41 protein-coding genes, 2 tRNA genes and 2 pseudogenes are annotated in these 50,863 nt (G+C 71.2%); 16 read left to right on the top strand and 29 right to left on the bottom strand.

The window, feature by feature from the left end; translation table 11 throughout:
- The first annotated feature begins 332 nt into the window (after nucleotides 1-332).
- Both glgP and M3B01_RS05735 read left to right on the top strand, forming a co-directional pair.
- Nucleotides 333-2,891 carry an alpha-glucan family phosphorylase gene (gene glgP / locus M3B01_RS05740; protein WP_259790142.1) on the top strand — a complete coding sequence of 853 codons (2,559 nt, stop codon included), beginning with the start codon at nucleotides 333-335 and terminating at the stop codon, nucleotides 2,889-2,891.
- 30 nt (nucleotides 2,892-2,921) lie between these two features.
- Nucleotides 2,922-4,241: an ABC transporter substrate-binding protein gene (locus M3B01_RS05735; RefSeq protein WP_259790140.1), complete on the top strand. Its 1,320-nt coding sequence runs from the start codon at nucleotides 2,922-2,924 to the stop codon at nucleotides 4,239-4,241.
- Here the strand turns inward: M3B01_RS05735 and M3B01_RS05730 are convergent, their stop codons facing one another.
- Nucleotides 4,242-5,186 (bottom strand): acyl-CoA thioesterase II, encoded by a 945-nt coding sequence (locus M3B01_RS05730; RefSeq protein WP_193865855.1) that lies wholly within the window; start codon nucleotides 5,184-5,186, stop codon nucleotides 4,242-4,244.
- Between the two features lie 225 nt (nucleotides 5,187-5,411).
- On the opposite strand from M3B01_RS05730, the gene M3B01_RS05725 reads away from it, so the two are divergent.
- Nucleotides 5,412-5,894 (top strand): thioesterase family protein, encoded by a 483-nt coding sequence (locus M3B01_RS05725; RefSeq protein ID WP_259790138.1) that lies wholly within the window; start codon nucleotides 5,412-5,414, stop codon nucleotides 5,892-5,894.
- Nucleotides 5,895-5,922: 28 nt separating this feature from the next.
- Here M3B01_RS05725 and M3B01_RS05720 read toward each other — a convergent pair whose 3' ends face one another.
- The 7 genes from M3B01_RS05720 to M3B01_RS05690 all read right to left on the bottom strand — a co-directional run bounded on the left by M3B01_RS05720 (nucleotide 5,923) and on the right by M3B01_RS05690 (nucleotide 14,945).
- The gene (locus M3B01_RS05720) at nucleotides 5,923-6,345 is read right to left on the bottom strand and encodes a globin (RefSeq protein WP_259790136.1); all 423 of its coding nucleotides are present in this window, start codon (nucleotides 6,343-6,345) and stop codon (nucleotides 5,923-5,925) included.
- Nucleotides 6,346-6,354: 9 nt separating this feature from the next.
- Nucleotides 6,355-7,284: a mechanosensitive ion channel family protein gene (locus M3B01_RS05715; protein ID WP_259790135.1), complete on the bottom strand. Its 930-nt coding sequence runs from the start codon at nucleotides 7,282-7,284 to the stop codon at nucleotides 6,355-6,357.
- Between the two features lie 44 nt (nucleotides 7,285-7,328).
- Nucleotides 7,329-9,884: an aminopeptidase N gene (pepN, locus tag M3B01_RS05710; RefSeq protein ID WP_259790134.1), complete on the bottom strand. Its 2,556-nt coding sequence runs from the start codon at nucleotides 9,882-9,884 to the stop codon at nucleotides 7,329-7,331.
- Nucleotides 9,885-10,042: 158 nt separating this feature from the next.
- The gene (locus M3B01_RS05705; RefSeq protein ID WP_193865850.1) at nucleotides 10,043-10,699 is read right to left on the bottom strand and encodes a DUF402 domain-containing protein; all 657 of its coding nucleotides are present in this window, start codon (nucleotides 10,697-10,699) and stop codon (nucleotides 10,043-10,045) included.
- 206 nt (nucleotides 10,700-10,905) lie between these two features.
- On the bottom strand, nucleotides 10,906-11,142 hold the full coding sequence (locus M3B01_RS05700) for a hypothetical protein (RefSeq protein WP_259790131.1): 237 nt from the start codon (nucleotides 11,140-11,142) through the stop codon (nucleotides 10,906-10,908).
- Between the two features lie 153 nt (nucleotides 11,143-11,295).
- Nucleotides 11,296-13,128 (bottom strand): ABC transporter ATP-binding protein, encoded by a 1,833-nt coding sequence (locus tag M3B01_RS05695; protein ID WP_259790130.1) that lies wholly within the window; start codon nucleotides 13,126-13,128, stop codon nucleotides 11,296-11,298.
- Nucleotides 13,125-14,945: an ABC transporter ATP-binding protein gene (locus tag M3B01_RS05690; protein ID WP_259790129.1), complete on the bottom strand. Its 1,821-nt coding sequence runs from the start codon at nucleotides 14,943-14,945 to the stop codon at nucleotides 13,125-13,127. Before M3B01_RS05690 ends, M3B01_RS05695 begins: the two co-directional genes overlap by 4 nt.
- Nucleotides 14,946-15,078: 133 nt before the next feature.
- Here M3B01_RS05690 and M3B01_RS05685 point away from each other — a divergent pair, with 133 nt between their 5' ends.
- The 5 genes from M3B01_RS05685 (at nucleotide 15,079) to M3B01_RS05665 (ending at nucleotide 18,969) form a co-directional block, all read left to right on the top strand.
- Nucleotides 15,079-15,711: a disulfide bond formation protein DsbA gene (locus tag M3B01_RS05685; RefSeq protein WP_396121489.1), complete on the top strand. Its 633-nt coding sequence runs from the start codon at nucleotides 15,079-15,081 to the stop codon at nucleotides 15,709-15,711.
- A gap of 31 nt (nucleotides 15,712-15,742) precedes the next feature.
- Nucleotides 15,743-16,216, top strand: a complete 474-nt coding sequence (locus tag M3B01_RS05680; protein WP_193865846.1) for a ribose-5-phosphate isomerase — start codon at nucleotides 15,743-15,745, stop codon at nucleotides 16,214-16,216.
- Nucleotides 16,216-17,259 carry an Fpg/Nei family DNA glycosylase gene (locus M3B01_RS05675; RefSeq protein WP_259790128.1) on the top strand — a complete coding sequence of 348 codons (1,044 nt, stop codon included), beginning with the start codon at nucleotides 16,216-16,218 and terminating at the stop codon, nucleotides 17,257-17,259. The genes M3B01_RS05680 and M3B01_RS05675 overlap by 1 nt, the downstream gene beginning before the upstream one ends.
- The gene (locus M3B01_RS05670) at nucleotides 17,234-18,295 is read left to right on the top strand and encodes an alpha/beta hydrolase (protein WP_259790127.1); all 1,062 of its coding nucleotides are present in this window, start codon (nucleotides 17,234-17,236) and stop codon (nucleotides 18,293-18,295) included. The genes M3B01_RS05675 and M3B01_RS05670 overlap by 26 nt, the downstream gene beginning before the upstream one ends.
- 146 nt (nucleotides 18,296-18,441) lie before the next feature.
- Nucleotides 18,442-18,969 (top strand): GNAT family N-acetyltransferase, encoded by a 528-nt coding sequence (locus M3B01_RS05665; protein ID WP_259790125.1) that lies wholly within the window; start codon nucleotides 18,442-18,444, stop codon nucleotides 18,967-18,969.
- A gap of 1 nt (nucleotide 18,970) precedes the next feature.
- Here the strand turns inward: M3B01_RS05665 and M3B01_RS05660 are convergent, their stop codons facing one another.
- The 5 genes and pseudogenes from M3B01_RS05660 to M3B01_RS05635 form a co-directional block, all read right to left on the bottom strand.
- Complete coding sequence (locus M3B01_RS05660; RefSeq protein WP_259790124.1) at nucleotides 18,971-19,375, bottom strand: ankyrin repeat domain-containing protein; 405 nt, start codon at nucleotides 19,373-19,375, stop codon at nucleotides 18,971-18,973.
- A 165-nt stretch (nucleotides 19,376-19,540) separates the two neighbouring features.
- Complete coding sequence (locus tag M3B01_RS05655; protein ID WP_259790122.1) at nucleotides 19,541-20,104, bottom strand: MBL fold metallo-hydrolase; 564 nt, start codon at nucleotides 20,102-20,104, stop codon at nucleotides 19,541-19,543.
- A 12-nt stretch (nucleotides 20,105-20,116) separates the two neighbouring features.
- Nucleotides 20,117-20,981 (bottom strand): annotated as a pseudogene (locus M3B01_RS14700) (IS5 family transposase).
- Between the two features lie 10 nt (nucleotides 20,982-20,991).
- Complete coding sequence (locus tag M3B01_RS05640; protein WP_259790116.1) at nucleotides 20,992-21,210, bottom strand: MBL fold metallo-hydrolase; 219 nt, start codon at nucleotides 21,208-21,210, stop codon at nucleotides 20,992-20,994.
- Nucleotides 21,211-21,391: 181 nt separating this feature from the next.
- Nucleotides 21,392-21,700, bottom strand: a pseudogene (locus M3B01_RS05635) (formaldehyde dehydrogenase, glutathione-independent); the annotation flags it as partial.
- Between the two features lie 67 nt (nucleotides 21,701-21,767).
- Between M3B01_RS05635 and M3B01_RS05630 the strand changes: the two are divergent.
- The 5 genes from M3B01_RS05630 to M3B01_RS05610 all read left to right on the top strand — a co-directional run bounded on the left by M3B01_RS05630 (nucleotide 21,768) and on the right by M3B01_RS05610 (nucleotide 27,981).
- On the top strand, nucleotides 21,768-24,449 hold the full coding sequence (locus M3B01_RS05630; protein WP_259790115.1) for an excinuclease ABC subunit UvrA: 2,682 nt from the start codon (nucleotides 21,768-21,770) through the stop codon (nucleotides 24,447-24,449).
- 485 nt (nucleotides 24,450-24,934) lie between these two features.
- Entirely contained in the window at nucleotides 24,935-25,483 is a 549-nt protein-coding gene (locus M3B01_RS05625) for a type 1 glutamine amidotransferase domain-containing protein (protein WP_259790114.1), read from the top strand.
- A 7-nt stretch (nucleotides 25,484-25,490) separates the two neighbouring features.
- Entirely contained in the window at nucleotides 25,491-25,802 is a 312-nt protein-coding gene (locus M3B01_RS05620) for a putative quinol monooxygenase (protein ID WP_070500108.1), read from the top strand.
- Nucleotides 25,803-26,092: 290 nt separating this feature from the next.
- Nucleotides 26,093-26,165: transfer RNA gene (locus tag M3B01_RS05615), tRNA-Phe, on the top strand.
- Between the two features lie 145 nt (nucleotides 26,166-26,310).
- Nucleotides 26,311-27,981 carry a formate--tetrahydrofolate ligase gene (locus M3B01_RS05610; protein WP_259790110.1) on the top strand — a complete coding sequence of 557 codons (1,671 nt, stop codon included), beginning with the start codon at nucleotides 26,311-26,313 and terminating at the stop codon, nucleotides 27,979-27,981.
- A gap of 80 nt (nucleotides 27,982-28,061) precedes the next feature.
- Here the strand turns inward: M3B01_RS05610 and mnhG are convergent, their stop codons facing one another.
- The 6 genes from mnhG to M3B01_RS05580 are packed head-to-tail and all read right to left on the bottom strand — an operon-like array spanning nucleotide 28,062 to nucleotide 34,952.
- Nucleotides 28,062-28,649 (bottom strand): monovalent cation/H(+) antiporter subunit G, encoded by a 588-nt coding sequence (gene mnhG / locus M3B01_RS05605; protein WP_193865347.1) that lies wholly within the window; start codon nucleotides 28,647-28,649, stop codon nucleotides 28,062-28,064.
- Nucleotides 28,646-29,137 (bottom strand): monovalent cation/H+ antiporter complex subunit F, encoded by a 492-nt coding sequence (locus M3B01_RS05600; protein ID WP_259790107.1) that lies wholly within the window; start codon nucleotides 29,135-29,137, stop codon nucleotides 28,646-28,648. Before M3B01_RS05600 ends, mnhG begins: the two co-directional genes overlap by 4 nt.
- The gene (locus tag M3B01_RS05595) at nucleotides 29,134-29,670 is read right to left on the bottom strand and encodes a Na+/H+ antiporter subunit E (RefSeq protein ID WP_259790105.1); all 537 of its coding nucleotides are present in this window, start codon (nucleotides 29,668-29,670) and stop codon (nucleotides 29,134-29,136) included. The genes M3B01_RS05600 and M3B01_RS05595 overlap by 4 nt, the downstream gene beginning before the upstream one ends.
- Nucleotides 29,670-31,223 carry a Na+/H+ antiporter subunit D gene (locus M3B01_RS05590; protein WP_259790146.1) on the bottom strand — a complete coding sequence of 518 codons (1,554 nt, stop codon included), beginning with the start codon at nucleotides 31,221-31,223 and terminating at the stop codon, nucleotides 29,670-29,672. The genes M3B01_RS05595 and M3B01_RS05590 overlap by 1 nt, the downstream gene beginning before the upstream one ends.
- A 2-nt stretch (nucleotides 31,224-31,225) precedes the next feature.
- Entirely contained in the window at nucleotides 31,226-32,038 is an 813-nt protein-coding gene (locus tag M3B01_RS14620) for a Na(+)/H(+) antiporter subunit C (RefSeq protein WP_311203197.1), read from the bottom strand.
- Nucleotides 32,028-34,952 (bottom strand): Na+/H+ antiporter subunit A, encoded by a 2,925-nt coding sequence (locus M3B01_RS05580; RefSeq protein WP_259790145.1) that lies wholly within the window; start codon nucleotides 34,950-34,952, stop codon nucleotides 32,028-32,030. The genes M3B01_RS14620 and M3B01_RS05580 overlap by 11 nt, the downstream gene beginning before the upstream one ends.
- A 167-nt stretch (nucleotides 34,953-35,119) precedes the next feature.
- Between M3B01_RS05580 and M3B01_RS05575 the strand changes: the two genes are divergently transcribed.
- The gene (locus M3B01_RS05575) at nucleotides 35,120-36,628 is read left to right on the top strand and encodes an MFS transporter (protein ID WP_259790103.1); all 1,509 of its coding nucleotides are present in this window, start codon (nucleotides 35,120-35,122) and stop codon (nucleotides 36,626-36,628) included.
- A 96-nt stretch (nucleotides 36,629-36,724) separates the two neighbouring features.
- Here the strand turns inward: M3B01_RS05575 and M3B01_RS05570 are convergent, their stop codons facing one another.
- Both M3B01_RS05570 and dcd read right to left on the bottom strand, forming a co-directional pair.
- Entirely contained in the window at nucleotides 36,725-37,528 is an 804-nt protein-coding gene (locus M3B01_RS05570; protein WP_193865343.1) for a hypothetical protein, read from the bottom strand.
- Complete coding sequence (dcd, locus tag M3B01_RS05565; RefSeq protein WP_259790101.1) at nucleotides 37,525-38,121, bottom strand: dCTP deaminase; 597 nt, start codon at nucleotides 38,119-38,121, stop codon at nucleotides 37,525-37,527. Before dcd ends, M3B01_RS05570 begins: the two co-directional genes overlap by 4 nt.
- A gap of 100 nt (nucleotides 38,122-38,221) precedes the next feature.
- On the opposite strand from dcd, the gene M3B01_RS05560 reads away from it, so the two are divergent.
- A tRNA-Gly gene (locus tag M3B01_RS05560) sits at nucleotides 38,222-38,292 on the top strand.
- Nucleotides 38,293-38,488: 196 nt separating this feature from the next.
- A complete protein-coding gene (locus M3B01_RS05555; RefSeq protein ID WP_259790098.1) occupies nucleotides 38,489-39,061 on the top strand; it encodes a TetR/AcrR family transcriptional regulator in 573 nt (190 codons plus the stop codon).
- Nucleotides 39,062-39,202: 141 nt separating this feature from the next.
- Here the strand turns inward: M3B01_RS05555 and M3B01_RS05550 are convergent, their stop codons facing one another.
- From M3B01_RS05550 to M3B01_RS05515, 8 genes are all read right to left on the bottom strand, one after another.
- On the bottom strand, nucleotides 39,203-41,800 hold the full coding sequence (locus M3B01_RS05550) for a pyrophosphatase (RefSeq protein WP_259790097.1): 2,598 nt from the start codon (nucleotides 41,798-41,800) through the stop codon (nucleotides 39,203-39,205).
- Between the two features lie 63 nt (nucleotides 41,801-41,863).
- Nucleotides 41,864-43,783: a thioredoxin-like domain-containing protein gene (locus M3B01_RS05545; protein ID WP_259790095.1), complete on the bottom strand. Its 1,920-nt coding sequence runs from the start codon at nucleotides 43,781-43,783 to the stop codon at nucleotides 41,864-41,866.
- Between the two features lie 67 nt (nucleotides 43,784-43,850).
- Complete coding sequence (locus M3B01_RS05540; protein WP_259790093.1) at nucleotides 43,851-44,525, bottom strand: HAD family phosphatase; 675 nt, start codon at nucleotides 44,523-44,525, stop codon at nucleotides 43,851-43,853.
- Nucleotides 44,522-45,292 (bottom strand): HAD family phosphatase, encoded by a 771-nt coding sequence (locus tag M3B01_RS05535; RefSeq protein ID WP_259790091.1) that lies wholly within the window; start codon nucleotides 45,290-45,292, stop codon nucleotides 44,522-44,524. Before M3B01_RS05535 ends, M3B01_RS05540 begins: the two co-directional genes overlap by 4 nt.
- A 70-nt stretch (nucleotides 45,293-45,362) precedes the next feature.
- The gene (locus M3B01_RS05530) at nucleotides 45,363-46,649 is read right to left on the bottom strand and encodes an O-acetylhomoserine aminocarboxypropyltransferase/cysteine synthase family protein (RefSeq protein ID WP_259790090.1); all 1,287 of its coding nucleotides are present in this window, start codon (nucleotides 46,647-46,649) and stop codon (nucleotides 45,363-45,365) included.
- Nucleotides 46,650-46,777: 128 nt separating this feature from the next.
- A complete protein-coding gene (locus M3B01_RS05525; RefSeq protein WP_259790089.1) occupies nucleotides 46,778-48,619 on the bottom strand; it encodes an ABC-F family ATP-binding cassette domain-containing protein in 1,842 nt (613 codons plus the stop codon).
- A gap of 309 nt (nucleotides 48,620-48,928) precedes the next feature.
- Nucleotides 48,929-49,849, bottom strand: coding sequence for a MurR/RpiR family transcriptional regulator (locus M3B01_RS05520; protein WP_259790087.1), 921 nt, complete (start codon nucleotides 49,847-49,849; stop codon nucleotides 48,929-48,931).
- The gene (locus M3B01_RS05515) at nucleotides 49,846-50,847 is read right to left on the bottom strand and encodes an N-acetylmuramic acid 6-phosphate etherase (protein ID WP_259790143.1); all 1,002 of its coding nucleotides are present in this window, start codon (nucleotides 50,845-50,847) and stop codon (nucleotides 49,846-49,848) included. The genes M3B01_RS05520 and M3B01_RS05515 overlap by 4 nt, the downstream gene beginning before the upstream one ends.
- Nucleotides 50,848-50,863: the final 16 nt, after the last annotated feature.

Genomic DNA, 50,863 nt, shown 5'->3' with positions numbered 1-50,863 from the left:
CTCCCGCCTCCTGTGACCCCGTCATCTGCCGCGCCGGCTCCTCCCGGGCGCCCCGGCTCCTCCCGGGCGTCCCGACGCGCGGACGCGTCCCATTCTGCCGACGCTCGCTCAGGAATTCTGCCCGAGAACCCAGGCACGATGCGCCGGGCCCCCGCCCACGCCAGTGCAAGAACTTGCGAAACCCTGTCCTGAAGGGTTCGCGAGCGCGGACGACTCTCCAGCAGTCGGCACAGATCGTTGCAGGCCACAGAAGATCAAAGCCATGATGACGAGTGGGAGAATCTTGCAAGGAATGTGCAAGAGTCCCGGCGTACCTCGGGTACGGTGGACCCATGAAGTCCATCTCCACCATCACGGTCGCCTCTGACCTCCCCGCCGCCCTCGAGCCTCTGCGGGAACTCGCCTACAACCTCCGCTGGACCTGGCGTCGCCAGACGCTGGACCTCTTCACGCGGCTGGACGCGAAGGCCTTCGCGGACAGCGGCCAGAACCCCATCGCCATGCTCTCCCAGGTCTCCGCGGGCCGCCTCGCCGAGGCCGCGCGCGACGAGACCTTCCTGGCGCGCATGCGCGCCGAGGTGGGGGACCTGAACACCTACCTCGACTCCGGCCGCTGGTTCCAGCGCACCGTCCCCAGCACCGGGGCCCCCACCCCCGCTGTCGCCTACTTCTCCATGGAGTTCGGGATCTCGCCCACGCTCCCCATCTACTCCGGCGGCCTGGGCATCCTGGCCGGCGATCACCTGAAGTCCGCCTCGGACCTCGGCGTGCCGATGGTCGCCATCGGCCTGCTGTACCAGTGGGGCTACTTCTCCCAGTCCCTGGACCGCGACGGCTGGCAGCAGGAGAACTACAAGCACAACGACACCGCCACGCTCCCCGTCCAGCCGGTGCAGGGCAAGGACGGCGAGCAGCTCACCGTCACCCTCACCCTGCCCGGGCAGCGCGAGGTCGCCGTGGCCGTGTGGTGCACCCAGGTGGGCCGGATCCCCCTGCTGCTGCTGGACACCGACCTGGAGGTCAACGACGCCGAGGCCCGCGAGATCACCGACCGCCTCTACGGCGGCGACCACGAGCACCGCATCCTGCAAGAGATCGTGCTGGGCATCGGCGGCGTGCGCGCCGTGAAGGCCTACAGCGAGGCCACCGGCTTCCCCGCCCCGCAGGTGTTCCACCTCAACGAGGGGCACGCCGGCTTCTCCGGCCTGGAGCGCGTGGGCCAGCTGATGGGCGAGGGCGCCTCCTTCGCCGAGGCCGTGGCCGAGGTGCGCGCCGGCACCGTGTTCACCACCCACACCCCGGTGCCCGCCGGCATCGACCGCTTCGGCGCGGAGCAGCTGCGCAGGTACCTCGACGCCGACGCCGCGGGCACCTCCCGCCTGATCCCCTCGCTGCCGGTGGAGGCCGCCCTGGCCCTCGGCATCGAGAACGGGACGGACATCTTCAACATGGCGCACCTGGGCTTCCGCATCGCCCAGCGCTCCAACGGCGTGGCCAAGCTCCACGGCGCCGTCTCCCGCGGCATGTTCCGGGAGCTCTACCCCGGCTTCGACGTGCCCGAGGTGCCGATCGGCTCGGTCACCAACGGTGTGCACCGCCGCACCTGGACCTCCGGCCCCATGGACGACCTGTACAAGAAGGCCATGGGCGACGTCGACATCTCCTCGATGAGCGACTGGAGCGCCCTGGCCTCCCTCACCGACCACGACCTGGGCGAAGCGCGCGACACCCTGCGCGCGGAGCTGGTCACCATGGCCCGGGCGCACGTCAAGCAGTCCTGGCTGCGCCGCGGCGCCGACGAGGCCGAGCTGGCCTGGACCGACCACATCCTTGACCCCGGCGTGCTGACCATCGGCTTCGCCCGACGCGTCTCCACCTACAAGCGCCTGACCCTGATGCTGCAGGACCCGGAGCGCCTCAAGCGGATCCTGCTGGACCCGGATCGTCCGGTCCAGATCGTGATCGCCGGCAAGTCCCACCCCGCGGACCGCCCCGGCAAGGAGTTCCTGCAGCAGATGGTGCGCTTCACGGACCAGCACGGGGTGCGCGACCGCATCGCGTTCCTGCCGGACTACGACATCCGCATGGCCGAGGTGCTGATCGCCGGCTCCGACGTGTGGCTGAACAACCCGATCCGCCCGGAGGAGGCCTCCGGCACCTCCGGCATGAAGGCCGTGCTCAACGGCGGGCTCACCTTCTCCATCTCCGACGGCTGGTGGGACGAGATGAAGGACGACGAGTCCGGCTGGACCATCCCCACCGCCGAGGTCGAGGACCGCGGCGAGCGGGACCGCATGGAGGCCGAGGCGCTGTACGAGATCCTCGAGAACAGCATCGTGCCGCTGTTCTACGAGCGCGATGCGCGCGGTCTGCAGCGCGGCTGGATGACGAAGGTGCGCTCCTCCCTGGTGAAGGTGGCACCGCAGATCGTGGCCGCCCGCATGGTGCGCGACTACGTCACCGACCTGTACCTGCCGGCCGCCCGCGCCGCGGGTGCCTTCAGCGCCGATCCCGCGCTGGCCGGTGAGTTCGCCTCCTGGAGGACGCGGGTCGCCGAGGTGTGGCCGAAGGTCTCCGTGAGCGACGTGCGCCTCGAGGGCGGCCGCGGTGCCACCGTGCCCACCGGCGCCGAGGTGGCCCTCTCCGCAGACGTCCAGCAGGCGGGCCTGCGCGATGAGGACGTGCTGGTGGAGGCCGTGATCGGTCCGGTGGATTCCGACGGTGAGATCATCGACGGGCGCCTGGTGCCGCTGCAGCGCGGGGAGGACGGCCGCTGGGCGGCTCGCTTCGCCCTGGCTCATCCCGGTACCGTCGGGTACACCGTGCGGGTCACCCCGCAGCATCCGGTGCTCGCATCCCGCGCCGAGCTCGGGCTGGTCACCACCGCCTGAGCCGCCCGCCCCGAGGAAGGACCCCGCCCCGTGCCCACTCGTCGCCAGCTGCTGTTCACCGCTGCGACGGGGATGGCCGGGATCGGGGTCCTTCCCGCATGCTCCCCGGGCGGGCAGTCCGCGCCCGAGCCCACCGACGCCCTGCGCCTGCGGGTGTGGGACGAGCAGGCAGCCGGGGTGTACGAGAAGGCGCTGGTCGCGTTCACCGAGTCCACCGGCATCGAGGTCGAGGTCCAGGTGGTGGGCTGGGAGACCTACTGGAGCCAGCTGCCGCTGGACGCGGCCGAGCAGTCCCTGCCGGACGTGTTCTGGATGAACACCGCCCACCTGGACCAGTACCTGGGCGGCGACCACCTGGTGGAGGTCGGGGCGGTGGCGGGCGAGCTCGCGGCGCAATGGGAGCCGGTCGCGGCGGACCTCTACCGCCGCGAGGACGGACTGTGGGGCGTTCCCCAGCTGTGGGAGCAGTCCGTGCTGGTGGTCAACCGTGCTCTGGTCGACGCCGCCGGGGGACTGCCCGGGGACCTGCGCTTCGACCTGTGGGCCGAGAGCGACCCGCTGCGGGATCTCGCCCTGGCCCTCACCGTGGACTCCGAGGGGCGCCGCGCCGGGGAGGAGGGCTTCGAGCCGGCCACCCGGCAGGTGACCGGGTTCAGCGCGCATCCCGACCGTACCGCCGTGCTGGGGCCCTTCATCGCCGCCTCGGGCGGCACCTGGCAGCACGAGGACGGCACCTTCACCTTCGCCTCCGAGGCCGGTGTGGCCGCCGTGCGCTACCTGGCCGGGATGGCCGGCGCTCACCTCGCTCCCACCGGCGCGGAGACCACGGCCAAGCCCGGCCTGTGCCGTGAGCTGTTCACCCAGGGATCACTGGGGCTGCTGCAGACGGGCACCTACGACCTGCGAGTGCTGGTCGAAGGCATCGACGGCGCCTTCGCCTGGGACCTGCATCCCGTGGTGGCCGGCCCGGAGGGCACCCGGCCGCTGGTGCACGCGATCGCCGCGGTGGGCCGCACCGTCACGAGCGAGGAGCGCACCGCGGAGATCGCGGAGCTGCTGACCTGGCTGGGCGGCATCGACGCGCAGCGCCCCCTGGCCGAGGCCCGACTGGGGATCCCCGCCCACCGTGATCTGCGCGGTGCGTGGCATAAGGCCTGGAGTGGCGCCGGGGTCGACACCACCGTGATCGGTCCGGCACCGGAGAACACCGCCCGCCCGGAGCACGGGCTGCGCTCGGCCGAGGGCACCTCGGCGGCCCTGCCGATCATCGGCGAGGTGTTCCGCGGCGAGGCCGATGTGAACGAGGCCATGGCCCGCGCTCAGGACGCCGCCAACGAGGCCGCCGGCTGATCAGCCCTGCTGCTTGACCCGGATCATGCCCTCCTGGGTGACGGTCGCGACCAGATTCCCGGCGCGGTCGAACAGCTGGCCCTGGGTGAGGCCGCGGCCACCGGAGGCGGAGGGGGAGCGCTGCACGTACAGCAGCCACTCGTCGGCCCGCACGTGGCGGTGCCACCAGATGGCGTGGTTGATGGTGGCCAGGCGCAGCCCCGGCGTCATCCAGCTCAGGCCCTGACGGCGCAGGATCGGCTCGAAGGGCGTGTAGTCGCTGGCGAAGGCCAGGATCGCATCGTGCACCAGCGGTGCGGCGTCGATCGGGTCCAGGGTGCGCATCCACAGCAGCTGGGTCTCGGTGCCCGCGGCGTCGGGCCCCAGGTAGATCGGGTCGGTGACGTGCCGGATGTCGATCGGCCGCTGCGTGGACCAGTACTTCGCCACCGGGTGCTCCAGTCCCGCCAGCACCTCCGCCGTGGTGGGGAGGTCCTCGGGCCCCGGCGCCTCCGGGGCGCGCTCCTGATGCTCCAGGCCCTCCTGCTGCTCCTGGAAGGAGGCGGTCATCGCCAGGATCGTGCGGGGCCCGCCGCTGCCGGACTCGTCGGCCCCGTCCTCGCCCTGGCGGGCGGGCTGGGTGGCCAGCACCCGCCGCACCGAGAAGGAGCCGCCGTCGCGCAGCGTGTCCACCTGGAAGCGGATCGGGTGGGAGGGATCACCGGGCGCCAGGAAGTACGAGTACATCGAGTGGATGCGCCGGCCCTCGGGGACCGTGCGGCCCACCGCCGTCACCGCCTGGCCCATCACCTGGCCGCCGAACACGTGACCGCCCGGCTGCGGAGAGGAGTCCCCCTCGAAGGAGGCCACCGTGGCCGGGGTCGCCACCGCTGGGTCCGCCTCAACCTCCCGCAGGTCCAGCAGGTCCAGCAGGGCGGCGGACGGCGAGGGGTCTGTCTGGGGCATGGGGTGCTCTCCTGGGACGGCGGCGCGGGACCGGATCATGCTACTCAGGTTGTCCGGGGCAGGTCAGACCCGGGTACGACGGCCCGGTGGCGCAGATCGGTCCCGAAAGCGATGCGACACCGAGGGCCGGCTGCCAGCATAGTGGGCATGCAGGCGACCACCCCTTCTCCCTGGGCCGGTGCTGCGCCGGTCGCGCAGCCGGCTGCGCCTTGAGACAATGAGGCCGTGGCTCATCTTGATATCGACGTCGCCGTGCGCTGGACCGACCTGGACGCGTACGGGCATGTGAACAACGCTGCGATGGTGCGGCTGCTGGAGGAAGGCCGTATCGCCGCCTTCTGGCAGCCCACCGCCGAGGAGATCGCCCTGGGGGCGCCCGACTCACCGGCCGCGCTCGGCTCGGCCGGTGTGGGTGCGGAGATCAGCACCGTGGTGGCATCCCAGCGCATCGAGTACGTCGCGACACTCGGGCACCGCCGCGAAGGGGTGATCGTGCGCCTGTGGGTCTCGCGTCTCGGCGGCGCCAGCATGGATGTGGACTACCTGGTCCTGACCAAGGACGATCCGGACGGCGAACGCCCGGTGACCCGCGCCCGCACCGTGATGGTCACCATCGACGCCACCACCGGCGCGCCCGTGCGCCTGGGGGACGAGGTCCGGGAGCGACTGGAGCGCTACCGCGCCGAGCCGCTGACCTTCCGCGGCTGACGGGCCGACTCCCGGACTCGGCGCGCGCTCACTCCAGATGGCCGGGGACGGCCTGGCCCGCCATCGGTGCCTGTCCGCCGTCGACGGTGTTGACCAGGGAGTGGGCGGCACGGTCGAGGTAGTCCCACAGGGTCTGCTCGTGCAGGGGGGACAGCTCGAGGGAGTCCACCGCATCGCGCATGTGGCGCAGCCAGGCGTCCCGGGCCGCGGGGGAGACGGGGAAGGGGGCGTGCCGGATCCGCAGGCGGGGGTGTCCGCGCGTGGCCCCGTAGTCCTTGGGCCCGCCCCAGTACTGCACCAGGAACATCCGCAGCCGGTCCTTCGCGCCGGTGAGCTCCTGCTCCGGGTACATGGGGCGCAGCAGCGGGTCCTCCGCCACGCCCTCGTAGAAGCGGTCCACCAGGCGCACGAAGGTGTCCTCGCCGCCGATCTCCTCGTAGAAGCTGCTCATGGGGTCCTCTCAGCCCTTCTGGGCGACGTCGCTGAAACGGGGCAGGGCGAAGCTCACGCCCGCCTCCCGGAAGGCCGCGGTGATGCGCCGGCGCAGCTCCTGCTCCGCGCCCCACTGCTCACCCGGGGCCACCTGCACCAGCACCCGGCGCTGCACGCGGGAGCCGTCCACCCCGAGGATCCCGCTGATGGTGGCATCGCCCTGGACCACGTCCACCCAGGCGGGATCGGTGGTGAATTCCGCGGTCACCTGCTCCAGCACCTCGGTGACCTGCGTGTTGTCGGATGCGGGATCCAGATCCAGCAGCACCACGGCATTGGCGAAGCCGCGCGACATGTTGCCGATGCGGATGATCTCGCCGTTGCGCACCGTCCACAGCACCCCGTCGACGGAGCGCACCTGCGTGACCCGCAGGTTGATCTCCTCGACGGTGCCGGTGGCGTACTCCAGATCCACCACGTCGCCGACGGCCACGATGTCCTCGAACAGCATCACCACGCCCGCGACCACGTCCTTGATGATGGTCTGGGCGCCGATGCCGGCCGCCAGCCCCAGCACGCCGAGGGAGGCGATCACCGGGGCGATGTTCACCCCGATCTCCGAGAGCACCATCACCAGTGCCACTGCCCAGATCGACATCGAGGCCACGTTGCGGGCCACGTTGGAGAGGGTCTCGGCGCGCTGAGCCCGACGTGACTGAGCGGCCATGAGGGCCCTGCGGTCACGCTTGACCACGAAGCCGGCCGTACTGGTGAGCTTCGAGGAGCCCTCGATCATGGTCCGGAAGAAGCGGCGCAGCAGCCAGCTGGCCGCCGCGCTGAGCAGCGCAGCGACCAGCAGGATCACCACGATCCGCACACCGCTGGTCAGCATCCAGTGCCACAGGCGGTCGGCGAGATCCAGGGCGTCCTCGGCGGGAGGTGAGGCGAACAGATCCATGCCCCCGACGATAGCGCCGGGGGCATGGCCTGTCGGACCCGGTCTCAGTCGACGTCGGCCCCGCGCACCCGCACGGCCCGGGCCACCGTGTCGCGGCCCTCCACCACCACGCGGCGCAGACCGAAGGGGGCGTCCTCATGGTCGGCCAGCCAGCCATCGGCGCGATCCAGCACGGAGCGGTCGCCGTGGGAGTCCGGGAAGTAGCCCTGGGCGAGGCGGTTGGCGATCTCGTTGGAGCGCCTGTCCCACACCTTCTGCAGCATCGAGAAGTAGCGCTCCTGGTAAGGGACGATCAGCGCCGGATCCAGCACCCGGTTGAAGCCCTGCACCACGGCGGTGAGGGACTCGTTGGGCAGCTCGTCCTGCTCGACGGTGAGGCGCCACGCCTCGGACTTCGCCTCCGCTGTGGGCTGAGCCGCCTTCGCGGTCATGGCGCTCTTGCGGCCGGACTGGGTGTCGTCCTTCGCCAGCACCTCGTCGATACCGGCGGCATCGATCCCACCCAGGGCCGACAGGGCGATCACCAGCTTCCAGCGCAGGTCGGTGTCGATCGTGCGCCCCTCGAGTGTGCGGGAGCCGTCCAGCAGGCCCGCGAGGACCTCCCGGTGCTGCTCGGTGGAGGCCAGGCGGGCGAAGGCCTCCAGGAACTGCAGCTGGGCATCGGAGCCTGCCGGGGCCGAGCCCGCCAGCTCCCACAGGGCGTCGGCGGCCCCGGCGGTGCGGGCGGCGCGGTCGCCCTCGGCGGCGTAGCGGCCCGCCACCGTCTCCAGCTGGCTGAGCAGGGTGCGCACCACCGAGGAGGACTCCTCGCGGTCGATGTTGGTCAGCACCAGCTGCTGGAAGCGACGGCTGGGCAGCTCGGCGTCGCGCACCATGTCCCAGGCGGCCGACCACAGCAGCGTGCGGGCCAGCGGATCGTCCAGGTCCCGCAGGTGCTCCATCGCGACCTCGAGGGAGCGCGGATCCAGACGCACCTTGGCGTAGGTCAGATCGCCGTCGTTCAGCAGCCACAGATCGGCGCGCTTGCCGGTCAGCTGCGGCACCTCGGTGAGGGGACCGTCCACGTCCAGCTCCACCTCGTGGGTGCGCACCAGGGCATCTTTCTCGAGGCTGAAACCGCCCACCCGCAGACGGTGCGGGCGCAGCGTCGTGTGCTCCGCCGGTGCCTCCTGGGCGATGGCGAAGCGGGTGAGGGTGCCGTCGGCCTCCTGCTCCAGCACGGGGCGCAGGGTGTTGACCCCGGCGGTCTGCAGCCACAGCTGCGACCAGGAGGCGAGCTCGCGACCGCTGGTGGCCTCCAGCTCGACCAGCAGGTCCTTCAGCTCGGTGTTGCCCCAGGCGTGCGTGCGGAAGTACGCCCGCAGCCCCTCGAAGAACGCCTCCTGGCCCACGTAGGCCACCAGCTGGCGCAGCACCGAGGCGCCCTTGGCGTAGGTGATGCCGTCGAAGTTGGTCTCGACCGCCTCCAGGTCCACCATGTCGGCGACGATCGGGTGGGTGGAGGGGAGCTGGTCCTGGTTGTACGCCCAGGCCTTCTCCGACACCGCGAAGGTGGTCCAGGCATCCGTCCAGCGGGTGCGCTCGGCGCTGGCGAGGGTGGAGGCGTACTCGGCGAAGGACTCGTTCAGCCACAGGTCGTCCCACCAGCGCATCGTCACCAGGTCGCCGAACCACATGTGCGCCAGCTCGTGCAGGATGGTCAGGTCGCGGCGCTCACGGATCGCGTCGGAGACGTCCGAGCGGAACACGTACGACTCCACATAGGTGACGGCGCCCGGGTTCTCCATCGCGCCCATGTTGTACTCCGGCACGAACACCTGGTCGTACTTGGGGAACGGGAAGTCGCAGTCGAAGGACTCCTCGTAGAAGTCGATGCCGGCCCCGGTCACGTCGATCACGTTCTGGGCATCGACGTGCTCGGCCAGCGAGGCCCGGGCGTACACGCCCATGGGGATCTCCCGCCCGTCGCGGGTGCGCCAGCTGCCCTCGCCTCCCTGGTAGTTGCCGGCGATCAGGGCCATCAGGTACGTGGAGATCCGCTCGGTGGGGCCGAACTCCCAGGTCGCGACGGTGCTGTCCTTCTCGGAGACCGTCGGCTCAGGCGTGGGGGCGATCGAGATGACCCGCCAGTGGGCCGGTGCGGTCACGGTCAGCTGGAAGGTGGCCTTGAGGTCCGGCTGCTCGAAGCACGCGAACATGCGGCGGGCGTCCGAGACCTCGAACTGGGTGTACAGGTACACCTCGTCGTCCACGGGGTCCACGAAGCGGTGCAGGCCCTCACCGGTGTTCATGTAGATGCCGTCGGCCAGGATCCGCACCGTGTTCTCGCCCTCGGTCAGGGCCGGCAGCTTCACCCGGGCGCCGTCGAAGCGGGAAGCGGCATCACTCAGCAGCTCGCCGTTGAGCTCGATCTCGTGGACGCGCTTGGCGATGAGGTCCACGAAGGTCTCGCGGGCCTCGCTCGCGGTGAAGCGCAGCGTGGTCTCGGTCAGGAAGGTCTCCGGCCCCTGCGTGAGATCCAGGCGGATGTCGTAGGAGTCGGTGGTGAGGAATGCGGCGCGACGGCGCGCCTCGGTGCGGGTGAGGTTCTCGGATGACATGGCCTCCATCCTGCCACCGACATCTCAGCCGCCTGTTCAGAACCGGCCAGGGAATGGCGGGACGGTCATGAATCGTCACGGTCGACGTGCCAGGCGGCGGTGGTGAGGGTCGCGGCCAGGCGGGGTGACCGCGACGGCACTGCCGCCGTACCCGCCCGTCACCGCCGGGTGGTCAGGTCCAGGTCCCACTCGTAGTGCTCGGGGAGCTTCGGGATGCCCCACTTCGGGTCCGGGAAGAAGTACTCGTACCCTGCGGAGAACGGGTAGGTCCAGCGGGCGATGTGCTCCTCGGCCCGGCGGCCCGCCTCTCGGATGCCCTCGATCTCCTCGGCGCTGAAGTAGCCGGTGCGCTCAGCACCCTCGAGCTCGTCCTCGTCCTTGTAGTGCCAGTCGCGCCGCGGCAGCACCACCAGGTCCAGCACCAGGTCCCGCGTGCGCAGGCCCTCCTCGGTGCGCTCGTACGGGGTCTCGAGGTTGATGTAGTAGCAGCCCAGGGAGCCGTCGTCCTTGTAGAACAGCCACACCGAGTACGGCAGGCCCGGCAGGCCGATCATCAGGATGCCGTTGCCGGTCCACAGCTGCTTGGACTGCACGCGGGGGGCGGTGAACATGCCTTCGTCGCCGGCGCGCCGCAGCGCCGCCCCGGATTCGAGCACCGGCAGCAGCACCTCGGTGCCGGGGGCGATCCACACCACCACGCCGCGGTCGTCGTCCAGCACCACGGTGCCGGGGCGGACGGTGTGCGTGGGGTGCTGGGGGGTGTAGTAGGTCCAGGTCACCTGGTCGCCGGGCGACCAGCGGTGGTTGCTAGGCATGATGGGTTCCCGACCGGATCGGCCCCCGTGGACGCCTCGGATCGACCGGTCACCGGTCCGCTGCTTCACTGCCCGCGAGGGGGAAGGTGTATGGGGCGACCATACCCCGCCTCCCCGCAGGCGTCCCGCTGCCGCGCCGGATCAGCGCGGCCGCAGCTGGGTGACCAGGGGGCAGTGGACATCCGCGGGCGCGGGCGGTACGTCGGTCAGCCCAGAGCCAGCAGCGCCAGCACCAGAGCGAGGGCACCGGACAGCCCGGAGATCGTCAGCAGCACGATGCCGGCACCCGCTCCCCTGCGCGGGCGGTCCGCGGCGACGGCCGAGGGTCCCGCACGCTGCGGGAGCGTGGCGTCGGCCCCCGGCTCAGGGGCAGGCGGCGGCGTCCCCGGGTGCCACAGCGCAGCGGGGTGCCGCTCGGGGTTCACGCGGGTGGGCTCGTCCACGAACGCATCGGTGGAGGCCTCCTGCGGATCAGGTGCCTGGGCGGGGATGGACCCGGTGCGGGCGGTGATCCGCTCGTGCAGGCCGGGAGCGATACCCGCAAGGTCTGCGGGCCTGGGGGCGCCGGCGACGCTGATCAGCGGGCACAGCCGGGCTCAGCTGCTCCAGGCCTCCCACAGTCGGGCGTACACGCCGTCCAGTGCCACCAGGTGCTCGTGCGGGCCCTGCTCGACCACGCGGCCCTCTGCCATCACCAGGATGCGGTCGGCCTCCTTTGCCTGGGAGAGTCGGTGCGCCACGATCACCGTGGTGCGGCCGGCGGCCACCGCCAGCGCCGCCCGCTCCAGCACCCGGGCGCCGGAGGAGCCCTCGTCGGCAGTGGCCTCGTCCAGCACCAGCACGGCCGGGTCCTGCAGGGCGATGCGGGCCAGTGCCAGCTGCTGGGACTGCTCGGCGCTGAGCCGCTCGCCCTTCTCGCCCACCTCGGTCTCAAGGCCCTTGGGCAGGCGCTCGGCCCACGCATCGGCCTCCACGGTGCGCAGCGCCGCCCACAGCTCCTCCTCGGTGGCGAGGGGGCGGGCCAGCTTCAGGTCCTCCGCGAGGGTGCCGCGGAACACGTGCACGTCCTGGCTCACGATCGAGGCGTGCGAGCGCACGGCCTCGATGTCGGCACGCGCCAGATCCGCCCCGCCGTGGAGCACCCGCCCGTGACGGGGGGTGAGGGTGCCGGTGATGATCGAGGCCAGGGTGGACTTGCCGGCACCGGAGGCGCCCACCAGGGCCACCGTCTCCCCGGCGGCGATGTCCAGGTCGATCGGGTGCAGCACCACCCGCTCCTGACCGTCCTCGTCGGTGGTGTAGGAGTGGGAGACCTGCTCGAGGCGGATCGAGGAGTCCTGCGGGACCTGGGGGCCCGGGGAGGCCGCCGGGTCGATCGATGTGATCACCCCGACCATGCGCGACAGGCTCGCCCCGGCGCTCTGGACGTCGTCGAGGTTGAAGATGAACGCCAGCATCGGCCAGAACAGGCTCACCAGGTAGATCGCGGCCGCGGTGACCAGGCCCAGCGGGGCGCCCGCCTGGTGCACCATCGCGAAGCCGATCACCATCACCGACAGCAGCGCGACCGACTCCGGGATGTTGATCAGCGCCACCATCTTCCCCACCAGGCTCATCACCCGCATGTTCAGCACAGCGGCGGTCTCCGACAGCACCGCCACGTGGCGGGTCTCGCGGCGCTCGATGCCGTAGGCGTTGACGGTGGGGATGCCGTGGATGGCGGAGAGCAGTCCCTGGGCGCGGGCGCCCATCGCCACTCGCTCCTTGCGGTACAGCGGGGCGGTGCGACGCAGGTACCAGCGGGCCGCCAGCACGTACATCGGCACGATCACCACGACCATCAGCAGCAGGTAGGGCGAGAGGGTGGCCATCCCGGCCAGGGTCACCACCACCAGGAAGCCCAGCTGGATCAGGTTGGGCACCAGGTTGTTCACGGCCCGCGCGGCCACGTCCACGTCGTCCGCGACCCGGGAGAGGGCATCGCCGATGCCCGTCTGCTCCATGGACTGCGCCGGCAGGTCCAGGGCGCGGTCGATCACGTCCTCGCGCATCCCGGCCAGGATCCGCTGTCCCAGCGAGGAGATCATCGTCCAGCCCACCGCCATCAGCACGGCCTGGACCGCGCCGACGGCCACGATCTGCCCACCCAGCACCCACACGGCGCGGGAGGTGCCCTCGGAGTCCACCACGTCCACCGCCGCACCGATCAGTCGGGGCAGGGTGGCCGCCGCGACCGCGCTGCCGATGGTGATCAGCAGCGTCACGGCCGTGAACCAGCGGTGCTCACCGAGCCGCGCCAGCATGAAGCGCGCTGCCTGGCCGCCGCTGGCGATCGGCAGCAATTGGGCGTGCTCGTCCAGCTGCCGCTGGGCGGTGGTGTCATCGCCCAGGACCTCCTCGACGGAGCGGTTCCAGTCGATCATGCTCATCGCTGCACCATCTCCCGGTAGTCCTCGAGGTCCATCAGCTCGGCGTGGTCGCCCTCGGCGACGATCCGCCCGGAGCGCAGGTACACCACCCGGTCGGCGTGGCGCAGCAGCGCCGGGGCCCGGGTGACGATCAGGGTGGCCCGGTCGGTGCGGCGGCGTGCCGCCACCAGCGCCTCGGCGATGTGCTGCTCGGTCACTGCGTCGACCGCGGTGGTGGGGTCCTGCAGCACCAGCACGGGCGGGTCGGCCGCGACGGAGCGGGCCAGCGCGATGCGCTGCCGCTGCCCGCCGGAGAGGTTCGAGCCACGGTCCAGGATCCGGGTGTCGTAGCCCTCGGGCAGGATTCGCAGCAGGTCACCGGCACCGGCGGCATGCAGGGCGGCATCGGCCCAGGCGTCGTCGGAGCCGTCGGTGGCCGCCGTGTCGGGTGCGCGGGTGGCCAGCTGCTCACGCAGGGTGCCGTCGAACAGGTCCACCACGTGCGGCTCCACCAGCAGATCAGCGCGCAGCTGCATCCGCTCCTGCGGCGTGATCGGGCGCTCGCCCACGCGGGCCCCGCCGTCGGTGCGGCCGGAGACCGTCTCCACCAGGGCGTCGGCATCGCGCCCATCCGCGCAGGCCACGGCCACCACGGTGCCGTCATCGACCGTGAGGTCCACGCTGTCCAGGGGGCCGGTGGTCACGGAGTCCAGGTGCAGTCCGCCAGCGGCGCCGCGGCGCTCGGCGAGACCGCCGGGGCGCTCGCCGCGGTCGTCGCGCTGCGTGGTCAGGCGCTCCAGGGTGAGCTCCTCGTCGTCCACGGTGCGGCCCAGATCGCCCAGCAGGTCGCGCACACGACGGGCGGAGGTGGACATGCCGGCCCACCACACGGGAGCACCGGAAAGGCCCTGCAGCATCCCCATCACGGTGCGGGCCACGCCCACCACGGCGATCAGCACCCCGATGGAGAGGTCACCGGCCAGGGTGCGCTGGGCGGCTATCACCACCACGGCGGCCAGCATCAGGCCGGTCACCAGGGTGGTGAGTCCGCTGGAGATGCCGGAGTAGCGGGCGTTGACCAGGGCTGCTTCGAGGGCCACCCGGGAGCGGCGGCGGTACAGGGCGCGGGCACGGGACTGCACACCCAGCCCCTGCAGCACGCGCAGGCCGTGCACCAGGTCGGTGGCGGTGGCGGCGGCCTCGGCGGCCTGGGACTGCTGGTCGTCGTAGCGCTTGGACAGGGTTGGGGTGATCACCCGGATCACCAGCACCATCACCACGATGCCCAGCAGCATGGCCAGGCCCAGCCACACGTCCAGCACCGTGAGCCAGACGGTGGCGCCGAGCACCACCAGCAGGGACGGCACCACCCAGGGCAGCATGTCCAGCACGTCCGAGGCCTTGTCGGCGTCGGAGGTGGCGATGGAGAGCACCTCCCCGGCGGGCCGGTCGATGCGGCGGGAGCGGGGGTCGAGCACCGCGCCGGTCATCGCCACACGCAGGCGGTGCCGCTCCAGCATGCAGGCCTTCTGGGAGGCCAGGAAGGTGAGGATCCAGCACACGGTGCCCACCAGGCGCAGCGCCACTACGGCGAGGGCACCCAGGATCGTCACGCGCAGGTCGCCGGCCACGATGCCGTGGTCGATCACCAGGCCCAGACCGATCGGGACCAGCATCTCGATGCCCTCGGAGATCGCCGCCAACGGCAGCACCCAGGCGAGCATCCTCTTATGGGCGCGCACGATCGACCGCAGCACCCCGGGGCGCGGGGCGGCGGGATCGGCAGAGGCGGGATCGGGGACGGGTGCGGTCGCGAGCGGGGGAGAGGGATCGTGCACCCGTCGATCCTTCCCCGCGCTGAGCCCGGTCGCAAACGAATATGCAGGCTGATGGTGTAGTGCCGGTCACGTCAGCACGCTGACGGGCGCGGTGACAGAATGGGTCCATCGCCCCCGAGGAGAGGAAACCCGCGTGAGCACCACCGATGTCGAGCCCACCGTCGAGCTGTTCGTCGATCCCGCCTGTCCCTTCGCCTGGATGACCAGCCGCTGGCTGCTGCACGCGGCCGAGGTGCGGGAGATCGCTCCCCGCTTCCGGGTGATGTCCCTGGCCGTGCTGAACGAGGGCCGCGACCTGGATCCCGACTACCGTCGCAGCACCGACCAGAGCTGGGGCGCCGCGCGGCTGGCGATCCACATCGCCCGCACGGAGGGGGACGAGGCCTTCGCCCGCTGGTACACCGCCTGGGGCGAGCGCTACCACGTGGGCGGGCAGAAGGAGGATCGACGGGCCACCGCCGTGGCGGCCCTCGAGGACGCCGGCCTGCCCGCCGGGCTGATCGACGCCTACGATCCGGCCGATGGCGATGACACCGACCGGGCGCTGCGCGCCTCCCACCAGGACGCCATCGACATGGTGGGCGACGACGTGGGCACCCCGGTAATCTCCTTCGGCGAGGGCACCGCCTATTTCGGCCCCGTGGTGTCCCCGGCCCCCAAGGGGGAGGAGGCCGGCCGCCTGCTGGACGGCCTGCGCGCACTGGCGTCGGTGCAGGGCTTCTACGAGCTCAAGCGCAGCCGCACCGGCGGCATCGACCTCAGCTGACAGCCCCATGGAGCAAGGACGGAACTGAACCATGATCGTGCACATCGGCACCGACCACGCCGGCTTCGAGCTGAAGAACCGCCTGGTGGCCGCGCTGCGCTCCAAGGGCCACGAGGTCACCGACCACGGCGCCCACGAGTACGACGCCCTGGACGACTACCCGCCGTTCTGCACCGCTGTGGGTGAGGCCGTGGTGGCCCAGCCCGGCTCCTTCGGCGTCGTGATCGGCGGCTCCGGCAACGGCGAGCAGATCGCGGCCAACAAGGTGGCCGGGGTGCGGGCCGCGCTGGTGTGGAACGAGGACACCGCGAAGCTGGCCCGTCAGCACAACGACGCCAACGTGATCTCCGTGGGCGCCCGCCAGCACACCGAGGAGGAGCTCGAGGGCCTGATCGACCTGTTCCTGGCCGAGCCCTTCAGCCACGAGGAGCGCCACCAGCGGCGCATCGACCTGATCGCAGGCTTCGAGAGGACCGGCGGGTACGGCACCCCCGAGCAGCACTGATGCCGGAGGGCCATACCGTCCACCGGCTCGCGGAGGCCTTCGGCCACGGCCTGGTGGGCCAGCGGGTGCGCACCTCCAGCCCCCAGGGACGGTTCTCCGAGGCCGCCCAGATCGACCGGATGGTGCTGCTGGGAGCCGAGGCGGTGGGCAAGCACCTGTTCCTGGCCTTCGCCCCCAGCGCGGACGTCGACGTGGACGCGCCCGTGGTGCGGTTCGTCCACGTGCACCTGGGGTTGTACGGTTCGTGGACCTTCGCTGGCGAGCCCGGCTTCGCGCGCATGCACGCGATCGGTGCTCCTCGGGTGCGGGTGGGGGAGCAGGAGCACTCCCTCGACGCGGGCACCGCGGACTGGCAGTACCTCCTGCCACGGCCCACGACGCGACTGCGCATCCAGGGGCCCTGCGGGCTGGCCGACCTCACCGGGCCCACCGCCTGCACCCTCCTGGACGGTGCCGGCCGGCAGGCGATCGTCGACCGCCTGGGCCCGGACCCGCTGCGGGCCGACGCCGACCCCGAGCAGTTCGTGTCACGGGTGGTGGGCTCCCGCTCCGGGATCGGCACCATGCTGATGAACCAGGAGGTGGTGGCGGGCATCGGCAACATCTACCGCGCCGAGCTGCTGTTCCGGGCGCGGCTGGACCCCTTCGTCCCCGGCAAGGCCCTGAGCAGGTCGATGGTCGAGGGGATCTGGGAGGACCTGGTGGCGCTGATGCACTACGGTGCCCGCACCGGCCGGATCGTCACCACCCAGCCCGAGCACCGCCTGCTGGACCCCCGCATCATGGAGCGCACTCGCCAGAACGGCGACGAGGACCCCACCGTGGTCCCGCGCGAGCAGTCCTTCTACGTGTACCACCGCCACACCCTGCCCTGCCGCCTGTGCGGGACGGTGGTGAGGTCCCAGGAGCTGGCCGGACGCACCGTCTACTGGTGCCCGCGCTGCCAGACCGTGAGGACCAAACGCGCCGCGTGGATCCGCGAGAACCCGGCCGCGCCGTGGGCCTACGCTGATCGGCATGACCTCCCCGGCCCCGCCGCCTGACCCCGCCCTGCCCGCCCCCGCCCCGCTGCTCGAGCAGGGCTCGCTCACCACGGCCGACGGACACCAGCTGCCCTACGAGCTGTCCGGGACCCGCGACGGCGCTCCGGCGCTGTACCTGCACGGCGGGCCCGGCGGCACGCTGGGATCGGGCTATCGCCGGAACGTCCCGGCGGACGGCACGCTGCTGGTGGGGATGCTGCAGCGGCGCATCCAGGAGGGCTCACCGGGTGGGGGCCTGGCCGCGCAGACCACGGCGAACCTGGTGGGGGACATCGAGCTGCTGCGCGAGCACCTCGGTATCGATTCGTGGATCGTGCAGGGCGTCTCCTGGGGGAGCACCCTCGCGCTCGCCTACGCGCAGGCGCATCCGCACCGGGTGCGGGCCGTGGTGCTGTTCGCTGTCACCACTACCTCCCGGTGGGAGGTCGACTGGATCACCGAGGGCGTGGGCGCGCTGTACCCGGAGGCATGGGACGCGCTGGCGACTCTCGCGGAGCAGCGCACACAGTTCCGCCGCGGCCCCCTGGGCCATGGCCGCGCCGAGGGGTCTTTGCGCCTGGTGGATGCGTACCGGGACATGCTCGCTGATCCCGACCCGCAGCGCGTGCGCGAGGCAGCCGCGGCCTGGATCGACTGGGAGGACGCGCACATCGGGATCGGACTTCCGCACCCCGGCACCCAGGGCGGCCTCCCCCGCTCAGAGGCGCAGCAGCTCGAGTTCGCGCGTCTGGTCACCCATTACTGGGCCCACGACGGATTCGTGGCCGACTGGGCGGTAGGCTGGGGTGCGGAGCCCGGGAGCGGGCTGCTGGGCGGCATGCATCGCCTCGCGGGTGTTCCCGGGGTGCTGATACACGGCAGGCGCGACGTCTCCGGGCCGGTGCGCACCCCGTACCTGGTGCACCGGGCATGGCCCGGCAGCACCCTGCGGATCATCGAGCACGAGGGCCACGGCGGGCCGGAGATGGTCCAGCTATGGCGTGCGGCGATGACCGAGCTCACTGGCTCGGGTCGCGCTCCTTCAGGGCGGCGCTGAGCACGGTCGCGAACGCGGTCCAGGAGGTGCAGCGGTGGCGAGCGAGGTCTTCACGAGGGGATGCATGTCACGACGCTGGACACCGCAGAGGGGAGAGACCCGGCCGCTCGTTCCGAGGCCGCCCTGGGCACGATTACAGTGGCGCCATGCCTGATGCCCTTCCCGATGCGCCCGTCGGCAGCGAGCCCCTCGACCTGCCCGTCGTCGACCTGTCTGGCGGAGCGACCCTTCATCGCGCCCACCTCACCGCGATCCCCGCGGACACCGTGTACCTGCTGGCCAAGCTGCGGCAGGACGTGTTCACCCTCGAGCAGCACGCCACCGACGCGGATCTCGACGGCCGTGAGCTGGAGCCCGGCACCACCATCCTGTGGATCGAGACCGCGAGCGGAGAGCCCGCTGCCCACATCCGGGTGCTCACCGAGGACGACGGCACGCTGCGCATCGGCCGCCTCGCGGTGCGCAAGCAGAACCGGCGCGACGGGTTCGGCGGCCGGATCATGCGCGCGGCACTGGACCTCACCCACCAGATCGACCCTGCCGCCGAGGTGCACATCGACGCCCAGGCCTACCTGGAGAAGTGGTACCTGTCGATGGGGTACGAGACCACCGGGCCGGTGTTCATGGAGGCCGGCATCGAGCATGTGCCGATGGTGTACCGGCACCCGCGCTGACTCAGGCCTGGCCCGGATCCTCACCCGTTGAGTCCTCCAGCAGTGCCGTGATGTCCTCGCGGCCAAAGAACTGGGCGGCGGCGCGGCCGCTGGGATCACCCAGGTCCGGGTTCGCCCCGGCCTTCAGCAGCACCCGGGCCACCTCGGTGTAGCCCTTGAACGCGGCCCCTGCCAGCGGGGACTGCCCGCGGTCGTTCAGCAGGTCCACGTCGGCCCCGCGGGAGGCCAGGGCCTCCACCAGGGTGGGGTGGTCGTGGTACGCGGCGAGCATCAGCAGGGAGTTGCCGTCCGCGCCCCGCAGGTCCACCGGGGCGCCCTGGTCCACCAGCGCCAGCAGGGGGACGGCATCACCCTGCCGGGCCATGTCGAACATCTGGTGGGCGAGCTCCACGACGTCATCATCCATGTGGATTAGGGTACGGGGCGGTGCTCGACGCCCGCTTGTTACGTCCGTGAGAAGGCGGTGCGCACCTTCCCATCTCGCTCCGGCGACCACTGGCGGATTGACGACGTCGAGCAATCGCTGACCGAAGCTCCGGAGACGAGAGCACGGCAGGGGAATGGTTCGATCTCAGGCCGGACCATTGTTGCGAGCACGGCGGACGGCCAGGTCGACGCCTTCGTGCCATGGATCGCCGTGGCCGGGAAGAACGTGCATCGCTCCAGTGGCGGCGATTCCCTCCAGGGAAGCCAGCGCCATCGAACTGTCAGCGGTCGCGGCGCCGGCGATGATCCTGGGGCCGGTTCGTCCGGTGTACGGATCCAGGGTGACCAGGGCATCGCCGGACAGTACGGCGTCACGGTCAGGAAGGTGCAGAGAGCAGTGGCCGAAGGTGTGACCGTAGGTCGCCACAACCCGGGGACTTCCCGGCACAGTGAGCGTGACGCCGGGCTCCAGGGAAGACAGTCCCTCGACGCCCCGCACCCAGCCCGCGCCAGCGGCCACCATGGAGGCGAGGACCGGGATCGCGCGCGGATGCCGCAACGGGTACAACGCCCGCGGGTTCTCGTGCGCATACCGATACGGGTGAGCGGCCAGCGTCCACTCCTCAGGATGGGCATAGACGGGAATGTTCAGTCGCTGCACCAGACGCCGGGCAAGACCGACGTGGTCAAAATGTGCGTGGGTCAGCACTAGGCCGTGTTGCTAAATCCATTGCAAGGCGGCGGAGAGGCAGAGCCCTGCCGCGTATGACCGGGCGGTCTTGTCGTAGCGGGAAGCGAGTCCTCGCCACTGTTTCACGAAGTTGAAGCACCGCTCGACGACGTTGCGGCCCTTGTAACGCTCCCGCTGCTCATCGCCGAAGTCGATCGGACGGCCCGGACGCTTGCGGCGGTGAGCGATCTGGTCGCCCCGTTCGGGGATCGTGGCCTTGACGCCGCGCTCGCGCAGCCAGGCCCGGTTCTTCTTCGACGGATAGCCCTTGTCCGCGAGCACCCGATCCGGCCTCGTGCGCACAGGCCCTCGGCCGGGGACGTGGATCTCGTCGAGTACGTCGGTGAACATGCTCGTGTCTGCGACCTGCCCGCCGGTGAGGACGAACGCCAGCGCCCGGGCCTGCCCGTCGCAGACGAGATGGATCTTCGTCGTCAAACCACCCCGTGACCGGCCGATCGCGTGGTCAGGAGGCTCCGGCCCCGACTTCTTGTAGTTCGATGGATCCCCCTGTGACCCGGGGCAGGGTCGCGCCATGCTGATGGACACGCGCGATCGAGGAATCCACCGACACGACCCAGTCGATCTCACCCTGAAGCGACGCCCGCTTCTGCACATGGGTGAGCAGGTCCTCCCAGACGCCGTCGGTCGCCCATCGCCGGAAGTTCTTGTAGATCGTGTTCCAGCTCCCGAACCGGTCGGGCAGGTCTCGCCACGCCGATCCCGTGCGGAACCGCCACGCGGTCGCCTCGACCACCGTGCGCCGATCCACCGGAGGACGGCCCCGTGTCCTCACCGGCGGGAACACGTCCCGGATCAGCTCCCAGACCTCGTCCGTGATGACATCTCGCGACACGCCTCAAGGATCACCCGAAGGCCCCGAACCAGCATTTAGCAACACGGCCTAGTGCTCGGATGTCCTCAGGTGCACGCCCAAGGTGGCGAACGGCGCGCCCCAGCTCTGCCCACGCTCCGGGCAACCCGGCGTCGACCACCGTGAGAGCGTCGCCCTCCTCGATGAGGTAGCAGTTCACATTGCCGTGCTGCAACAGGTGCACACCAGGGGCGACGTCGGTGCGGAACATGGGGCACTCCTTCGCTGAGGATTCGCGTTGCCCATGAGAGCAGAGGGCACGCTGGTCCCCATCTGTCTACGCTCTGGCAACCCGATTCACAAGGGGGCCCGGCCCGAGGACCCGGCCGCCCTGGCGGATGTCGGGAGGCCGCCGGTGATCCGAGGGGATTTGATCCACGCCTTGCCGAAGTCATGGGTTCGCCGAGGATGGCCTCGATCTGGTCGGTCAGCGGCACGTCCTGGTTGAGGTCGGTGGTCTCGCAGCCGTTGTTCTTCACCAGGTCCAGACGTTCCTGATGGTAGTCACCGACGATGATGCAGGAAGCGCCCAGGAGCCGGGCTGCCGCAGCGCCGCAGCGACCGACGGGGCCGGCGCCGGCGATGTAGACGGTCGAGCCGGGCTTGACCCCGGCCTCCATGAGGCCGTGGAACGCGGTGGGCAGGATGTCTGAGAGCAGGGCGAGGTCACGGATCTTCTCCATGGCCTGGTCCTTGTCGGGGAGGAACGATCCAGGACAGGTGGGCGCTCCGACGCGATCGGCGGACCGCGTTGTTAGTCTCCCTGGCATGGCCAAAGCCCCCACGCCCTCGTCGGCGGATTCCTCGCCCATCCAGCCGGACGTGCGTGTTCTCGGCGCTCGCCAGCACAACCTCCAGGACATCGACCTCACGGTGCCCCGCGACGCGCTGGTGGTGTTCACCGGGGTCTCCGGCTCGGGCAAGTCCTCCCTGGCCTTCGGAACCCTGTTCGCGGAGTCCCAGCGCCGTTATCTCGAGTCCGTCGCTCCCTACGCTCGTCGCCTGATCGACCAGGCCGGCGTCCCGGACGTCGATTCCATCACGGGCATGCCGCCGGCCGTCGCTCTTCAGCAGCAGCGTGGCGGCCGCAGCGCGCGCTCTTCGGTGGGCAGCATCACCACGCTCTCCTCGCTGGTGCGCATGCTCTACTCCCGAACCGGCCATTACCCCGAGGATCAGCCGATGCTCTACGCCGAGGACTTCTCGGCCAACACAGTGCAGGGCGCGTGTCCGGAGTGCCACGGCATCGGCCGGGTGTACGAGGTCACCGAGGACACGATGGTGCCCGATCCTTCGCTGACGATCCGCGAGCGGGCCATCGCCTCCTGGCCGACGGCCTGGCACGGTCATCAGCTGCGCGATGTGCTCGTCGCTCTCGGATACGACGTCGATGTGCCCTGGCAGGATCTGCCGAAGGAGGATCGGGACTGGATCCTCTACACCGAGGAGACGCCGTACGTCCCGGTCCATTCACGGCTGACTCTGGCCGAGGCGCGGGCCGCGACCGCGGCGGGCGTCGAGCCGAGCTACTCGGGCACCTTCGTCGGCGCACGCCGGTACGTGCTCGACACCTTCGCGAACACCAAGAGCGAGTCGATGAAGCGACGCGTGGCCGAGTTCCTCTCGGTCGCTCCCTGCCCCGCCTGCCATGGGAAGCGGCTGAAGCCGGAGGCCTTGTCCGTGACGTTCGAGGGTCTCGACATCGCAGATCTCTCCGCGCTGCCGCTCGCGGAGCTCTCCACGCTGGTCGACCAGGCGGTCGAGCGAGCTGCCGGAGCTCTCGGCGGGACCGAGTCGGCGGGTCAGGCACGTGATGAAAGAGCCCGACGCGACTCCGCCCCGCGGCGAGTCGACACCGGCGGATCAGCCCATGCGGCCGCCGCCGACGTCCGCAGGACACCGAACGACTCGGTGGAGAAGCTGGCCGCGACGGTGCGGCTGGGCACGGAGCTCGTCAACAGACTGCGGCCGATCATCGATCTGGGTCTGGGGTACCTCTCCCTGGGCCGCACCACACCCACCCTCTCCGGCGGCGAGCTGCAGCGGCTGCGGCTCGCCACCCAGCTGACCTCCGAACTGTTCGGCGTGGTCTATGTGCTCGATGAGCCCTCCGCGGGGCTCCATCCGCAGGACGTCAGCGCCCTGCTCGGCATCCTCGACGGGCTCAAGCGCCGGGGCAACAGCCTGTTCGTGGTGGAGCATTCGGTGGATGTGATGCGGCACGCCGACTGGCTGGTCGACATCGGGCCCGGCGCGGGTGAGCGCGGCGGCCGCGTCGTCTACAGCGGGCCCTACGAAGGGCTCGCCGAGGTGGAGGAGTCCGTCACCCGCGGCTATGTCTTCGGGGGCAGCGGCCTGCCCCGCCGGACGCCTCGCGAACCGCAGGGATGGCTGAGGCTCGAGCGCGTCACCCGCAACAACCTGCGCGGCGTGTCGATCTCCTTCCCGCTGGGGGTGTTCACCGCCGTCACCGGAGTGTCGGGATCAGGCAAGTCCAGCCTGGTCAGTCAGGCACTGCCCGCGCTGCTTGGCGAACGGCAGGGACGAGCCGACCAGGCGGAGGACGCCGCCGCCCCTGAGGGGGACGAGCTCCTGCTGTCGGACGAGCCCGAGGAGCTCGAGGGAGAGATCCGGGGAGACCTCTCGAGGGTGCGCCGCGTGGTGAGCATCGATCAGAAGCCCATCGGTCGCACCCCGCGCTCGAACGTCGCTACCTATACGGGCCTGTTCGACCATGTGAGGCGCAGGTTCGCGGAGACGCCCGAGGCTCGCGCTCGCGGGTACAAGGCGGGCAGATTCTCCTTCAACGTCACCGGCGGTCGATGCCCTACCTGCAAGGGCGAGGGATCCGTCATGGTGGAGCTGCTCTTCCTCCCCTCGGTCTACACCGAGTGCCCTGACTGCCACGGCACCCGCTACCAGTCCAGCACGTTGGAGATCGCCTGGCGCGGCCGCAACATCGCGGAGATCCTCGCCATGAGTGTCGAGGAGGCTCACGACTTCTTCCACGGCGAGTTCGACATCATGCGGTCGCTCGCGGCACTGGTCGACGTGGGCCTCGGATATCTCCGTCTCGGACAGCCGGCCACCGAGCTGTCCGGAGGTGAGGCGCAGCGGGTGAAGCTCGCCTCCGAGCTCCAACGATCCCAGCGCGGGGACACGCTCTACGTCCTGGACGAGCCGACCTCCGGGCTGCACAGCGCCGATTCTGATCGGCTCGTGACGCATCTCCAGACCCTCGTGGACGCCGGCAACACCGTCGTCGCGGTCGAGCTCGACATGCGCATCGTTGCCGTAGCCGACCACGTCATCGACCTCGGGCCTGGCGCGGGAGACGATGGCGGCACGGTGGTCGCCTCAGGCACTCCTGCGCAGGTCGCCTCGTCCGGAGCCGGTGCGTCGGCACCGTACCTCGAGGCCGCACTGCGGGAGGCCGCCTCCCTGATGTGAGAGTCGGAAGGGTGCGACGAGGGCGATGACCTCGCGCAGAGAGCGCACCGGACGAGCAGGCTGCGTCATCTGATCGGTAACCCGCGCCGCGCTCCTTCGCAGCGCGGCCCTCAGGCGCTCCGCGCCTTTTTCGTACCCCCGAAGCCCCGGCGTCCTGGCGTTACGGACGAGTTGGCCGCGTGCGGCCCCGTCTCCTGACGAACGAGGTCTACGCTGGCTGACGGGCCAGGCGCTCATATCCGGCCGGGCCCCGGTGGAGAAGATCAACCGTCGATGGCGATACGTCATCGTCGACCGCAGGGTCGAAGCTTCTGCACCGTCTTTCAGGACCCGGCCCGAGAATCGGCAGCCAACACCTGCCGGGACCTCGATGAGCGCAACGACTGCACCCGAGTCGTACTGCACCCGAACCACGCTGCCCGGTACGGACAGCGTGCGGCTCGCCCGCAAGGCAGGCCGTCAACTCTCGCAGAACGGAGCAGAACATGGCAGAAGAATTGCATGGCAAGAGGATCGCGATCCTGGCCGCGGACGGCGTCGAGCGCGTGGAGCTCGAACAGCCCAGGCAGGCTCTTCAGGACGCCGGGGCCACGACCGAGCTGCTGTCGCTGCACGAGGGCGAGATCAAGGCCCGCGAGAACGACCTGGACGAGGCCGGAACATTTCCGGTCGATGCCCTGGTGAAGTCCGCCTCGGCCGACGACTACGACGCCCTGCTGCTTCCCGGTGGCACGGTCAACCCCGACCAGCTGCGGACGGACACCGACGCAGTCGGATTCGTGCGCGATGTCATGGTCGCCGGCAAGCCGGTTGCCGCGATCTGCCACGGACCGTGGACGCTGGTCGAGGCCGGTGTCGTGGAGGGTCGGACGCTGACCTCGTACCCGAGCATCCGCACCGACCTGCGCAATGCCGGAGCGAACGTCGTCGACGAAGAGGTGGCACGCGACGGGAACCTGATCACCAGCCGCTCGCCCGAAGATCTCCCGGCCTTCTGCGCCGCGATGGTCGAGCTGTTCAGCCAGGCCAAGTGAGGAAACCATGATCAACTCTGCATTGTCGGTCGTCGTGCACGCCAAGCCCGGTAAGGAGCAGGACGTTGCGGACTTCCTCCGCAGCGCCCGCCCCATCGTCGAGCAGGAGGAGGGTACGCGGGCCTGGTTCGCTCTGCAGTTCGACGAATCGACCTTCGGGATCTTCGACGTGTTCCCCGACGACGAGGCCCGCCAGACCCACCTCTCGGGTGGCGTCGGTCAGGCGCTTGCTGCCCAGGGCGCAGATCTGTTCAGCACCGAACCGAGCATCCAGAACGTGGACGTGATCGCGTACAAGCTGCCCGGCGAGACCGCCTAGAGCACCAGCGTCGATTGACATCGGGCTGCGGCCCCGATCGGGGCCCCCCCCCCGCGCCGCCCCGGGCTTCCCCCGGGGGGCCCTTCGCCGTTCCCGTGAACCTCCTGCCCCCGGCCCAGCCGTCACCGGGACAGGTCGTCCACGGTCCGTCCCTGCGCATCGGCCGGGCCCCGCTCCCCCGTGCCTGGCCCGCCCGGTGCCCTCGTGGCGTGCCTCTCACCGGCCCCACCTGGTTGGGCGCACCCACCTGGCACTGTTACCCTGGTCCTCGGCCGCTTAACGGTGGTCACGGCTCTGTAGCTCAGTTGGTAGAGCGTTCGACTGAAAATCGAAAGGTCACCGGATCGACGCCGGTCGGAGCCACTCTCAAGACCCCCGCCCCGGCGGGGGTCTTCTCTTTGCCGAAGCCGCCGGTACGGCCCCGTGACCGGGGCTCGGGCCGTACAGTGTGATCTGCACCCCGGCGCTCACCGGGGCCCCACCTGACTCACTGTGGAGGACGACACCGATGTCAGCCGAGAGCCCGGATCTTGCCATCGCCCAGGCCGCGACCCTCGAACCCATCCAGGACATTGCCGAGAGGGCGGGCATCCCCGCCGAGGCGCTGATCCCCTACGGCTCGTACAAGGCGAAGGTCGACATCCGCAAGATCGACCAGGGCCAGGGCAACTCGAAGCTGGTGCTGGTCTCGGCCATGTCCCCCACTCCCGCCGGTGAGGGCAAGTCCACCACGACGGTGGGCCTGGCGGACGCCTTCACGCTGAAGGGCAAGCGCACCATGGTGGCGCTGCGGGAGCCGGCCCTGGGCCCGATCATGGGGATCAAGGGAGGCGCCACCGGCGGCGGTCACGCCCAGGTGGTGCCGATGGAGGACATCAACCTCCACTTCACGGGCGACTTCCATGCCATCCAGATCGCCAACAACACCCTGGCGGCGCTGGTGGACAACCACATCCATCAGGGCAATGAGCTGAACATCGATCCGCGCCGCATCCAGTGGAAGCGCGTGGTGGACGTCAACGACCGCGCCCTGCGCCAGACGGTGATCGGCCTGGGCGGCCCCGCGCAGGGCGTGCCGCGCGAGGACGGCTTCGACATCGTGGTGGCCTCCGAGATCATGGCGATCCTGTGCCTGGCCACGGACCTGGAGGACCTCTCCCGCCGCATCGGCGACATCGTCGTGGGCTTCACCTACGACCGCTCACCCGTGACCGTGCGCGACCTGAAGGTGGAGGGCGCGATCACCCTGCTGCTCAAGGACGCGCTGATGCCGAACCTGGTGCAGACCCTGGGCGGCACCCCGGCCCTGGTGCACGGCGGCCCCTTCGCCAACATCGCTCACGGCTGCAACTCCCTGACCGCGACCCGCCTGGCCCTGTCCCTGGCCGAGATCACCGTCACCGAGGCCGGCTTCGGCTCCGACCTGGGTGCCGAGAAGTTCCTGGACATCAAGGCCCGCTTCGGCGACCTGCGGCCGGATGCGGCCGTGGTGGTGGCCACCGTGCGCGCCCTGAAGATGCACGGCGGTGTGGCCAAGGCGGACCTCGCCACCGAGGACATCGACTCCACGCTCAAGGGCACCGAGAACCTGGCCCGCCACGTCCAGAACCTGCGCAAGTTCGGGATCGAGCCCGTGATCGCCCTGAACCGCTTCCCCACCGACACCGAGGCCGAGCTCGATGCGGTGCTGGGCTGGGCCAAGGAGCAGGGCTTCCGGGCGGCACTGTCCGAGGTGTGGGCCAAGGGCGGCGAGGGCGGCCTCGCCGTGGCCGACGAGGTGCTCGCCGCGATCGAGGAGAGCACCGACTTCCACCACCTCTACGACCCGGAGGTCGGTGTCGAGGAGGCCCTGCGCACCCTTGCACGGGAGATCTACGGCGCCGAGGACGTGGTGTTCTCCGACAAGGCCCCGGCGGCTCTGCGCACGTTGAAGAAGAACGGCTGGGACAAGCTGCCGGTGTGCGTGGCGAAGACCCAGTACTCCTTCTCTGATGATCCCAGGGCGCTCGGTGCGCCCACCGGGCACGTGCTGCACGTGCGGGACCTGGTGCCGCGGATCGGCGCCGGGTTCGTGGTGGCCCTGACCGGGTCGATCATGACCATGCCCGGGCTGCCCAAGGAGCCCGCCGCACTGCGCATGGGCGTCACCGACGACGGGGAGGCATTCGGCCTGTTCTGACCCGCTCCCCGGCTGCGCCGGCCCCGTCCCACGTCGGCGGGGCGGGGCCGCGCTGCGCATGCGCCCGAGCAGGGCCCGGCTCACCGGCGGTCGCGCTCGGCGACCTCCTCGGCCTCCCGCTCGGTCTCATCCGCCAGGTCCACGTCCAGACCGTCGTCGTCGTGGGCGCCCGCACCGGCCTCCGGCTCCTCCCAGTTGGGCAGGCTGAGATCGGTGTCGGGCGAGCCGGTGTCCACGACGTTCTCCGGGAAGCGGTCCTCCCCGCCGGTGAGGCCCTCGTGGTCGTCGAAGCCCTCGTCGATGAAGCCGTCCTCGTCGTCGTCCTGGTCGTCGGGGTCCGCCATGCGCGGGGTGAGGTCGTCGACCGCGTACTGCCCGCCGCGCACGAAGCCACGCCGGAAGGCTGCGCGGCCCACCATCGCGCTGGCCACGGGCACCGTGGTCATCTGGGCCAGCATCACCACCAGCATCATCGCGGCCAGCGACCAGGAACCGGCGGCCAGCGCCGCCCCGGCCAGCACCAGCATCAGCCCGAGGGACTGGGGCTTGGAGGCGGAGTGGATGCGGGTGAGCACATCGCTGAACCTGTTCAGGCCGATCGCGGCGATCACGGCCAGCACCGTGCCGGCGATGATGAGCACGCTGGCGAGGATCTCGAGGACGGTCATCGTGCTGCCTCCTCACCCGTGGTGGCTGTGCTCTCCGTGCTCTCCGTGCTCCCCGTGCTCTCGTCCGGCCGCCCGATGCTCTTGTCCGACCGCCCGGTGCTCTCGTCCCGCCGCAGGGTGTTGTCCGGCCCGCCATCGGCACGGTGCAGGTGCACGGCCTCCAAGGGGCCGGTGGTGGTCTCGGGCTCCTCGCTGTCCTGGGACCTCTCGCGACCGTTCGGGGCCGCCTCACGGGCCACGAAGCGGGCGAAGGTGACGGTGCTGATGAAGGCCAGCCCGGTCAGGGAGAGCATGGCCGGTCCGGCCCATTCGGCCCGGGTGTGCGCGGTGTGCAGCGCCATCGCCATCACCACCATCACCACCAGCACGTCGGTGGAGACGGCGCGGTCCAGGATGGTGGGGCCCACGATCATGCGGTACACCACGGACACGGTGGTCACGGCGAGCACGGCACCGCACACCAGCAGCACGATCTCGAACGGCGTCATCGCAGCCCCGCCTCCTCGAGGATCTCGCGGCGGGCCATGGCCCACAGCAGGCGCTCCTCCTGCTCGAGCACTCGCTGACGGGCCTGCTCGGCCTGCTCCTCGTCCTCCGCGGCGATCACGTGCAGGAACAGGGTGCCGGTGGCGCGCTGCGCCTCCACCACCACCGAACCGGGGATCAGGGTGGACAGCATGCCGGTGCCCGTGAGGAACAGGTCGGAGCGGGAACGCAGCTTCACTGCGATCACGGAGTTCAGCGGCTGCGGGGCGGGCCGGATGGAGTACCAGGCAACCTCGATCGCCGACTTCACCATGTCGAACAGGAACACGCCCACGAAGTACACGAAGCGCAGGGGGCGAATGGTGATCTCGTGCCCGGTGGGCGGCATCGGGAACAGCACGAACACGATGGTGGCCGCGAGGATGCCACCCAGCACGTTCTTGGCGTCGACCCCACCCCAGAGCATGCACCAGAAGATCACCGAGACCAGCAGGCCCATCCAGTTCTTGGGCAGGTCCAGGAGGCGTCGCTTCATCACTCCACCACCTTCTGGCCCTCGGAGCCGATGTGGTAGACGAGCTTCTCGGCGGCCTCGTCACCGAGCACGGCGCTCACGTAGGGCTTGCGCTCAAGCACGGCCAGGGCGGCCTCGTCGGCGTAGCGCATGATGGGCCCGGCGAACACGGTCAGGGCGATCGAGAAGGCCACCATCGCACCGGTCGCGCCGAGCATCACCTTCGGCATGGGCTTGTCGTTCTCCAGCACGTCCTGGTCGGGCTCCTGCCAGAAGGCACGGTTCCAGATCTTGGCGATGGCGTACAGGGTGAGCAGGCTGGTCAGCACGCTGACGCCGACGAGGATCCACCCGGCGGTGCTGTCGTACTCGATGCCGGCCTGGATCAGCCCCACCTTGCCGATGAACCCGGAGAACGGCGGGATGCTGGCCAGGTTCATCGCGGGGATGAAGAACAGGATCGCGGTCACGGGGGCGAGCTTGGCCAGGCCGCCCAGGCGGATCAGGTTGGTGGTGCCGCCGCGGTGCTCGATCAGCCCGGCTGCGAGGAACATCGTGGACTGCACAGTGATGTGGTGGGCGACGTAGTAGATGGTGGCGGCCATGCCCAGCTCCGTGGCCAGGCCGATGCCGAACAGCATGTAGCCCATGTGGGAGACCAGCGTGAAGGACAGCACGCGCTTCAGGTCCGTCTGTGCGACGGCACCCAGGATGCCGATCATGAGGCTCAGCCCGGCGGCCGCCAGCAGCAGGTTCGAGATCTGCGAGGCGGGGAACAGCAGGGTCTCCAGGCGCAAGATCGCGTAGATGCCCACCTTGGTCAGCAGGCCCGCGAACACCGCGGTCACCGGGGCGGGCGCGGTGGGGTAGGAGTCCGGCAGCCATGCGCTCAGCGGGAAGATCGCGGCCTTGATGGCGAAGGCCACCAGCAGCACCAGCTCCAGCGCCATCCGGGTGCCGGGCTCCAGCCCGTCCAGCCGCACTGCCAGCTCGGCCATGTTCACGGTACCCACCGCCGCGTAGATGAACGCGATGCCGGACAGGAAGATCACCGAGCTGAGCAGCGAGACGATCACGTACGTGGTGGCCGCGCGGATGCGGGAGGCGGAACCTCCCAGGGTCAGCAGCACGTAGCTGGCCGAGAGCAGCACTTCGAAGCCGACGTACAGGTTGAACAGGTCACCGGCCACGAAGGCCATCGACACGCCGGCCACCAGCGCCAGGTAGGTGGGGTGATAGATCGCCACCGGGGTGCGGGCGGTGTTCTCGTTGACGGACTGGGCGCTGGAGTAGATCAGCACGGCGAAGGTGACGAAGGTGGAGACCACCAGCATCAGCGCCGTGAGGCGGTCCGCCACCAGCACGATGCCCAGCTGGGGCGTCCAGTTGCCGATCTGCAGCACCAGCACGGTCTCGGCGTTGACGTAGTAGGCCAGCACCAGCGCAACGGTGAAGTTCACCAGCAGCGTCAGGATGGTCACCGCCAGCTGGATCCGCAGGTGATGTCGCAGCAGCAGGGTCACCGCGGCGCCGCCCAGGGGCAGCAGCACAGGGAGGGCCAGCAGCAGTTCCATGCTCACGGCTTCTCCCTCCCGTCGTCGCGTCCGTCGTGGTGCTGGGTGTCGTACTGGGTGTGCCCGCCCAGATGGTCATCGGAGTCGGTGACCGGGCCGGTGCCCGGAATGGTGGTCTCTCCCCCGGTCGGCGGCGCGGTGTGGTCCTCGTCGGCCGGATGCGCCCGCGGCGCCTCGAGGCCCGCGTGGCCGTGCGGCACCTCGTGGGCGTCCGCAGTGGCGGTGCGGGCACGGCCGCGCTCCGCCCGGGCGGCGGCCCTCTCGGGCTTGGGAGCGGGCCGGGCCTCGCCCTCGTCGGCCTCGGTGTGGTCCTGGGGGACGTCCTCGGCGCTGGTGAGGTCCGAGCCCAGCGTCTCGTCCTCCGCGGGTGCGAAGCCCTGGGAGTGCATGAGTGCGCCGCGCCGGGACTCCTCGGTGAGGGCCTGCGCCCAGGGGAGCTTCTCCTCCCCGGCGCGGCGGCGGCTGCGGCGCAGCACGCGGCGGTCCTCGACGTCGTCGGGGACCTCGTCGTGGCCGAACAGCTGCCAGGCGCGGTAGGCCAGGGCCATGCCGAATGCGGTCACGCCCATGGAGATCACGATGGCGGTGAGCACCATCGCGAACGGCAGCGGGTCGCTCATCTCGGACGGGTCGGCGGTGCCCTCGAACGGGGGCTTTCCGGGCGGGCCGGCAGCCACCACGAACAGCAGGTTCACGCCGTTGGAGAGCAGCAGGAAGCCGAGGATGATGCGGGTCAGGGTGCGCTCGAGCACCAGGTACACGCCGCACGCGATGAGCACGCCCGCCGTGAGCAGAAGCGCGAGACTAACGGACATCGTTCTCCACCTCCTGCTGCTGGTCGATCTGGGCGCCCAGGGAGCGCAGGAAGTCCAGCAGCACGCCCACCACCACCAGGTACACGCCGATGTCGAAGATCAGGGCGCTGGGGAATTCCAGCTCGCCGAGCACGGGGACATGGACCACGGGGGTGGCGGTGGCGAAGATCGTGCCGCCGAACAGCAGCGGCAGCACCGAGGCGGCCACCGCGATCGCCATGCCCAGGCCCAGCACGAAGCCGGCCTGCACGGGGGCGGCCTCGGACAGCTCGTAGCGACCGCCGGCGAGGTACCGCAGGGCCAGGCCCAGGCCGGCCACCAGACCGCCTGCGAAGCCGCCGCCGGGGTAGTTGTGCCCTGCCATCAGCAGGTACACCGAGAACAGCATGATCAGCGGGAACCCGAGGCGGGTCACCACCTCGAGGATCACCATGCGGCGCTCCGGGGCCAGGGTCAGTCCGGCCGACAGCCAGGTGCGCCAGCGGTTGGACCCGGTGACCTCATCGGGGCGGGCGTCGAAGTTCAGGGCGTTCTGCGGCAGCGGGGCATCGGCCCGGCGCCTCCAGATGGAGGTGTCGGCATCCAGGTCCCGCACCCGAGAGATGCCCTGCTCGCGGCGGGTGACGAAGATCAGGGAGGCCACGCCGGTGGCGACCACCAGCAGCACGCCGATCTCACCCATGGTGTCCCACACGCGGGCGTCCACCAGGGCCACGTTGACCACGTTGTGGCCGCCGCCGACCTCGTAGGCGGGCTCGATCAGCTGCGGTCCCAGGGGCGCCTGGTAGCGGGCATCGGCGGCGTAGAGCGCACCGCCGCACAGCACCACCGCCGTGCCGATGGCGATCCCCCACCGACCCAGGGCCCCGATCCGCAGCGGCCTGCGGGAGAAGTGGATCGGCAGGCGGCGCAGCACCAGCACCAGCACCACGGTCAGGGCGGTCTCCACCAGTACCTGGGTGGTGGCCACATCCACCGCGCCGGCGACCAGGAACAGCAGCGCCACCGCGTAACCGGTCACGGAGATCAGGAACACGGCCCGCAGTCGCCTGCGGGAGCGGGCGGCGCCGATCGCTGCTGCCACCGCCACGGGCAGGATCAGCAGCTCGGCGGGGTGGTGGAAGAGCACCAGGTTGTCCGGCACCGGGGAGCGGGCGATGGTGATCGGCGAGGCCAGCAGGATCAGCACCAGCAGCATGGTGCCCAGGGTGTACGGCAGGGAGCCGCGCTGGAACAGGGGGGTGACGGCGATGGCGAGCTTGTCGACCCCGCGCATCAGGCGCCGGAAGCCGCGCTCGGCATCCACCCAGTCCTCCACGCCGTCGCGGCCCCAGGTCATGGGCGAGACGGCCTTCTGCAGCCTCTCCATCGGCCGGGCCAGGACGCACAGCAGCGCGCCCAGTCCCAGGGTCAGGGCGGACAGCAGCAGCGGAACGCCCAGGTGCGGGATCACCACCAGGTGGATCCCCTCCCCCTCACCGGGCAGGCCCGCGCTGATGCTCCCGGCCACCTTCTCCACGTCACCGGCCACGAAGGGCAGGCCCACGCTGCCCAGGGTGATGAGTGCCGGGGCCAGCCAGTACAGCGGGGAGATCTCGGGGGTGGCGACCGAAGGCGCACCGGGGGCGCGGCCGAAGGCCCCGCGCACGAAGCGCCAGGAGTAGGCGACGGTGAGGATGGAGCCCGCCACCAGGGCGATCAGCAGGGCGCGCTGCCAGGTGCCGGCCTCCCACAGGGCCGCGTAGATGGCCTCCTTGGCCACGAAGCCGTACAGCGGGGGCACAGCGGCCATCGAGGCCGCCGAGATGGTGCCGATGATCGCGACCACGGGGGCGGCGCGCCCCACGCCGGAGAGCATCCGCAGATCGCGGGTGCCGAACTTCTTGTCGATGATGCCGACCACCATGAACAGCGGTGCCTTGAACACGGAGTGGGCGATCAGCATCGCCACCCCCGCGAGGACCGCATCGTCGGTGGCCAGGCCGGAGACGGCGGCGAGGAAGCCGAGCTGGGAGACGGTGCCGTAGGCCAGCAGCAGCTTGATGTCCGTCTGCCGCAGCGCACGCCAGCCGCCCAGCAGCATGGTCGCGGCACCGAGCACCGCGATCACGATGCTGATCGCCTCCAGCGGGGCGATCGCCGGTGCCAGGCGCAGGATCAGGTAGATGCCGGCCTTCACCATCGCGGCCGCGTGCAGGTAGGCGGAGACCGGGGTGGGAGCAGCCATCGCACCGGGCAGCCAGAAGTGCGTGGGCACCAGTGCGGACTTCGACAGGGCGCCGGCCAGGACCAGCAGCATCGCGGTGATCAGGAACGGCCCGGCACCCTCCCAGATGGGGGCCGCCATGATCGCCGAGATCCGCATGGAGCCGGCGGCCTGCGCGAACATCAGCAGGCCCACCAGCATCGCCAGACCGCCGGCGGTGGTGGAGATCAGCGCGTTCATTGCCGCGCGCCGCGAGGACTGCTTGTCCTGGTAGTGGCCGATCAGCAGGTAGGAGAAGACCGTGGTGAGCTCCCAGAAGACGTAGAGCATCATCACGTCGTCCGCCAGGACCAGGCCGATCATGGCCCCCGCGAAGGCGGTGAGCACACCGGCGAAGCGTCCCAGCCCGGGTTCGGTGTCCTTGAAGTAGCGGGCGCAGTACAGCATCACCAGCGCGCCGATGGCAGTGGCGATCATGGCCATCACCCAGCTCAGCGGGTCCAGGCGGAAGGCCAGTTCGATCCCGAAGGCGGGGATCCATGGCGTCACGACATCACGGGGCGCATCGGCCAGGGAGAGCGGGTCGATGGTGGCCAGCCACACCGCGGAGGCGCCGGGCACCAGCGCCAGCAGGAAGAACGCGTTGCGGCCCATCGCGCGCACCAGCAGCGGACCCGCGATCGCCGCCACCAGGTGGGCGAGGAGCATCGTGTACACGCGGTCTCCGTCCTGGGTGCGGGAAGGGGGATGGGCCGAGTACATCCTACGGGAGGACCTGTCGGAATCCTGAGGTCGCGGCACTAGGTCACATCCAGGCTGTGCCGGGACGTGCGCAGTTGCATGGCGGAGCGCTCTGATCTTCGTAGAGTGGTCCCATGGCCCCCACTGCGGACCGGGACCCCGGTGACCGGTTCTCCCCGTCCTTCTCCTCCTCCGACCGCTCCTCCCCGCACTCCTCCCCCGACGCCCTGCACGATGCTGCCGCTCCCGGCACACGCGCCTTTGTCGAGGCCGACCCCCGTCGCGCGGCCCCGGGCACCGCCGTCGACCGCCGCACCCTGCGCACGCAGGTGGTCTCCTTCGCCGCCTGGGACGGCGGCATGAGCGCTTTCAGCTCGGTGATCCTCACCTTCGTGTTCGCCACCTACGTGGCCAGCGCGGTCGCCGCCGAGGGCGCGGTGGGCGAAGAGGCGATCAAGGCGGCACAGGACCACGGCTCCCAGATGTTGACCACCTGGCAGTCGATCGGTGCGGTGGCGGTGGCCCTGCTGGCCCCGCTGCTGGGAAACCTCGCGGATTCCGGGGGTGCCCGCAACGCCCTGCTGCGCATCACCACCCTCGCCACCGTCGTGGTGATCGCGTTGATGCCGATGGTGGCGCTGGACTCGGACTTCCTCATCCTGGGGGCGGTGCTGATCGCCCTGGCGGTCGTGTTCAGCGAGCTGGCCGGGGTGTTCGTGAACTCGGTGCTGCCGGAGATCTCCACCCCCGCCAACCGCGGCCGGGTCTCCGGGACCGCATGGGCGGTGGGCTACTGGGGCTCCATCGTGTGCCTGGCTCTGGTGCTGGTGCTGTTCGTGATGCCGGGGACCGGGCTGCTGGGCATCACCGGGGACGACGGCTGGAACCTGCGCGCCATCCCTGTCTTCGTGGCGATCTGGATCCTGGTGGGCACCCTGCCGCTGATGATCTGGGCACCCCGTCACCACGCCCGCACCCCCGGCGCGCGATGGACCCCGGTGCAGGGGTACGTGAGCATCGCGCGGCACGTGAAGCGGGCCTTCCGCGAGGAGCCCGCGATGCTGCTGTACCTGGTGGCCTCCGCGATCTACCGCGACGGCCTGGGGGCGGTGTTCTCGATCGCCGGCGTGCTGGCGGCCAACGCGTACGGCTTCTCCACCGTCGAAGTGATCATCTTCGGCATCGTCGCGAACCTGGTGGCCGGCATCGGCGTGTTCATGGGCGGCCGGATCGACGACCGGGTGGGCCCGCGACCGGTGATCATCGGCGGCTGCATCGGCATCATCGTGCTGGGCCTGGTGGTGCTGGCGTTCGGCTCCACCGCCGTGTTCTGGGTGGCCGGCCTGGCGATCTGCCTGTTCGTGGGGCCGGTGCAGTCCGCGTCCCGGAACCTTCTCACGCGGCTCTCCCGGCCCGGCCGGGAGACCGAGAACTTCGGCCTGTACGCCACCACCGGCCGGGCGCTGGGCTTCCTGGGCACCGGCGCCTTCGCGCTGACGGTGTGGATCACCGGGGACACCCGCACCGGGATCCTGGGGATCGTGCTGGTGATGGCCCTGGGCCTGCTGGCGTTCTTCCCGATCCCGCTGGGGGCGGCGGGCCGGGCCGCCAAGGCCGACGGCACGCCCGCGAGCGCGGGCTGATCGGACCGGTCGGCCGGCGCCACCACCATGCCGAGCGCGACGGCGAGCCGGTCGCGACTGAACGCGTCGGCGAGCCGGTCGCGCGGATCAGGCGGGTCAGGCCAGATCGTCGGGGTCGACCAGGAAGCCCTCGAGGTCCACGACGTAGCCGCCGACGGTCTCCACCAGCAGCCCGGCGATCAGCCCGATCCGGCGGTACACCCCCGCCCAGCGCTCGGTGGTCTCGGCGTCCGGGGACTCCAGGGAGTCCTCGGTCTCATCGGCCGGAAGGTGCACCAGCTGGTAGTCCACCGCCTCGTCAAGCCAGCTCAGCTGCTGCAGGGCCACCGGGCGCGCGCTGCGACCCACCCGCAGGCTGATCACGTCCTCGCCATCGGCGGGGATCGTGATGCTGTACCCTGCGGCGTCGGCCTCCTCGGGCACCTGGTCCAGCTCGGCCTCGGGCTCCAGCGGTGCCAGCAGCTGGGCCAGGGACTCCGGCGCCAGGGCGTGGGGGCTGACCACGGTGAGGTCTCGCACGTGGTACGGATGCGGCTCCAGGCGCACCCCGGAATCGGTCACGACAGCGCCGTACAGGCGCCGGCCCAGCGACCACACCAGGTCCAGGGCGGAGCGCTCGGTCCCGAAGGGCAGGCCCTCCGGGAAGGCGCGGGCATACCCGTGGGAGTCGCCCAGGCCCTCGGGGGCCGGGTCCTCCCGCACCCGGGTCACCTCCAGGTCCCAGCGGCCGGCACCGCGCGGGCCCCTGTCGGGAACGAGCCGGGCGTCCTGCCCCAGGTCGATGCTGCCGTCGTCCTCGAGGACGGCATGGGGGCGCAGGTTGCGCACCATGGCGTACACGTCGGCCGGATCGGTGTCGCGGGGGAGCTGGACGCGGTGGGAGGTGAGATCGGTGCTCATGCCTGCTCGTCCTCCACGGGGATCCGGGTGCGATGGAAGTTCAGGGCCGAGCGCGAGGGGGTGGGGCCGCGCTGACCGAGGTAGCGGTTGAGGTTCCCCTCGCTGCCGTAGGGGCGCTCCGCCGCGCTGGAGAGCTGGAAGAAGCACAGCTGGCCGATCTTCATTCCCGGCCACAGGGCCACCGGCAGGGTGGCCATGTTGGACAGCTCCAGGGTGATGTGGCCCTGGAAGCCGGGATCGATGAAGCCTGCGGTGGAATGGGTGAGCAGCCCCAGGCGGCCCAGGGAGCTCTTGCCCTCCAGGCGGGCTGCGATGTCATCGGGCAGGGTGATCTGCTCGTAGGTGGAGGCGAGCACGAACTCCCCGGGGTGCAGCATGTACGCCTCCTCGGGATCCACGGCGATCTCGCGGGTGAGCTCGGCCTGCTCCGTGGCCGGGTCGATCATGGCGTACTTGTGGTTGTCGAAGACGCGGAAGAAGCGATCGATGCGCACGTCCACGGAGGCGGGCTGGACCATGGAGGCGTCGAAGGGCTCCAGCCGCACGCGCTCGGCCTCGATCTGGGCACGGATGTCACGATCACTCAGCAGCACGAGCCCAGCCTAGCCCCGGATTCCGGGAACGTCAGGGGAGAGTCCACTGCCGCCCATGTTCAGGGAGCACCCCGCGATGGGGTTATGATGGACGGCGTTCGCGGGTGTAGTTCAATGGTAGAACTTCAGCTTCCCAAGCTGACAGCGCGGGTTCGATTCCCGTCACCCGCTCTCGTGTCCTGGGTCGCGACATCGTTGGCAGACTATGTCGCGACTCAGTTCTTTCCATGGGGCTCGTCTTTCCATGGGGCTCGCTGACTGCGTGAACTGAGCGGGGCCACAGGACCCGGGACCGGAGGGCTCCGGACCTCTGTGCGCGGGACTTTCAGGGTTCCGACGCCGATATGTCACGGTGTAATAATGTGCCATGCCCAAGATCATCGGCGGTTCGCTCGAGGAGCACCGCGAGCGCACACGCGCGAAGATCTTCCAGGCTCTGGACGAGCTGCTGGAGGACCAGACGTTCGAGCAGATCACGTTCTCCTCGATCGCCGGGGCCGCGGGGGTGGGTCGCACCGCGATGTACAACCACTTCCCGGACAAGGACACCCTGCTGGTCGAGTACGCGATGCACGAGACCTCCGGCTACATCGCGCAACTGCAGGCCGGAGTTCAGGCCGCCACCCCGAGGGAGGCGGTGCTGCAGTACGTGCGCACCCAGCTGCAGCTGACGGTCTCCTTCCACATGCCGCACTCGGTCAGCCGCAACCGCCTCACCTCGGAGACGGCGGCCCGCCTGCGGGACCACGTGGTGCTGATCGAGGACGTGCTGCGACGGATCATCCGCGCCGGCATCGACAGCGGTGACTTCGCTGCGGACCTCGACCTCGACGCCACCGTGCGGATCGTCAACGGTCTGCTGATCGGCACGGCACCGGGACGCTTCGATCAGGATGCACTGGAGGCCTTCGTGCTGCGGGGCCTGGGCGTCGAGGCCTGAACCACTCCCCTGACCGGAGCCTCGGGGCCGAATGGTCCTTGACCGGCAGGCCTGATGGGGGCTTCTCGAGCCTTCGAGCCTCGGGGCCGTCGAGGGCCCCGAGCGGCAGGGCCGATGGGGCCCGGCCCGGTCCGGGCGGTCTCAGCGCTTGTCGTCGTCCTCCCAGCTCATCGCGTCCAGCGTGAGCTCGCGGTCGTCCTCATCGCGGCGCGCGAACAGCGGCTTGGAGCTGTCCTCCAGCTCGTCCTCGAGGTCCACCTCGGGTGCGGCGGCCGAGGCCACCCACACCGCAGCGGCGATCACCAGCGCGATGACGGCCACGCCCCAGCGCAGGAACGGGCTGGAGTCGTCGGCCACCATCGACACCAGCGAGGGCACAGCGATGGCGGCAGTCAGCGCACCGACGAGCATCAGGGCGGGCGCCACGGCGCCGATGCTGGAGCGCATCACCCCCGTGAGCACCGCTCCGGAGATCGCACCGGAGTGGCCCCAGGAGCCGGGGCCCCCGTAGCGGCCCGCGGAGATCAGGTCGAGGGCCGAGCGCATCGCGGAGGCCGCGCCATGGGACCACAGCCCCAGGCCCGCTGCGGCCAGCACCAGGCCGGCCACGAAGCCGGGAAGGGCGGCCGGCCCCAGGCCGAAGCCCGCCACCACCGGCATCAGCAGCGCCACCGCCAGCGGCGTCAGCGCGGAGCGTCGCAGCCCGTAGGTCAGGTCATCCAGCAGCACGTGCTCACGGTCGCTGAGCATGGTGGCGCGGGTCTCGACCACTGCAGCGGCGCCTGCCCGTCGGGATACGTCGAGCATCGAGGCGATGACCAGCAGCACGGTCACCACTCCCATGCCGATGCCCGCCAGCAGCGGGAGGGCCTGCGGGGTCAGGGCGTGCAGGGCACGGTCCTCCCAGACCGTGGCGGCCCGAGGGGCCGCCTGCAGAGCGGTGACCACCGGCCCCAGCAGGGGCAGCGCGGCGAGGGCGGCCACCAGCAGCAGAGCGCTGCGCGGACCGGTGCCGGCCGAGGCCGCGGCCTCCCGTGCAGCCGGCTCGGTGCCCGGGTCATCCAGCAGAGCCGGGGCGGCCAGCGAGCCCGCGAAGCCGAGCGTCACCACCAGGGCACCCAGGCCGCTGTACGCGAGCAGGGCCAGGGCCAGGCCCGGCACACCGGCGCTGAGCACGCTGAGCACACCCAGCACGCCCAGCAGCAGCGCCAGGGCGAGCGCGGCGCTCAGAGCGGTGGCGCCGAAGGCCGCGGTGGCACCCAGCGCACCCCCGGTGCGGCTGGTGCGGGCCGCACGCAGCGCGGTCTCGCCGCGGCGGTCGGCCGTGGCATCCAGCAGCAGCAGGGCCAGCAGTGCGGCCAGTGCACCGGCTCCGATCGCGCCGGCGACCACGGCGCTCGGGGACACGGTGTGCAGGGTCAGCACGTCCAGGAAGGCGCCGGCGTCGCGGGAGTCGTCCGTGACGGAGATCCATTGGCCCATGTCCTGGGTGGCCTGTTCGATCTGCGGCACCATCTCCTCTCGCGGCAGCGGCTGGGGGCCGGCCACGGCCGGATCGGTGAACTCACTCATCCCCACGTGGTCGAAGCGCAGGGACTTGTACTGGGTGGGCAGCCACAGCGCGGCCGCGGCCACCGTGAGCGCACCGCTCAGCACGGCGGGGATCAGCCCGCCCATCCGGAGCCCGGTGCGCTCCTGGCCATCATTCATACGATGCGGGATCACCGCGGCGGCGGCCGCGGTGAGCATGGCAGCCCCCAGGCCCAGCAGCACCACCAGGATCCCCTCGCCCGCCAGGACCGGGACGCCGAGCAGGATCCCGCCGGCGGCCAGAGCGGTGGTCAGCAGCACCAGGTCGGCGGCGCGCCCGCCTCCGTGGCGGATGATGCGGGCGGTCAGCAGGTGCTCGGCACCGAGGTTGTCCTCGCCGTCGGGCTCCAGATCGTTCTCGTCCGTGCCCACCAGCACCGCGGAGGCCGCACCCACGGTCTCCAGGGGGGCCGAGCACACCCGCACGGCCAGGGCCCCGATCGCAGCGCCACCAGCCAGGGCCACCAGGGCGCTGCCGGCCTGCTCGCGCAGGAACCACACCGCGATCGCCACCGGCAGCACTCCCAGGGCCAGGGTGCCGGTCACGCTGAGAGCACCCAGGCGACCCAGCAGCGCTTCGCGCCGGCGGGGGCCGATGGACAGCGCGGCGATCTGCAGGGCCACGCCCCGCCAGGCGGCGAGCGGGCCCAGCAGCAGACCGGTCAGGAGCATCGCGGAGCGCAGCAGGCGCTGGTCGGTGGACCCGGGCACCAGGTAGGCCAGCACCAGGGCGGGGATGCCCACCGCGACGGTCACCGACGCGACGGTGGACAGCTGTGCGCCCAGGCGCCGCGCCAGACCGGGATCGGCGGCGAGGTCGCGGAAGTCGGGGTCCGCCACGAGGGCCTCGCCCTGTTCGAGTTCCTCGTCCACGTCCGTTCCTGCGTCGTGAAGGTCCTCGACGTCGGAGTCCCGGTCGTCGGGATCCTCGACGTCGGGATCCTCGACGTCGGGATCCTCGGCGGCGGAGTCCTCGGCGCCGGGGTCCTCACTGCGGCGACGGCCGGTCCTCGCGGCCGGGCGACCCGGTCTGCGCAGGCGGGTGGGGACGATGGCCCCCGCCACCAGGGCGATGATCGAGAGGACCGCGAGGACCAGCAGGGTCACGGCGATGTCGTCCCCGAGGGGGTACTGGGTGATGAGATCCACGAAGGCGCTTCCGTCCGGGGGTGGGGAGAGGCCAGCGGCCCGCGCGGGGCCGATGACGGCAGGTCAGGCGAGCAGGGAGAGGTCCAGATGGTCAGGGCCGCGCTCGACCACGCGGATCGGCACGCCCCAGTCCTGCTGGTGCATGTGGCAGGCGGGGAACTCGACCGCAGGATCGGCGTCGCAGGAGGCGGCGCGGGCGTTGACGTGCAGCACGCCCTCGGTGATCGAGGGGTCCAGCTCCAGCACCCGCTCCAGCTCGGTCCTGGTACCGGCCCCCGCGCGCACCATGCTCGCCGGCGAGGTCGTGATCGACACCTGGGTGGAGGGCCCCATGGAGTCGTCGAGCTTGTGGCCCTCGGGCGGGGTGAACAGCACCCGGATCCGCAGCGGGCCAGGGCCCACCTCGGTCACCGGGCGCTCGGAGCGCTGGGCGCCCTCGTCGATCACGCGCTCGGCGGCCTTGGCCACGGGCACCCAGGTGAGGCGGTGCGTGCCGGACTCCACCACGATCAGCTGCCCGATGCCGTCCACCGGGGGCCCCACCAGGGCGTCGGAGGGCTCTCGCAGGTCGGTGGCGACGGTGACGACGGTGGCGGTGCCGTCCTCGGCGCCGTGCTCGTCGATCACCCGGATGGCGCCGTTGTAGGTGTCGGCCACCGCGATGCGGCCGTCGGGCAGGACGGTCACCCCCAGGGGGTGCTGCAGGCGCGCGGTGGCGGCGGCGCCGTCGACGTGGCCGTAGTCGAACAGGCCCTCCCCCACCAGGGTGCTCACGCGCATGGCCCGCGGGTCCAGCACGCGCACGGCGGAGGTCTCGGAGTCGGCGATCACGAGCCGGCCGTCTGCCATCTCGTCCACGCCGGAGGGCTGGGCCCACCACGAGCCCACCACGGGCCCGTCCACCAGACCCTCCTGGGTGGTGCCGGCGAGCACCGCGAGACCCTGCGTGACCGGGTCGAACATCCACATCTGGTGGATGCCTGCCATGGTGATCACCGCGCGGTTCAGAACGCCGGACCAGGCCAGGTCCCAGGGGGTGGACAGGTCGAAGGTGCGCGGATCGCCCTCACCGCGGGGCAGGGGCCGGCCCTGCATCCACTGGCCGCCGCTGCCGGCGACGGTGACCACCTCGGTGGCGGTGCGGGCCCGCAGCAGGCGGTCCTGCCCCAGCCGCACGCCGCGCAGCAGATGGTTGGCGGTGTCGGCCACCAGCAGGTCGTAGCCGACCTCCGCGGCCACCTCCTCGGGCAGCACCAGCACCCCGTTGGGCTCGGCGAAGCGCACCTGCTCGGCCTCACCGTCGCGATGGCCGCGCACGCCCTCGCCGATCACCTCGTCCACGGTGAGCCCGTCGGCACGGAACACCACCAGGCGGTGCTGGCCCGCGTCGGAGACCACCAGGCGGCCATCGGGGAGGGCCGCGACCTTGGAGGGGTAGCGCAGGGTCTGGGGGGTGCGCTCGGTCAGCACCGTGGGGGCGGGCCCGCGGCGCAGGGAGCCATCGGCCTCGCCCTCGGCGACCAGTCGCTCGATGAGGGCGTCGAGGTTGGCGGCGTGCCCCTCGCCGGAGAGGTTCCCGGCGATGCGGCCGTGCGTGTCCAGCACCATCAGGGTGGGCCAGGCGCGGGCCCCGTACTCGCTCCAGGTGCGAAGCTCCGGATCATCGAGCACGGGGTGAGTGACCTCGTAGCGCTCGATGTTGTCGGCCAGCGCCTCGGGGTCCTTCTCGAACTCGAACTTCGGGGAGTGCACGCCGACCACCACGAGCTCCTGGGACCACTTCTCCTCCAGCGGTCGCAGCTCGTCCAGCACGTGCAGGCAGTTCACGCAGCAGAAGGTCCAGAAGTCCAGCAGCACGATCTTGCCGCGCAGGTCCTCGAGGTCCAGTTCCACCCCGCCGGTGTTGAGCCAGGCACGGCCGCGCAGGGGCGAGCCGTGAGCACGGGCGGTGAGGGGCTGAGAGGGATCGGCCGGTGTGGTCATGGGGCCAGTGAACACCTCAGCGGCGCACCGATGCCAGTCCGCGTGAGATCCGCCGGTCCGCGCGTGCTCACCAGGTGGCGATCCACTCCAGCAGCGCGGGGTCCTCGAGCGTGGTCAGCGCGAGATCCGCCGAGGGCGCCCGGGTGCCGGGGGCGGGAATGACGATCAGGCGCAGTCCGGCATCGCGGGCGGCCCGGGCACCGGTGCCGGAGTCCTCGAAGGCCAGGGCGTGCTGCGGCTCGGCGCCCAGGGCACGGGCAGCGGCCGCGTACATGTCGGGGGCGGGCTTGGGGCTGGCCACGGTGTCGGAGGCCTCCAGCACCGTGAAGTGCTCCCGCAGGCCGCCGGCGGCGAGCTTGCCCTCGAGGGCCTCCAGCCAGGAGTTGGACGCGCAGCCCAGCGGGACCCGGGCGGCGGCTGCCTCCACCGCCGCGGTCGCGCCGGGCATGGTGCGGATGCCGACGGCGAGCTCCCGGTCGAAGGCCTCGTGCAGCTGCGCCAGGACTTCGGGCTCCGGGGCGTCGGCCCGCTCGGCGATGATCTCGGCGGCCACCTCGATGGTGGAGCCGTGCAGGTGCTCGTGGTCCTCAGCCCCCAGGCGGGCACCGACGGTCTCGACCACAGCGGCCTGGGCGCGGTTCCAGATGGACTCGGTGTCCAGCAGCATCCCGTCGCAGTCGAACACGACGGCCTGCGGCGTCCAGTCGCCGAAGGCCTCCCGGAAGCGGTGGATGCCGGTCACCGCGGGTCCTTCCCCGTCCAGCCGGCGATCCAGTCGCGCAGCACCGGGTCCTCCAGAGAGGTGAGGCGGCGCGGCGCGCGGGGGTCCTGCCCAGGCAGGGACGGCACCGCGATCAGCTGCATGCCCGCTCCGAGTGCGGCCTCGGCGCCGGTCTCGGAGTCCTCGAAGGCGAGACAGTCGGCCGGGTCCGCACCGAGCAGACGGGCCGCCTGGACATACATGTCCGGGGCGGGCTTGGGGGCGGCGACGTCCTCCACCGCCACCTGTGCGGTGACGAACTCGGCAAGGCCCAGCTCGTCGATCTTGTGCTGCAGCTCCTCGCGTGGGGAGTTGGAGGCCACGGCCACGGGGACCACCGCAGCGACGGCCCTGACGGTCTCGTACGCCCCGGCCATCGGCACCATGCGGATCTCCTGGCGAGCAGTGCGGTGAGCGAGCAGCAGCTCCTCGGTGACCACGGAGGGGTCCTTGCCGATCAGCTCGGCGATCGCGGCGATCACCACCTCGGCGGCGCGGCCGGTGATGGAGCGGCGGGTCTCCTCGTCGAAGGCGGCGCCGTGGCGGGCCAGGTACTCGTCCTGCAGCGCCACCCAGGCGGCCTCGGTGTTCACCAGCATGCCGTCGCAGTCGAAGACCACGGCTGCGGGCGTCCAGGCGGGGGGCCAGGTGTCCAGCGGGGACGGGGCCAGGGGCGCCGCTCCGGGCTGGTCCGTAGCGGGGGCACCGGCAGGAGAGGCGTCGGTCAGGGCGGAGGGTTCGCTGTGCATGATGCGCCCAGCGTACCCAGCCGCCCTGACCGGGGTGCTCAGCCAGCGGCCCGCGGCCGTTGGACGCGGCTCAGCCGGCGGCGGCCAGGCCCCGCTCCAGATCGGCGAGGATGTCGTCGATGTGCTCGATTCCCACGCTGAGCCGCACGAACCCGGGCTCGATGCCGGCGGCGCGGTGCTCGGCCTCGCTGAGCTGGGAGTGGGTGGTGGAGGCGGGGTGGATCACCAGGGAGCGCACATCGCCGATGTTGGCCACCTGGGAGTGGAGGGTCAGGGCGTCCACGAAGCGCCTGCCGGCGTCGATCCCCCCGGGCAGCACGAAGCCCAGTACGCTGCCGGCGCCGCGCGGCAGGTACCGGTCGGCGAGCTGCTTGTACGGGGAGGAGTCCAGGGAGGCCCAGGTGACGGACTGGACGCGGTCATCGGCCTCGAGGAACTCGGCGACCGCGCGAGCGTTGTCCAGATGGCGGTCCATGCGCAGCGGCAGCGTCTCCAGGCCCTGACCGATCAGGAAGGCGTTGAACGGGGAGATCGCCGGGCCGATGTCCCGCAGCAGGTTGGTGCGGGCACGGGTGGCGAAGGGCGCGGGGACCTGGGAGAACACCAGACCGTTGTAGGACTCGTCGGGCTGGGTGAACTGCGGGTACTTCTGGGCGTGGGCGGTGAAGTCGAAGCTGCCGCCGTCCACGATGACCCCGGCGATCGAGGTGCCGTGGCCGCCCAGGAACTTGGTTGCGGAGTGGACCACCACATCGGCCCCGTGCTCGAGGGGGCGCAGCAGGTAGGGGGTGGCCACCGTGTTGTCCACCACCAGCGGCACCCCCACCTCGTGGGCGACGCCGGCGACGGCCTCGATGTCGAGGATGTCGTGCTTGGGGTTGGGGATGGTCTCGGCGAAGAAGGCACGCGTGGTGTCGTCGGCCGCGGCCCGCCAGGACTCCGGGTCGGTGGGGTCCTCGACCCACTGCGGGGTGATGCCCAGGCGGGACAGGGTGTGCTTGAACAGGTTGAAGGTGCCGCCGTACAGGCTGGGCGAGAGAGCCACCGAGTCCCCGGCCCCGGCGAGGTTCAGGATCGCCAGGGTGATGGCGCTCTGCCCCGAGGCCACCAGCAGGCCTGCGGCACCGCCCTCGAGCGCAGCGATGCGGTCCTCGACGGCGCCCTGGGTGGGGTTGGTGATGCGGGTGTAGATGGGGCCGGCCTCGGCCAGCGCGAAGCGGTCCGCTGCGGACTCGGCGCTGGGGAACACGAAGCTGGTGGTCTGGTGGATCGGCAGGGCGCGCGAGCCGGCCGCGGCATCGGGCTCCTGCCCGGCGTGGATGGCCAGGGTCTCGAACTTCAGGGGCTGCTCGGCCATGGGGTCCTCCTGGGGATCGGTGGGCGCTCGACGGCCGCAGGAGCCAGGGGCCCGCGACGGTCCGTGCGGCCAGGGTGCCGCAGAGCGGGCGCAGCACGGCAGGAACGTGAACGTGTGTGGCAGCCCGGTCACTGCAGAGCCAGGAGCTCTCCCTGCCAGCGACTGCGCAGCCAACGGTCGTGGGAGGCGATCAGCACCGCGCCACCCCACTCCTGAAGTGCGGCCTCGAGCCGGGTGGCGGTGATCAGGGCCAGGTGGTTGGTGGGCTCGTCCAGCACCAGCAGCTCGGGCCCCTCCAGCAGCAGGCCGGCCAGCATCACCCGACGCAGCTGGCCGCGGGAGAGCAGCTCGAGCGGGCGGTCCAGGTCCCGGGGGTGGACCAGTCCGAACAGCTCGGGCACCTCCCGGGAGTCCGGATCGGTCCCTGTCGCCGCGGCGTCAGTACCCTCCTTCGCACTCGCGGCGGCCCCCAGGTGCTGGCGGACGGTACGGCCGGGGATCGCTTCGTCGCCCTGTCCCAGGTACCCGATCCGCAGGCTGCGGGGCCTGGACACGGATCCGGTAGTGGGCTGGAGCCGGCCGGTGAGCACGCCCAGCAGGGTGGACTTCCCGCTCCCGTTCGCTCCGGTGATCAGCAGCTTCTCCCCTGCCGAGAGGGACAGCGAGACGGGATCCAGTCGATCCTCGACCGCGACCTTCGTGGCCGCCAGCAGCACGGTGCCCGCACCGCCCGTGGCGACGGGCAGGCGGGTGAAGTGCAGCTCGGCCGGGGGCTTGTGCACCTGCTCGTCCTCCAGCTGCTCCAGCCGGGCGCGGGCATCCCGCAGGCGGCGGGAGACGGTCTTGGCGTTGCGGTCGGCGTAGAACTTCTTGGATGCCCTGGCCTCGGTGCGGGGCCCGCGACCTGCGTGTCCCACCTGGGCGGCGTCCTTAACGGCCTCTCGTAGGCGGCCCAGCTCGTCCTGCTCACGGCGGAACCGCTGCTCCCACCGCTCTCGGGCGTCCATGCGGGCCAGCAGGTAGTCGCTGAAGCCTCCCGTGTAGGAGGTGAGTCCGCCGACGGGGGTGCGAAGCGGGGTCTCGGCCGGATCGAGGTCCAGCTGTGCGGTGGTGGCGTCGTCGAGGAAGGCACGGTCGTGGCTGGCGATCAACACCGGCCCCGGGTGGGCGCGCACTGCGGCGGCAAGGAAGGCGGCACCGTCGTCGTCGAGGTGGTTGGTGGGCTCGTCCAGCAGCCACGTGGTGGGGCGGGCGATCAGCAGGTGGGCCAGGGCCAGTCGCTCGCGCTGCCCGCCGCTGATCTCCTCGAGCTGGGTGGTGGACGGCACGTCGTCGAGGTGGAGGCCGTGCAGCACGTCCTCAGCGCGTCGGTCGGCGTTCCACACGTCCGCGAGGGTGGCCTCGGCGAGCAGGCGGTCGTACAGCTGGGCGGTCTGAGCGGGGGTCGGGGCTGTGGTGGACCCCGCGGCGGGGCTGCCATGCCGCGCAGGCGCCGACGGGTGCGCCTCATCCGCCGACGGGTGCGCCTCGTCCGCCGACGGGTGCGCCTCGGCCAGGGCCTCCCCTGCCGCGGTGAGCTCGCGTTCCAGTCGCCGCGATCGTGAAAGGGCATCCTCCACCACCTCGGCCAGCGTGGTCGTCCCCGCGAAGGGGAGCTCCTGGTGGAGCAGGCCCACCGGTTTCGGGACGATGACGGTGCCGGAATCGGGGCTCAGCTGCCCGGCCAGGATCCGCAGCAGGGTGGTCTTGCCACTGCCGTTCTCCCCCAGCAACCCCGTGGGCCGGCCGGCGGGCACGACCAGATCGACGTCGGTGAGCACTCGACGATCCGGGTAGGACAGGGATATGCCGTCGGCTCGCAGATGGAGGCCGGAGGCGCCTGCGTCGGCGCGGGCAGCCGGGTTCGAGGTCGACGCGCTGCGGGCGGCGGGGGCGCCTGCCGATGAGGCGGCAGAGGAATGGGAGGGCATGGATCAGCTCCTGGACGCGAAGGTCGGTCGGGTTCGGGGCTGATCAGATGCGCATGCGGTCAGTGTAGTGAGGCGTCGAGGCCGCACACCACCTGTTTTCCACGCCGGGGCCTCGGCATTCCCGTGCCGAGGCTTCGACGTCATGCGCCGCCTCCAGCGCTTCCCCCTCTCCAGCCCAGTACCGGGCGGTCAGCTTCCAGGAGCTGGAACGTACTCGCCCGTAACCGGCTCAGGTCACCAGGCACCAGGCACGGGGCTCCAGGCACCAGGCACCAGCTCACGGCACCTCGCAGGCGCACCCGCGCCGGCTCAGGGCACCCGGCGCGACTCTACGGCGGTGCGGGTGCGCTCCAGTGCCTGGCGGCCCAGGTCCGGTAGGCGCTGGGCGACCGCCACCAGGATGCAGTCGATGACGGTGAGCTGGGCGATGCGCGAAGCAGTCGCACCGGAGCGGAAGGCCGATTCGGTGGCAGCGGTGACCAGGACGTGCTGGGCGCTGCGGGCCAGGGCCGAGGCCGGGGCGTTGGTGATCGCCACGGTGGCCGCGCCGGAGTCGGCTGCGACGCGCAGCGCATCGAGGACATCGGTGGTCTGCCCGGTGTGGGACAGCCCGACGGCCACGTCCCCTTCCTCCAGCAGGGCGGCGGCGGGCAGGCCCTCGTGCACGTCCCGGTGCACGCTGCAGGACAGGCCGATGCGGGTGAGCTTCTGCGCCAGGTCCATGCCTGCCAGGCCCGAGGCCCCCGCACCGAACACGGCGATCCGGCGTGCCCCCGCGATCAGCTCTGCCACGGTGCCCAGCACCGCGGTGTCGAGGGAGCCGGCGGTGTCGCGCACGGCGCGGGCGTCGGCGAAGGCGATCTTGCCGACCACGGTCCCCAGGTCATCAGCAGGGTCGATATCGCTCTCGTAAGCGCTGCCGGAAGTGCGCTCCCGGTGGATCGCGGTCTCCTCCAGCAGGCTGAAGCGGAACTCCCGGTAGCCGCTGTAGCCCAGTTCGTGGGACAGGCGCACCACGGTGGCCTCGGAGCAGGCGGCGGCCTTGGCCAGCGCACTGATGGTCATGCCGCCGGCGGCCTGCGGATCGGCCAGCACGATCTCGGCGATGCGGCGCAGCGCCGGCCGGAGGTCCTCCAGCCGCCCCCGCAGCCGCACCGTGACGGGCCCGCCTCCGTTGCCGGCGGCCGCACCCCCGTTCCGTGCGGCCCCGCCGTCGGTCCCCGCGCTCACCGGCCGTCGTTCTCGGTCAGTGCGGCCACGGCCGAACGGATCCCGGCGGGGTCGCCGTCGCGGGACGGGCCGGCGGGGAAGCGGCCGACGGCCTCGCGTGCCGCCTCGACGTCGACGGGCCCGTGGGCCGAGCCGCTGCCCACGGCGCCGGCACCGGCCAGCAGGGCCACCAGTGCCACGCGCAGCTGCCCGTCGGCCTGCTCGAGGACGTCAGCGGCGTGGTCGGGATCGGCGCCGGTGGCCTGGACCAGCATCCGCACGGTGCGGGCCATGAGCTTGGCGTTGGTGGGGCGCACGTTGATCATCAGGTTGGAGAAGGTGGTCCCCAGGCGCACCATCGTCGCCGTGGACAAGGCGTTCAGGGTGAGCTTCTGGGCGGTCGCGGCCTTCATACGGGTCGAGCCCGTGACCACCTCGGGGCCCACGTCCAGCAGGATCGCGATGTCCACGTCGCCTGCGAGCTGGGCGGCGGGGTTGGCGGCGATGAGCGCGGTGGGAAGGCCCCGCTCGCGAGCGGCCCGCAGGGCACCGCCGACGAAGGGGGTGCGGCCGCTGGCGGCCAGGCCGATCACGACGTCCTCGTCCTCGCACTGCTCGGAGACCACGCGGGCCCCGGCCTCGGGATCGTCCTCGGCTCCCTCGACGGCCCGCATCATGGCGGCGTCGCCACCGGCCAGGTGGGCCGTGACCATGTCGGGGGTGGCGTTGTAGGTGGGCACCAGCTCCACCGCATCCAGCACCCCGAGCCTCCCGGAGGTGCCGGCCCCGACATAGTGGACGGTGCCACCGGCGTCGATCGCGGCCACGCACACCTCGACCAGGCGGGCGATGTCATCGCTGACGGCCTGCACGGCGGCCGCCACCGTGGCGTCCTCGGCGAGGATCCGCTCCACCAGGTCCGATGCCGCCAGGGTGTCGAGGTCCTCGCTGCGCGGATTGCGCTCCTCCGTGGGGGAGACCAGGGAGACCAGGGTCCGCCATGCCTCGCGCTGCGGGATCGGGGTGGTGGCGTCC

The sequence above is a fragment of the Brachybacterium sp. p3-SID957 genome, assembly GCF_025144775.1.
In the GTDB taxonomy this organism is placed as follows: Bacteria; Actinomycetota; Actinomycetes; order Actinomycetales; family Dermabacteraceae; genus Brachybacterium; species Brachybacterium epidermidis.
The sequence above is the reverse complement of the archived record's forward strand: the minus strand, read 5'-3'. Positions and strand labels throughout refer to the sequence as shown.

Coding starts and splice junctions, on each gene's coding strand:
- glgP (WP_259790142.1), top strand. CDS start 333: ATGAAGTCCATCTCCACCATCACGGTCGCCTCTGACCTCCCCGCCGCC.
- M3B01_RS05730 (WP_193865855.1), bottom strand. CDS start 5,186: ATGCCCCAGACAGACCCCTCGCCGTCCGCCGCCCTGCTGGACCTGCTG.
- M3B01_RS05720 (WP_259790136.1), bottom strand. CDS start 6,345: ATGAGCAGCTTCTACGAGGAGATCGGCGGCGAGGACACCTTCGTGCGC.
- M3B01_RS05715 (WP_259790135.1), bottom strand. CDS start 7,284: ATGGATCTGTTCGCCTCACCTCCCGCCGAGGACGCCCTGGATCTCGCC.
- pepN (WP_259790134.1), bottom strand. CDS start 9,884: ATGTCATCCGAGAACCTCACCCGCACCGAGGCGCGCCGTCGCGCCGCA.
- M3B01_RS05705 (WP_193865850.1), bottom strand. CDS start 10,699: ATGCCTAGCAACCACCGCTGGTCGCCCGGCGACCAGGTGACCTGGACC.
- M3B01_RS05695 (WP_259790130.1), bottom strand. CDS start 13,128: ATGAGCATGATCGACTGGAACCGCTCCGTCGAGGAGGTCCTGGGCGAT.
- M3B01_RS05680 (WP_193865846.1), top strand. CDS start 15,743: ATGATCGTGCACATCGGCACCGACCACGCCGGCTTCGAGCTGAAGAAC.
- M3B01_RS05675 (WP_259790128.1), top strand. CDS start 16,216: ATGCCGGAGGGCCATACCGTCCACCGGCTCGCGGAGGCCTTCGGCCAC.
- M3B01_RS05670 (WP_259790127.1), top strand. CDS start 17,234: ATGACCTCCCCGGCCCCGCCGCCTGACCCCGCCCTGCCCGCCCCCGCC.
- M3B01_RS05665 (WP_259790125.1), top strand. CDS start 18,442: ATGCCTGATGCCCTTCCCGATGCGCCCGTCGGCAGCGAGCCCCTCGAC.
- M3B01_RS05660 (WP_259790124.1), bottom strand. CDS start 19,375: ATGGATGATGACGTCGTGGAGCTCGCCCACCAGATGTTCGACATGGCC.
- M3B01_RS05640 (WP_259790116.1), bottom strand. CDS start 21,210: ATGTTCCGCACCGACGTCGCCCCTGGTGTGCACCTGTTGCAGCACGGC.
- M3B01_RS05630 (WP_259790115.1), top strand. CDS start 21,768: ATGGCCAAAGCCCCCACGCCCTCGTCGGCGGATTCCTCGCCCATCCAG.
- M3B01_RS05625 (WP_259790114.1), top strand. CDS start 24,935: ATGGCAGAAGAATTGCATGGCAAGAGGATCGCGATCCTGGCCGCGGAC.
- M3B01_RS05620 (WP_070500108.1), top strand. CDS start 25,491: ATGATCAACTCTGCATTGTCGGTCGTCGTGCACGCCAAGCCCGGTAAG.
- M3B01_RS05610 (WP_259790110.1), top strand. CDS start 26,311: ATGTCAGCCGAGAGCCCGGATCTTGCCATCGCCCAGGCCGCGACCCTC.
- mnhG (WP_193865347.1), bottom strand. CDS start 28,649: ATGACCGTCCTCGAGATCCTCGCCAGCGTGCTCATCATCGCCGGCACG.
- M3B01_RS05600 (WP_259790107.1), bottom strand. CDS start 29,137: ATGACGCCGTTCGAGATCGTGCTGCTGGTGTGCGGTGCCGTGCTCGCC.
- M3B01_RS05595 (WP_259790105.1), bottom strand. CDS start 29,670: ATGAAGCGACGCCTCCTGGACCTGCCCAAGAACTGGATGGGCCTGCTG.
- M3B01_RS05590 (WP_259790146.1), bottom strand. CDS start 31,223: ATGGAACTGCTGCTGGCCCTCCCTGTGCTGCTGCCCCTGGGCGGCGCC.
- M3B01_RS14620 (WP_311203197.1), bottom strand. CDS start 32,038: ATGTCCGTTAGTCTCGCGCTTCTGCTCACGGCGGGCGTGCTCATCGCG.
- M3B01_RS05580 (WP_259790145.1), bottom strand. CDS start 34,952: ATGCTCCTCGCCCACCTGGTGGCGGCGATCGCGGGTCCGCTGCTGGTG.
- M3B01_RS05575 (WP_259790103.1), top strand. CDS start 35,120: ATGGCCCCCACTGCGGACCGGGACCCCGGTGACCGGTTCTCCCCGTCC.
- M3B01_RS05570 (WP_193865343.1), bottom strand. CDS start 37,528: ATGAGCACCGATCTCACCTCCCACCGCGTCCAGCTCCCCCGCGACACC.
- M3B01_RS05555 (WP_259790098.1), top strand. CDS start 38,489: ATGCCCAAGATCATCGGCGGTTCGCTCGAGGAGCACCGCGAGCGCACA.
- M3B01_RS05545 (WP_259790095.1), bottom strand. CDS start 43,783: ATGACCACACCGGCCGATCCCTCTCAGCCCCTCACCGCCCGTGCTCAC.
- M3B01_RS05535 (WP_259790091.1), bottom strand. CDS start 45,292: ATGCACAGCGAACCCTCCGCCCTGACCGACGCCTCTCCTGCCGGTGCC.
- M3B01_RS05530 (WP_259790090.1), bottom strand. CDS start 46,649: ATGGCCGAGCAGCCCCTGAAGTTCGAGACCCTGGCCATCCACGCCGGG.
- M3B01_RS05525 (WP_259790089.1), bottom strand. CDS start 48,619: ATGCCCTCCCATTCCTCTGCCGCCTCATCGGCAGGCGCCCCCGCCGCC.